Annotated in this window: 51 protein-coding genes, 2 tRNA genes and 1 pseudogene (2 of these 54 running past the window's edge); 30 read left to right on the top strand and 24 right to left on the bottom strand. The window is 64.3% G+C overall.

Going from position 1 to position 55914, the window contains the following annotated elements; all coding sequences use genetic code 11:
- The 6 genes from hflX to V9K84_RS19470 form a co-directional block, all read left to right on the top strand.
- Positions 1–853 carry the 3' portion of a ribosome rescue GTPase HflX gene (gene hflX, locus V9K84_RS19495; RefSeq protein ID WP_058541590.1) on the top strand. The gene continues 479 nt to the left of window position 1, outside the view, so only the last 853 of its 1332 coding nucleotides appear in the window; the start codon falls outside the window, past its left edge; it ends in the stop codon at positions 851–853.
- A gap of 66 nt (positions 854–919) precedes the next feature.
- Entirely contained in the window at positions 920–2086 is a 1167-nt protein-coding gene (hflK, locus tag V9K84_RS19490; RefSeq protein WP_043863533.1) for an FtsH protease activity modulator HflK, read from the top strand.
- Entirely contained in the window at positions 2086–2955 is an 870-nt protein-coding gene (gene hflC, locus V9K84_RS19485; protein WP_043863532.1) for a protease modulator HflC, read from the top strand. The genes hflK and hflC overlap by 1 nt, the downstream gene beginning before the upstream one ends.
- Positions 2956–3233: 278 nt before the next feature.
- A complete protein-coding gene (locus tag V9K84_RS19480) occupies positions 3234–4421 on the top strand; it encodes an ATP phosphoribosyltransferase regulatory subunit (protein ID WP_043863531.1) in 1188 nt (395 codons plus the stop codon).
- A gap of 54 nt (positions 4422–4475) precedes the next feature.
- On the top strand, positions 4476–5765 hold the full coding sequence (locus tag V9K84_RS19475; protein WP_058541589.1) for an adenylosuccinate synthase: 1290 nt from the start codon (positions 4476–4478) through the stop codon (positions 5763–5765).
- Between the two features lie 199 nt (positions 5766–5964).
- Positions 5965–7899, top strand: a complete 1935-nt coding sequence (locus V9K84_RS19470; protein ID WP_043863529.1) for a methyl-accepting chemotaxis protein — start codon at positions 5965–5967, stop codon at positions 7897–7899.
- A gap of 84 nt (positions 7900–7983) precedes the next feature.
- Here the strand turns inward: V9K84_RS19470 and V9K84_RS19465 are convergent, their stop codons facing one another.
- The 4 genes from V9K84_RS19465 to V9K84_RS19450 all read right to left on the bottom strand — a co-directional run bounded on the left by V9K84_RS19465 (position 7984) and on the right by V9K84_RS19450 (position 11041).
- Positions 7984–9549 (bottom strand): iron ABC transporter permease, encoded by a 1566-nt coding sequence (locus V9K84_RS19465; protein WP_088514718.1) that lies wholly within the window; start codon positions 9547–9549, stop codon positions 7984–7986.
- Complete coding sequence (locus V9K84_RS19460; RefSeq protein ID WP_088514719.1) at positions 9549–10562, bottom strand: extracellular solute-binding protein; 1014 nt, start codon at positions 10560–10562, stop codon at positions 9549–9551. Before V9K84_RS19460 ends, V9K84_RS19465 begins: the two co-directional genes overlap by 1 nt.
- A gap of 222 nt (positions 10563–10784) precedes the next feature.
- Positions 10785–10871: transfer RNA gene (locus tag V9K84_RS19455), tRNA-Leu, on the bottom strand.
- An 83-nt stretch (positions 10872–10954) separates the two neighbouring features.
- A tRNA-Leu gene (locus tag V9K84_RS19450) sits at positions 10955–11041 on the bottom strand.
- A 264-nt stretch (positions 11042–11305) separates the two neighbouring features.
- Here V9K84_RS19450 and rnr point away from each other — a divergent pair.
- From rnr to azu, 11 genes are all read left to right on the top strand, one after another.
- The gene (gene rnr, locus V9K84_RS19445; RefSeq protein ID WP_058541588.1) at positions 11306–13945 is read left to right on the top strand and encodes a ribonuclease R; all 2640 of its coding nucleotides are present in this window, start codon (positions 11306–11308) and stop codon (positions 13943–13945) included.
- A complete protein-coding gene (rlmB, locus tag V9K84_RS19440; protein WP_043863525.1) occupies positions 13942–14694 on the top strand; it encodes a 23S rRNA (guanosine(2251)-2'-O)-methyltransferase RlmB in 753 nt (250 codons plus the stop codon). Before rnr ends, rlmB begins: the two co-directional genes overlap by 4 nt.
- Before the next feature lie 264 nt (positions 14695–14958).
- Positions 14959–15384 (top strand): 30S ribosomal protein S6, encoded by a 426-nt coding sequence (gene rpsF, locus V9K84_RS19435; protein ID WP_043863524.1) that lies wholly within the window; start codon positions 14959–14961, stop codon positions 15382–15384.
- 28 nt (positions 15385–15412) lie between these two features.
- Positions 15413–15643, top strand: coding sequence for a 30S ribosomal protein S18 (gene rpsR / locus V9K84_RS19430; RefSeq protein WP_003171373.1), 231 nt, complete (start codon positions 15413–15415; stop codon positions 15641–15643).
- A gap of 36 nt (positions 15644–15679) precedes the next feature.
- Entirely contained in the window at positions 15680–16570 is an 891-nt protein-coding gene (locus tag V9K84_RS19425) for a hypothetical protein (protein WP_043863523.1), read from the top strand.
- Between the two features lie 21 nt (positions 16571–16591).
- On the top strand, positions 16592–17038 hold the full coding sequence (rplI, locus tag V9K84_RS19420) for a 50S ribosomal protein L9 (RefSeq protein ID WP_043863522.1): 447 nt from the start codon (positions 16592–16594) through the stop codon (positions 17036–17038).
- A 110-nt stretch (positions 17039–17148) separates the two neighbouring features.
- On the top strand, positions 17149–18546 hold the full coding sequence (gene dnaB / locus V9K84_RS19415) for a replicative DNA helicase (RefSeq protein ID WP_043863521.1): 1398 nt from the start codon (positions 17149–17151) through the stop codon (positions 18544–18546).
- 101 nt (positions 18547–18647) lie between these two features.
- Entirely contained in the window at positions 18648–20951 is a 2304-nt protein-coding gene (locus V9K84_RS19410; protein ID WP_043863520.1) for a YgiQ family radical SAM protein, read from the top strand.
- 151 nt (positions 20952–21102) lie between these two features.
- Positions 21103–23574 (top strand): circularly permuted type 2 ATP-grasp protein, encoded by a 2472-nt coding sequence (locus tag V9K84_RS19405; RefSeq protein ID WP_088514720.1) that lies wholly within the window; start codon positions 21103–21105, stop codon positions 23572–23574.
- On the top strand, positions 23574–24476 hold the full coding sequence (locus V9K84_RS19400) for a transglutaminase family protein (protein WP_088514721.1): 903 nt from the start codon (positions 23574–23576) through the stop codon (positions 24474–24476). Before V9K84_RS19405 ends, V9K84_RS19400 begins: the two co-directional genes overlap by 1 nt.
- A gap of 295 nt (positions 24477–24771) precedes the next feature.
- Complete coding sequence (gene azu, locus V9K84_RS19395; RefSeq protein WP_043863517.1) at positions 24772–25218, top strand: azurin; 447 nt, start codon at positions 24772–24774, stop codon at positions 25216–25218.
- A gap of 91 nt (positions 25219–25309) precedes the next feature.
- On the opposite strand, the gene nadE is transcribed toward azu, so the two are convergent.
- Both nadE and pncB read right to left on the bottom strand, forming a co-directional pair.
- Positions 25310–26137, bottom strand: a complete 828-nt coding sequence (nadE, locus tag V9K84_RS19390) for an ammonia-dependent NAD(+) synthetase (RefSeq protein ID WP_043863516.1) — start codon at positions 26135–26137, stop codon at positions 25310–25312.
- Positions 26138–26140: 3 nt separating this feature from the next.
- A complete protein-coding gene (gene pncB / locus V9K84_RS19385) occupies positions 26141–27343 on the bottom strand; it encodes a nicotinate phosphoribosyltransferase (protein ID WP_043863515.1) in 1203 nt (400 codons plus the stop codon).
- A gap of 458 nt (positions 27344–27801) precedes the next feature.
- On the opposite strand from pncB, the gene V9K84_RS19380 reads away from it, so the two are divergent.
- The 5 genes from V9K84_RS19380 to V9K84_RS19360 all read left to right on the top strand — a co-directional run bounded on the left by V9K84_RS19380 (position 27802) and on the right by V9K84_RS19360 (position 32886).
- Positions 27802–28938 carry a branched-chain amino acid ABC transporter substrate-binding protein gene (locus tag V9K84_RS19380; RefSeq protein WP_043863514.1) on the top strand — a complete coding sequence of 379 codons (1137 nt, stop codon included), beginning with the start codon at positions 27802–27804 and terminating at the stop codon, positions 28936–28938.
- Positions 28939–29100: 162 nt separating this feature from the next.
- Positions 29101–30015 (top strand): branched-chain amino acid ABC transporter permease, encoded by a 915-nt coding sequence (locus tag V9K84_RS19375; RefSeq protein ID WP_043863513.1) that lies wholly within the window; start codon positions 29101–29103, stop codon positions 30013–30015.
- A 2-nt stretch (positions 30016–30017) separates the two neighbouring features.
- Positions 30018–31301 carry a high-affinity branched-chain amino acid ABC transporter permease LivM gene (gene livM / locus V9K84_RS19370; protein ID WP_043863512.1) on the top strand — a complete coding sequence of 428 codons (1284 nt, stop codon included), beginning with the start codon at positions 30018–30020 and terminating at the stop codon, positions 31299–31301.
- Positions 31298–32173, top strand: a complete 876-nt coding sequence (locus V9K84_RS19365) for an ATP-binding cassette domain-containing protein (RefSeq protein ID WP_054916169.1) — start codon at positions 31298–31300, stop codon at positions 32171–32173. The genes livM and V9K84_RS19365 overlap by 4 nt, the downstream gene beginning before the upstream one ends.
- Complete coding sequence (locus V9K84_RS19360; protein ID WP_043863511.1) at positions 32170–32886, top strand: ABC transporter ATP-binding protein; 717 nt, start codon at positions 32170–32172, stop codon at positions 32884–32886. The genes V9K84_RS19365 and V9K84_RS19360 overlap by 4 nt, the downstream gene beginning before the upstream one ends.
- 203 nt (positions 32887–33089) lie before the next feature.
- On the opposite strand, the gene V9K84_RS19355 is transcribed toward V9K84_RS19360, so the two are convergent.
- Positions 33090–34025: a transposase gene (locus V9K84_RS19355; protein WP_088513811.1), complete on the bottom strand. Its 936-nt coding sequence runs from the start codon at positions 34023–34025 to the stop codon at positions 33090–33092.
- A 907-nt stretch (positions 34026–34932) separates the two neighbouring features.
- On the opposite strand from V9K84_RS19355, the gene V9K84_RS19350 reads away from it, so the two are divergent.
- Entirely contained in the window at positions 34933–35697 is a 765-nt protein-coding gene (locus V9K84_RS19350; RefSeq protein ID WP_088514143.1) for an SDR family oxidoreductase, read from the top strand.
- 88 nt (positions 35698–35785) lie between these two features.
- Here V9K84_RS19350 and V9K84_RS19345 read toward each other — a convergent pair whose 3' ends face one another.
- The 4 genes and pseudogenes from V9K84_RS19345 to V9K84_RS19330 all read right to left on the bottom strand — a co-directional run.
- On the bottom strand, positions 35786–36010 hold the full coding sequence (locus V9K84_RS19345; protein ID WP_088514144.1) for a hypothetical protein: 225 nt from the start codon (positions 36008–36010) through the stop codon (positions 35786–35788).
- A 160-nt stretch (positions 36011–36170) separates the two neighbouring features.
- Positions 36171–37280, bottom strand: coding sequence for an AGE family epimerase/isomerase (locus V9K84_RS19340; protein WP_088514145.1), 1110 nt, complete (start codon positions 37278–37280; stop codon positions 36171–36173).
- 90 nt (positions 37281–37370) lie between these two features.
- On the bottom strand, positions 37371–38003 hold the full coding sequence (locus V9K84_RS19335; RefSeq protein WP_088514146.1) for a TetR family transcriptional regulator: 633 nt from the start codon (positions 38001–38003) through the stop codon (positions 37371–37373).
- A gap of 124 nt (positions 38004–38127) precedes the next feature.
- Positions 38128–38391, bottom strand: a pseudogene (locus tag V9K84_RS19330) (phage infection protein); the annotation flags it as partial.
- Positions 38392–38568: 177 nt separating this feature from the next.
- Between V9K84_RS19330 and V9K84_RS19325 the strand changes: the two are divergent.
- Entirely contained in the window at positions 38569–40641 is a 2073-nt protein-coding gene (locus V9K84_RS19325) for an AsmA family protein (protein WP_088514147.1), read from the top strand.
- 64 nt (positions 40642–40705) lie between these two features.
- Here V9K84_RS19325 and V9K84_RS19320 read toward each other — a convergent pair whose 3' ends face one another.
- Positions 40706–41236: a ferritin-like domain-containing protein gene (locus V9K84_RS19320; RefSeq protein WP_043863506.1), complete on the bottom strand. Its 531-nt coding sequence runs from the start codon at positions 41234–41236 to the stop codon at positions 40706–40708.
- A gap of 85 nt (positions 41237–41321) precedes the next feature.
- Positions 41322–41666: an osmotically-inducible lipoprotein OsmE gene (gene osmE, locus V9K84_RS19315; protein ID WP_043863505.1), complete on the bottom strand. Its 345-nt coding sequence runs from the start codon at positions 41664–41666 to the stop codon at positions 41322–41324.
- Between the two features lie 134 nt (positions 41667–41800).
- Here osmE and V9K84_RS19310 point away from each other — a divergent pair, with 134 nt between their 5' ends.
- Positions 41801–42691: a triacylglycerol lipase gene (locus tag V9K84_RS19310; protein ID WP_043863504.1), complete on the top strand. Its 891-nt coding sequence runs from the start codon at positions 41801–41803 to the stop codon at positions 42689–42691.
- Here the strand turns inward: V9K84_RS19310 and V9K84_RS19305 are convergent.
- Positions 42651–43562: a DMT family transporter gene (locus V9K84_RS19305; RefSeq protein ID WP_088514148.1), complete on the bottom strand. Its 912-nt coding sequence runs from the start codon at positions 43560–43562 to the stop codon at positions 42651–42653. The genes V9K84_RS19310 and V9K84_RS19305 overlap by 41 nt on opposite strands.
- A gap of 113 nt (positions 43563–43675) precedes the next feature.
- Between V9K84_RS19305 and V9K84_RS19300 the strand changes: the two genes are divergently transcribed.
- Both V9K84_RS19300 and V9K84_RS19295 read left to right on the top strand, forming a co-directional pair.
- Positions 43676–44461: a helix-turn-helix transcriptional regulator gene (locus V9K84_RS19300; protein WP_088514149.1), complete on the top strand. Its 786-nt coding sequence runs from the start codon at positions 43676–43678 to the stop codon at positions 44459–44461.
- A 75-nt stretch (positions 44462–44536) separates the two neighbouring features.
- Positions 44537–44821: a PsiF family protein gene (locus tag V9K84_RS19295; RefSeq protein WP_043863501.1), complete on the top strand. Its 285-nt coding sequence runs from the start codon at positions 44537–44539 to the stop codon at positions 44819–44821.
- 14 nt (positions 44822–44835) lie between these two features.
- Here the strand turns inward: V9K84_RS19295 and V9K84_RS19290 are convergent, their stop codons facing one another.
- Positions 44836–45780 carry a hypothetical protein gene (locus tag V9K84_RS19290; RefSeq protein WP_088514150.1) on the bottom strand — a complete coding sequence of 315 codons (945 nt, stop codon included), beginning with the start codon at positions 45778–45780 and terminating at the stop codon, positions 44836–44838.
- Positions 45773–46324 carry a hypothetical protein gene (locus tag V9K84_RS19285; protein WP_043863499.1) on the bottom strand — a complete coding sequence of 184 codons (552 nt, stop codon included), beginning with the start codon at positions 46322–46324 and terminating at the stop codon, positions 45773–45775. The genes V9K84_RS19290 and V9K84_RS19285 overlap by 8 nt, the downstream gene beginning before the upstream one ends.
- Positions 46325–46490: 166 nt before the next feature.
- On the opposite strand from V9K84_RS19285, the gene V9K84_RS19280 reads away from it, so the two are divergent.
- Entirely contained in the window at positions 46491–47498 is a 1008-nt protein-coding gene (locus tag V9K84_RS19280) for a hypothetical protein (protein WP_054916161.1), read from the top strand.
- A gap of 44 nt (positions 47499–47542) precedes the next feature.
- Here the strand turns inward: V9K84_RS19280 and V9K84_RS19275 are convergent, their stop codons facing one another.
- Genes V9K84_RS19275 through V9K84_RS19265 form a run of 3 tightly spaced genes read right to left on the bottom strand, consistent with a single transcriptional unit; the run spans position 47543 to position 50685 of the window.
- Positions 47543–48481 (bottom strand): hypothetical protein, encoded by a 939-nt coding sequence (locus V9K84_RS19275; RefSeq protein WP_078479884.1) that lies wholly within the window; start codon positions 48479–48481, stop codon positions 47543–47545.
- On the bottom strand, positions 48478–49392 hold the full coding sequence (locus tag V9K84_RS19270; protein WP_088514151.1) for a hypothetical protein: 915 nt from the start codon (positions 49390–49392) through the stop codon (positions 48478–48480). Before V9K84_RS19270 ends, V9K84_RS19275 begins: the two co-directional genes overlap by 4 nt.
- Positions 49393–49419: 27 nt before the next feature.
- The gene (locus tag V9K84_RS19265; RefSeq protein ID WP_088514152.1) at positions 49420–50685 is read right to left on the bottom strand and encodes an Hsp70 family protein; all 1266 of its coding nucleotides are present in this window, start codon (positions 50683–50685) and stop codon (positions 49420–49422) included.
- A gap of 166 nt (positions 50686–50851) precedes the next feature.
- Here V9K84_RS19265 and cbpA point away from each other — a divergent pair, with 166 nt between their 5' ends.
- Both cbpA and V9K84_RS19255 read left to right on the top strand, forming a co-directional pair.
- A complete protein-coding gene (gene cbpA, locus V9K84_RS19260) occupies positions 50852–51814 on the top strand; it encodes a curved DNA-binding protein (protein WP_043863494.1) in 963 nt (320 codons plus the stop codon).
- A 2-nt stretch (positions 51815–51816) separates the two neighbouring features.
- Positions 51817–52122 (top strand): chaperone modulator CbpM, encoded by a 306-nt coding sequence (locus V9K84_RS19255; protein WP_043863493.1) that lies wholly within the window; start codon positions 51817–51819, stop codon positions 52120–52122.
- 65 nt (positions 52123–52187) lie between these two features.
- On the opposite strand, the gene V9K84_RS19250 is transcribed toward V9K84_RS19255, so the two are convergent.
- From V9K84_RS19250 to urtB, 5 genes are all read right to left on the bottom strand, one after another.
- Positions 52188–52706, bottom strand: a complete 519-nt coding sequence (locus V9K84_RS19250; protein WP_088514153.1) for a GNAT family N-acetyltransferase — start codon at positions 52704–52706, stop codon at positions 52188–52190.
- 32 nt (positions 52707–52738) lie between these two features.
- A complete protein-coding gene (gene urtE, locus V9K84_RS19245) occupies positions 52739–53437 on the bottom strand; it encodes an urea ABC transporter ATP-binding subunit UrtE (protein ID WP_043863491.1) in 699 nt (232 codons plus the stop codon).
- Positions 53438–53540: 103 nt separating this feature from the next.
- Positions 53541–54401 (bottom strand): urea ABC transporter ATP-binding protein UrtD, encoded by an 861-nt coding sequence (gene urtD, locus V9K84_RS19240; protein ID WP_167400197.1) that lies wholly within the window; start codon positions 54399–54401, stop codon positions 53541–53543.
- Positions 54398–55477 (bottom strand): urea ABC transporter permease subunit UrtC, encoded by a 1080-nt coding sequence (gene urtC, locus V9K84_RS19235; RefSeq protein WP_043863489.1) that lies wholly within the window; start codon positions 55475–55477, stop codon positions 54398–54400. The genes urtD and urtC overlap by 4 nt, the downstream gene beginning before the upstream one ends.
- Positions 55477–55914 carry the end of an urea ABC transporter permease subunit UrtB gene (gene urtB, locus V9K84_RS19230; protein ID WP_088514154.1) on the bottom strand. 1065 nt of this gene lie beyond the right edge of the window, so the window shows 438 of its 1503 coding nt (coding positions 1066–1503); its start codon lies beyond the right edge, outside the window; it ends in the stop codon at positions 55477–55479. The genes urtC and urtB overlap by 1 nt, the downstream gene beginning before the upstream one ends.

Here is a 55914-nt window from a genome sequence, read left to right as displayed (position 1 = left end):
GCTCGAAACCGACCGGCGCCTGCTGCGCATACGCCTGCGCCAGATCAAGGGCCGCCTGGAGAAGGTGCGCAGCCAGCGCGAGCAGGCACGGCGCGGGCGCAAGCGCGCGGATATCCCCTCGGTGTCGCTGGTGGGGTACACCAACGCCGGCAAGTCCACTTTGTTCAATGCGCTGACCCAGTCCGAGGTGTATGCGGCCGACCAGCTGTTCGCCACCCTCGACCCGACCCTGCGTCGGCTCGAACTGGATGACGTCGGGCCGGTGGTGCTGGCCGACACCGTGGGCTTCATCCGTCACCTGCCGCACAAGCTGGTCGAGGCATTTCGGGCTACGCTCGAAGAGTCGAGCAACTCCGACCTGCTGCTGCACGTGATCGACGCCCATGAGCCGGAGCGCATGGAGCAGATCGAGCAGGTCATGGCGGTGCTCGGCGAGATCGGTGCCGAAGGCTTGCCGATCCTCGAGGTGTATAACAAACTCGACCTGCTCGAAGGGGTCGAGCCGCAGATCCAGCGCGATGCCGACGGCAAGCCGCAGCGGGTATGGGTATCGGCCCGTGACGGTCGTGGCCTGGAGCTGGTGGGGCAGGCGATTGCAGAACTGCTGGGGGATGACCTGTTCATCGGTACCCTGCGCCTGGAACAGCGTTTCGCGCGGTTGCGCGCGCTGTTCTTCGACCTGGGGGCGGTGCAGAGCGAAGACCATGACGAAGACGGCAACACCCTGCTGGCGGTACGCTTGTCCCGGGTCGAGTTCAATCGCCTGGTAAGCCGCGAGGGGATGAAACCGCTGGAGTTCATCGAGCAACACACTTTGCAATACAAGCCCGACCTCGCGGTCGGGCAGCCGTGACAGGCATTCTGTAGCATTGGACGGCGCGCCGTGGGCGCGTCTTTGCTTTATCAGATGGAGAGCGCTATGGCTTGGAATGAGCCGGGTGGCAACTCGAACAATCAGGATCCTTGGGGTGGGCGCCGTGGTGGCGGCGACAAGAAGGGACCACCGGATCTCGACGAGGCCTTCCGCAAGCTGCAGGATAGCCTGAACGGCATGTTCGGCAGTGGCAAGAAACGGGGCGGCGACAGCGGCTCCGGCAAGGGTGCCGGTTTCGGTCTGCTGGGTATCGGCCTGGCCGTACTGGCGGCCATATGGCTGTACAGCGCCGTGTACGTGGTGGACGAACAGGAGCAGGCCGTGGTGCTGCGCTTCGGCAAATACTACGAAACCGTAGGGCCGGGCCTGAACATCTACTTCCCGCCGATCGATCGCAAGTACATGGAGAACGTCACCCGCGAGCGTGCTTATACCAAGCAGGGCCAGATGCTGACCGAAGACGAGAACATCGTCGAAGTGCCGCTGACCGTGCAGTACAAGATCACCAACCTGCAGGATTTCGTGCTGAACGTCGATCAGCCTGAAGTCAGCCTGCAGCACGCGACCGACAGTGCCCTGCGCCACGTGGTAGGTTCCACCTCGATGGACAAGGTGCTGACCGAAGGTCGTGAGCAGATGGCCGTGGAAATCAAGGAGCGTCTGCAACGCTTCCTCGACACCTACCGCACCGGCATCACCGTGACCCAGGTCAACGTGCAGAGCGCGGCAGCCCCGCGTGAAGTGCAGGAAGCCTTCGACGACGTGATCCGTGCCCGTGAAGACGAGCAGCGTGCGCGCAACCAGGCCGAGTCCTACGCCAACGGCGTGGTGCCGGAAGCCCGTGGTCAGGCGCAGCGCATCATCGAGGATGCCAACGGCTACCGCGATGAAGTGGTCTCGCGTGCCAAGGGTGAGGCCGACCGCTTCACCAAGCTGGTGGCCGAGTACCGCAAGGCTCCAGAGGTGACCCGTCAGCGTCTGTACCTGGACACCATGCAGGAAGTGTATAGCAACACCAGCAAGGTCCTGGTATCCGGCAAGGACGGTCAGAGCAACCTGCTCTACCTGCCGCTGGACAAGATGATCGACAGCCGCCGCAGTGGCAGCACCCCGGTCACCAGCGTCACGCCGTCGGCCAATGACGCCGCCAACCGTGCCGCCGCAGACCTGCAACAGCAACAGCGCGAGACGCGCTCCAGGGAGAGCCGCTGATGAGCAATAAATCCCTGATCGCCGTGATCGTCGCCGTGGTGCTGGCGATCGTCGCCTGGAACAGCTTCTACATCGTGGCCCAGACCGAACGCGCCGTGCTGCTGCAATTCGGCCGTGTGGTACAGGCCGATGTGCAGCCTGGCCTGCATGTGAAGGTTCCCTACGTCAACCAGGTGCGCAAGTTCGACGCGCGGCTGATGACCCTTGACGCACCGACCCAGCGGTTCCTGACCCTGGAGAAGAAAGCGGTGATGGTCGATGCCTACGCCAAGTGGCGCGTGCAGGACGCCGAGCGTTTCTACACCGCGACTTCGGGCCTCAAGCAGATCGCCGACGAACGTCTGTCGCGCCGTCTGGAAAGCGGCCTGCGCGACCAGTTCGGCAAGCGCACCCTGCATGAGGTGGTATCCGGTGAACGTGACGCGCTGATGGCTGACATCACCGCTTCGCTGAACCGCATGGCCAGCAAGGAGCTGGGCATCGAAGTGGTCGACGTTCGCGTCAAGGCCATCGACCTGCCCAAGGAAGTGAACCGCAGCGTGTTCGAACGCATGAGCACCGAGCGTGAGCGTGAAGCTCGCGAGCACCGCGCCAAGGGTAACGAGCTGGCCGAAGGCATCCGTGCCGACGCCGATCGTCAACGCCGCGTGTTGCTGGCCGAAGCCTATCGCGAGTCGGAAGAAACCCGTGGTGATGGTGATGCCCAGGCAGCAGCCATCTACGCCAAGGCCTATGGCCAGGACCAGGAGTTCTACGCGTTCTATCGCAGCCTGAAGGCCTACCGCGAGAGCTTCGCCGACAAGAGCGACGTGCTGGTGCTGGACCCGAGCAGCGAGTTCTTCCGCTTCATGGGCAAGACCAAACCGTAAGCATGCACACCCCGCCCGGCGGCTAAAACGTCGGGCGGGGTGCCTCCCGCGAGAAAACGGGTGTATGATGCGGCAGCCGGGAAATTCCCGGCTTTTTTGCGTCTGCAAGATCGATTGGCCTTTATCGGGCCCGGGCTTGTGGCGCACTTCAGGTTTTACGAGGGTATCGGCACTGCGGTTTCGCTGGAATCAGCGCTGCCCGTCATTGTGTGCCGATAGCTGCTTCACTCAAGGCTCGCCCGCGGGCAGGCCGCCCGGACCATAGGGGAAATGGCGTAATGGCAACGGTAGACCGCTGGCTGCTGCCAGATGGCATCGAAGAAGTACTGCCACCTGAGGCGGCGCGCATCGAGATCGCGCGTCGTCAGGTGTTGGACCTGTTCCAGAGCTGGGGTTACGAGTTTGTCGTGACCCCGCATATCGAGTACCTGGAATCGCTGCTCACCGGTGCCGGCCAGGACCTGGATCTGCGCACCTTCAAGGTCATCGACCCGCAATCCGGGCGGCAGATGGGCTTTCGGGCCGACATCACGCCACAGGTGGCGCGCATCGACGCGCACACCCTGCGCCGTGAAGGGCCGAGCCGCCTGTGCTATGCCGGCAGCGTGCTGCACGCCTTGCCACGTGCGCTGTCGACCTCGCGCAGCCCGATTCAGCTGGGCGCCGAGCTGTATGGCGATGCCAGCCCGGTCAGCGACGTCGAGGTCATCAGCCTGATGCTGGCCATGCTGCAACTGGCCGACGTGCCGGATGTGCACATGGACCTCGGGCATGTCGGTATCTACCGCGGCCTGGCCCGTGCGGCCGGCCTGTCGGGCGCGGTCGAGCAGCAGTTGTTCGACGCCCTGCAGCGCAAGGCCATCGACGAAGTGATCGAGCTGACCGCCACGCTGCCGGCTGACCTGGCCGGCATGCTGCGTTCGCTGACCGAGCTGTGCGGTGGGCGCGAAGTGCTCGAGCAGGCACGTGTGCGCCTGGGCCGTGCCCCGGCCGCAGTGCTGGCGGCGCTGGATGACCTGATGGCGATCGCCGAGCGCCTCGCCACGCGTTACCCCGAGCTGCCGCTGTATTTCGACCTGGGCGAGTTGCGCGGCTACCACTACCACACCGGTGTGGTGTTTGCCGCCTTCGTGCCAGGCGTCGGCCAGTCGATCGCCCAGGGCGGTCGCTATGACGACATCGGAGCGGACTTTGGCCGGGCACGCCCGGCTACCGGTTTCTCCACGGATTTGAAGACCCTGGTCACACTGGGGCGAGCCGAGGTGGTGTTGCCGTCTGGCGGGATCTGGATGCCCGACAGCAGCGATGCAGCACTTTGGCAGTTGGTCTGCCAATTGCGCAGTGAGGGCCAGCGGGTGGTTCAGGCCTTGCCTGGGCAGCCGCTGACCGCCGCCGTCGAGGCGGATTGCGATCGGCAATTGATTCAGCAAAACGGGCTTTGGCAGGTTCTGCCGCTGGCCATTTGAGATTCCACGCCGGCACGAGCCGGCGCCAAGTTTGCGCGAATGAGGACAAGTGTTATGGGTAAGAATGTCGTAGTCCTGGGCACCCAGTGGGGTGATGAGGGCAAAGGCAAGATCGTCGATCTGCTGACCGAACATGCTGCCGCCGTAGTGCGCTACCAGGGTGGCCACAACGCCGGCCACACCCTGGTGATCGACGGTGAGAAGACCGTGCTGCACCTGATCCCCTCGGGCGTGCTGCGCGAAGGCGTGCAGTGCCTGATCGGCAACGGTGTGGTGGTTGCTCCCGACGCCCTGCTGCGCGAGATCACCAAGCTGGAAGAGAAGGGCGTACCGGTGCGCGAGCGCCTGCGCATCAGCCCGTCCTGCCCGCTGATCCTGTCCTTCCACGTGGCCCTGGACCAGGCCCGCGAAAAGGCCCGTGGCGAGCTGAAGATCGGCACCACCGGTCGCGGCATCGGCCCGGCCTACGAAGACAAGGTTGCGCGTCGTGGCCTGCGTGTGGGCGACCTGCTCAACATGCCACGCTTCGAAGACAAGCTGCGCGAGCTGGTGGACTACCACAACTTCATGCTGGTGGGTTACTACAAAGAGCCGGCCATCGAGTTCGAAAAGACCCTGGCCGAGTGCAAGGAATACGCCGAACTGCTCAAGCCGCTGATGCTGGACGTGACTGCCGAGCTGCACGACCTGCGTCGCGCCGGCAAGGACATCATGTTCGAAGGTGCCCAGGGTTCGCTGCTGGACATCGACCACGGTACCTACCCCTACGTGACCAGCTCCAACACCACCGCCGGTGGCGTTGCGACCGGTTCGGGCGTTGGTCCGATGTTCCTGGACTACATCCTGGGCATCACCAAGGCCTACACCACCCGCGTGGGTTCGGGCCCGTTCCCGACCGAGCTGTTTGACGACGTTGGTGCGCACCTGGCCAAGCAGGGCCACGAATTTGGCGCAACCACCGGTCGTGCCCGTCGTTGCGGCTGGTTCGACGCCGTCATCCTGCGTCGCGCCATCGACGTGAACAGTATCTCGGGCATCTGCCTGACCAAGCTGGACGTGCTCGATGGCCTGGAAACCATCAACATCTGCGTCGGCTACAAGGACGCAGAGGGCAAGGACGTTGCCCCTACCGACGCCGACAGCTACGTGGGCCTGCAGCCTGTGTACGAAGAAGTGCCGGGCTGGAGCGAGTCGACCGTGGGCGCCAAGACCCTGGAAGAACTGCCGGCCAACGCCCGTGCCTACATCAAGCGTGTGGAAGAGCTGATCGGTGCGCCGATCGACATCGTCTCCACCGGCCCGGACCGCAACGAGACCATCGTGCTGCGCCATCCGTTTGCCTGATTCGCTGTAGGCAGTAAAGAACGCCGCTGTCCCTTCGGGTCAGCGGCGTTTTTTTTGGCCAGTTGGTGAAAGGGTCATAAAGGTCAGCCCTGGCTATGAATTTGACCGGTATGCCTGCTGCCCGGCACGGCCTTTGCTGTAAGAATCGTCCTATAAGGTGCCATCACTATAATGGCCCCGCGATACGGAGGGTTCTTGTGTGTCGGCCGTTCTCTCATTGTTACGAAGCCGCCTGTTGCGGCCTGTCTTTGTTGCGTTGGGTATCGCTCTTTTGGTGCAGGTGCTGGTTGCGGTCGCGCTGACGCGGAGCACGGTGACTGCGCTGGAGGCCGATCTGGGTAATCGCCTGGGTGCAGACAGCCAGAAACTGTCGGGTGAACTGGAACAAGCCGGGCGTGAGCTCAGCTCGGGCCTGGACAGCCTTTCGGCCAGTACCCGCCAGCGTTTGTCCGCCGGGCTATCCGCACGCCTTCAGGAGGAGCAGGCGCAACTGCGCGTCACCCTCGAAAAAAGCCTCAAGGAGTCGGCCAATCACATGGCCGAACTGCTGGCATCGGTTGCGCCACGGGCCATCTGGGATGACGACATACCGGCACTGTCGGAGTTTTCCCGGCGCGCCCAGCGCAATGCCAACGTGCTCTTCGTGGTCTACGACGATGCCCAGGGCCAGCACCTGACCCGCTACCTGAACCGGCAGAACCCGATCAACCAGGCCCTGATGGAAAAGGGCCAGGGCGAACGGGCGCTCGACAAGGTGCTGGATGCGGCGCGCAACGACCCGGCGGTGTACATGATCGAAGCCTCGATCAACCCCAACGGCACCGAGATCGGCAAGGTGGTGATGGGCGTCTCCACGGCGTCGGTCGACAACGAGCTCAAGGCGCTGGACGCGCGCTTCTCGGCGCTGATCGCCAGCGGCGACCAGTTGGTCGGCGACAGCCTGGTGGGCGCTGCGGCCGACAGCAACAAGGCCCTGAGCGCCCGCCTGCAGGCGGCCCAGGCCAGTGCTGCGGCGATGCAGGCCAACACCTCGCAGACCGTGCAGCAAGCAGCGGCGACCCTGCGCTGGAACATCGGCCTGGGGCTGGTGGCGGTGGGCTTCGGCGTATTGCTGGTGGTGGCCGTGGTACTCGGCCGGCGCGTGCTGAGCAAGCTGCGCCTGCTGATTGCCGCGCTCAACGACCTGGCGGCCGGCGACGGCGACCTGACCAAGCGCGTGCCGATCGACAGCCGAGACGAGATCGGCGACATGGCTGCAGCGGTCAACCAGTTCGTCGACAAGCTGCAGCCCATCGTGCGCGAAGCGGGCGAGGTGGCGCAGCGCACCGGGGTCGAGATCGGCACCATGGCGCAGAACAACGCGGGCGCCGATGCGGCGGCCGCTTCGCAGCGCGATGAGGTGGCCGAGAGCCTGCGTGCCCTGTCGAGCATGGCCGATGAAGCCCAGGCCGAAAGCCAGGCCATGCAGGCAGCGTTGCAGCAGGTGGTGGACATTCGCCAGGCCACCGACGAGAACAGCCGTACCTCGGCCCAGGTGGCCAAGCTGATCGAAGCGTTGGCCGGGCAGGTGGGGGCGGGCTCCAAGGTGATCGAGCGGCTGGCCGAGCAGAGCCAGCAGATCGAGGTGGTGCTGGAGGTGATCCACGGGATTGCCGAGCAGACCAACCTGCTGGCGCTCAATGCCGCCATCGAGGCGGCGCGGGCTGGCGAGACCGGGCGCGGGTTTGCCGTGGTGGCCGACGAAGTGCGGGCGCTGGCGAGCAAGACCCAGAGCTCGACCGGCGATATCCAGGCGCACATCGGTGCCTTGCAGCAGGGCGCGCGAGAGGCGGTGGCAGCCATCAGCCAGGCCGGGCGTCAGGCCAGCGAAGGCTTGACCGTGCTCAAGGACAACGCGCGCCTGCAGCAGTCGGTGCAGGTGTCGGTGGAGCAGGTGCATGCGGCGATCGGCCTGGCCACCCGGGCGGCCGAGCAGCAGGCGCAGGGGGCGCAGGCGGTGCGTGGGCGGGTCGAGACGATTCATGCCCAGGCCGAGCGTGCAGCGCAGGTGGTGATGCAGACCACGGCCAGCAGCAAGGTGCTGGATGACCTGGCGGCGCAGTTGAAGGCCAGCCTGGGGCAGTTCAGGGCGTGAGCCACGTTCGCCGGCAAGGCCGGCTCCTACAGGGTTTGCGTCGTCTGTAGGAGCCGGCCTTGCCGGCGAAGGACGCGTCGCGGTCTAGGCGCGGTTCAGGTACATCCGCGTCGTCAGCAGGTACACCGGCAACCCCGACACCACAATCAACAGCGCCGCATAGGGCGCCGCCGCCGCGAATTCGACGTTGGCGGTATGCGCCCACACTTCGGTCGCCAGCGTGGTCATGCCGGTGGGGCTGAGCAGCAGGGTGGCGGTCAGCTCCTTCATCGCATCCAGGAACACCAGCGCAAACGCTGCCGCCAGGGCCGGGAAGATGATCGGCAGGGTCACCTTGCAGAACGCCTTGAACGGCGTCGCGCCCAGGGTGCGCGCCGCCTCTTCCAGCTGTGGTGCGGCCTTGGTCAGCGCGGTACGCACCGGCGCCTGCGCCAGGGGCAAGAACAGCAGCGCATAGGCCAGCAACAGCAGGCCGGTGGTCTGGTACAGCGCCGGCACATAGTGCAGGGCGAAATACACCAGGGTCAGCGCAATCACCAGCCCCGGCAGCGCGTGCAGCAAGTAGGGCAGGCGCTCGGCCCAGATCGCCAGGCGGCCCTTGTAGCGCACCACCAGAAAGCTCACCGGTAACGCCAGCAGCAGGCTCACCCCCGCGCCGCCCAGTGCCAGCGACAGCGACGAGAATAGCGCCCGGCTGATGTCGGCCACCGGGAAGGCCGCCGACGATCCCACGCTCAGCCAGTAGCCCAGCATGCCCAGCGGGATGCCGCTGCCCAGCACTGCCAGCAGCAGGCAGCTCAACTGCCCCAGTATGCTCCAGCCACCCAGGCGGATCGGCTTGGCGCGGCGTGCCACGCCCTGGCCGATGCGCACGTGCCGCGCCTTGCCGCGTACCCGCAGCTCGAACCACAGCAGCAACAGGCACATGAACAGCAGCACCGCCGAGAGCATCGCCGCATTGGCGTTGCTGAACTCCAGCTCGAACTGCTGGTAGATCGCGGTGGTGAAGGTCTGCAGGCCCAGGATCGACAGCGCGCCGAATTCCACCAGCATGTGCAAGGCAATCAGCAGGCTGCCGCCCAGGATCGATGGCCACAGCAGCGGCAGGGTGACCCGGCGGAACACACCCCAGCGGTTGTAGCCCAGGGTGCGGGCCGATTCTTCAAGCGAGGTGTCGAGGTTGCGCAGGGTCGCGGCCACCGGCAGGAACACAAGTGGATACTTGGACAGCGCCATCACCAGGATCGCCCCGCCCAGCCCCTCGAAGCGCGGGCTCAGCGAGACCCAGGTGAAGCCGCTGACGAACGCCGGCACGGCAAACGGCAGGCACAGGATCACGCCCCACAAACGCCGCCCGCGCAGGTCGCTGCGCTCCAGCAGCCAGGCCAGGGCCAGGCCGACCACGGCGCAGGCCACGGTCACCCCGGCCATCAGCAGCAGGGTGTTCTTCATCAGGCCCCAGACGAAGGGCCGCCACAGCAGGTACAACGCCTCGCGCCAGCCGGCCTGCCAGGCCTTGAGGCCCACGTACAGCAACGGCAGCAGGCTCAGGCCCACCAGCAGCAGCACCGGTAGCACCACCCAGATCGAGGGGCGCTTGCGGCGCGGAACATAACGCGCCACAGACGGCGCAGGCAGCACGGCTTCCATCAGAGCAGGCCGACCTCGCGCTCAAGTTCCAGGGCTTCCTCGGCATTGCCCAGGTCGGCCGGGGTGATCTTCGGCGGGCGCAGGTCTTCGAACGGCTTCAGGCCCTGGTCCGAGACCATGCCCTTGTGCAGCGGATACTCGGCGGTGGTCTGGGTGATCACGCGCTGGCCTTCTTCGCTGGCCATCCAGGCGAGCAGGGCCTGGGCTTCCTTGGGGTGCTTGCTGGCCTTGACCGCCGCGGCGCTGGAGATGGTCACCAAGCCACCGACGTCGCCGTCGGCCAGGTAGTAGAGTTTGGAGTCCAGCTGGCCGCGCTCTTTCTTGAGGGCGTACCAGTAGTAGTTGTTCACCAGTACGGCAGCCACTTCGCCGTTTTCCACGGCCTTGAGGGCAACCATGTTGTTGGTGTAGGTCTTGCCGAAGGCTTTGAGGCCGGTCAGCCATTCTTCGGCCGCTTCACGCCCGTGCAGCTTGAGGATGGCCACGGCCTGTTCCTGGAACGCGCCGCTGGTGGGCACGAAGCCGACCTTGCCGTCCCACTCGGGGTCGGCGAAGTCCATCACCGATTGGGGCAGGTCTTTTTCGTCGATCACCTTGGGGTTGAAGGCCACCACGCGGGTGCGAGCGGTCACGCCCATCCAGGTGCCGTTGCTGGCCACGTATTCCTTTGGCAGCACTTGCAGGGTCGAATCGTCGATCTTGGCCAGCAGGCCCTTCTCGCCCAGGTTGTTCAGCGGCGGCGATTCTTCGGTATAGATGACGTCGGCCGGGGAGCGTGCGCCTTCTTCCTCGATCTGGCTGGCCAGCTGGTTGCTGCTGCCCTTGCGGATATTGATGTGAATGCCGGTCTTGGCCTCGTAGGCCTTGGCGATGGCTTCGCCGATTTCCTTGTGCTGGCCGTTGTACAGGGTCAGCGTCACAGGGTCGGCGGCCATGGCGGCGGGTGCTACGAGCACCAGGCTGAACACGGAAACGGCCAGGCCGCGCAAAATCGGGTTGATGCGGATCGTCATGCGGGTGGTTCCTCGCTTGCGGGCTACAAATCTTGAAACAATGATAAACGATATAGTTTCTCAAGTACGCCCGTGAGGAAAAATTCATGAGCTGACTATCGGTTAACTCACTTGATTTGTTGGGCAGGGCGGGGTGGCAACGCAGCGTCCGAATGTGCGGCAGTGAGGTGAGCTCGAATCGCAGGCATAAAAAAACCCGCTTTCGCGGGTTTCTCTAGAATATGGTGCCCAGAAGAAGACTCGAACTTCCACGACCGTAAGGTCACCAGCACCTGAAGCTGGCGTGTCTACCAATTTCACCATCTGGGCAAAGTTGAAGCATTGAAACATGAAACGGTGTAGCGTGTGTTGCGTAAATTCCAGACAGGCAAGCTAATCTGAAACTTGAAAATTGGTGCCCAGAAGAAGACTCGAACTTCCACGACCGTAAGGTCACCAGCACCTGAAGCTGGCGTGTCTACCAATTTCACCATCTGGGCATATCGTTGAGGCTTCATGATGCTTCACATCGCGCCGCTTCTCAACTATAACGACGCTGTCCGTCGTTGTGGTGCGCACTATACGGATGCCCTCGAAGGCTGTAAAGCCCCGTTCAGAAAAAATCTCAAAAATTTCAAGTCGTTGTTCCTTGGGCTGTTTTGGCATCACTCAAGGGCCCTGACGGGGCTGTCAAAGCCTCGGATTTCCGGTTTCAATACGGCTATGCCAAACTAACCCTATATAGACAAGGTGAACCCCTACTAATGGCCGATTGGCAGACCCTCGATCCCGAGGCCGCTCGTGAAGCGGAAAAATACGAAAACCCCATTCCTAGCCGTGAGCTGATCCTCCAGCGCCTTGACGAGCGCGGCTCTCCCGCCGCCCGCGAGCAACTGGTGGAAGAGTTCGGCCTGCAGACCGAGGACCAGATCGAGGCCTTGCGTCGCCGCCTGCGCGCCATGGAGCGCGACGGCCAGCTGATCTACACCCGGCGCGGCACCTATGCCCCGGTAGACAAGCTGGACCTGATCCTGGGTCGCATCTCGGGCCACCGCGACGGTTTCGGTTTTCTCGTCCCCGACGATGGCAGCGACGACCTGTTCCTGAGCCCGGCGCAGATGCGCCTGGTGTTCGATGGCGACCGAGCGCTGGCGCGCGTGTCCGGGCTTGACCGGCGCGGCCGGCGTGAAGGCGTGGTGGTCGAAGTGATCTCCCGTGCCCACGAAAGCATCGTGGGGCGCTACTTCGAGGAAGGCGGGGTGGGCTTCGTGACCCCCGACAACCCCAAGGTCCAGCAGGAAGTGCTGGTAACCCCGGGCCGCAATGCCGGCGCCAAGGTCGGCCAGTTCGTCGAGGTGAAGATCACCCACTGGCCGACCCAGCGCTTCCAGCCGCAGGGCGATATCGTCGAAGTGATCGGCAACTACATGGCGCCGGGCATGGAAATCGACGTGGCGCTGCGCAGCTACGACATTCCCCATGTATGGCCCGAGGCGGTCATCAAGGAAGCGCGCAAGCTCAAGCCTGAAGTCGAAGAGAAGGACAAGGAACACCGCATCGACCTGCGTCACCTGCCGTTCGTCACCATCGATGGCGAAGACGCACGGGACTTCGACGATGCCGTGTACTGCGAAAGCCTGGGCAAGCTGCGCCTGTTCTCCGGTGGCTGGCGCCTGTTCGTGGCGATTGCCGACGTGTCCAGCTACGTGCGCCTGGGCTCTGCCCTGGACAACGAAGCCCAGGTGCGCGGCAACTCGGTGTACTTCCCCGAGCGGGTGATCCCGATGCTGCCCGAGGAACTTTCCAACGGCCTGTGCTCGCTGAACCCGAACGTCGACCGGCTGGCGATGGTCTGTGAAATGACCATCAACAAGTCCGGCCAGATGGTCGACTACCAGTTCTACGAAGCGGTCATCCACTCCCACGCGCGCCTGACCTACAACAAGGTCAGCAGCATGCTCGAACATGCCCGTACCCGTGAAGGCAAGGCGCTGCGTGAGCAGTACAGCCACGTGGTGCCGGACCTCAAGCAGCTGTATGCGCTGTACAAGGTGTTGCTGGCGGCCCGTCACACCCGTGGCGCGATCGACTTCGAAACCCAGGAAACCCGCATCATCTTCGGTGCCGAGCGCAAGATCGCGGAAATTCGCCCGACCGTGCGCAACGATGCGCACAAGTTGATCGAAGAATGCATGCTCGCGGCCAACGTGGCGACGGCCGAGTTCCTCAAGAAGCACGAGATCCCTGCGTTGTACCGCGTGCACGACGGTCCGCCGCCGGAGCGCCTGGAAAAACTGCGCGCCTTCCTCGGCGAGCTGGGGCTTTCGCTGCACAAGGGCAAGGATGGTCCGTCGCCCAAGGACTACCAGGCGCTGCTGTCGCAGATCGCCGGTCGCCCTGACTTCCACCTGATCCAGACCGTGATGCTGCGCTCGCTGAGCCAGGCGGTGTACAGCGCCGACAACAACGGCCACTTCGGCCTGAACTACGAGGCGTACACCCACTTCACCTCGCCGATCCGGCGTTACCCCGACCTGCTGACTCACCGTGCCATCCGCAGCGTGATCCGTTCGCGCCAGGAAACCCCGCACGTCAAGCGGGCCGGCGCGATGAGCATTCCCAAGGCGCGCATCTACCCGTACGACGAGGCGGCCCTGGAGCAGTTGGGCGAGCAGTGCTCGATGAGCGAGCGACGCGCCGACGAAGCCACCCGCGACGTGACCAACTGGCTCAAATGCGAGTACATGAAGGACCGCGTGGGCGAAAGCTTCCCGGGTGTGATCACCGCGGTGACCGGTTTCGGCCTGTTCATCGAACTGACTGACATCTACGTCGAAGGCATGGTGCACGTCAGTGCCTTGCCGGGTGACTACTACCACTTCGACCCGGTACACCACCGCCTGGCGGGCGAGCGCACCGGTCGCAGCTTCCGCCTGGGCGACACGGTCGAAGTGCGCGTGATGCGCGTGGACCTCGAACAGCGCAAGATCGATTTCGAGATGGCCGAAAACACCCTGAATGCGCCGATCGGTCGCAAGCAGCGTGGTGCCGAGCCTGCCGCCAAGGGCAAGACGGGCGCTGCCCCGGCCAAGTCCAATGGTGCCGCCAAGCCCTACAGCGCGCCTGCCAAGGCCGCCAAGGTCGAAGCGGCGCCGGCCGAGCCGCCGCGTCGCAGCCGCAAGAACGAAACCTCCGAAGCCTATTTCCCGGCCGATGCCGCAGCCAAGAACGCCGAAGTGCGCAAGAGCCGGGAAATGAAGAAGGCGTTGCTGTCCGATGCCAAGAACGCCGTGGGCAAGCCTGCGGCCAAGGGCTCGAAGACGTCTTCGGAGAAACCGAGCAAGCACCGCAAGGGGCCGCCAAAAGCCGGTTCCGCTTCACGTAAACCCAAGGGCAAGTCATGAGTCAGCTGGAAAAGATCTACGGTGTGCATGCGGTGGAGGCCTTGTTGCGCCACCACCCCAAGCGGGTCAAGCAGATCTGGCTGGCCGACAGCCGCAGCGAGCCGCGCGTGCAGGCCCTGCTGGAGCTGGCCGCACAGAACCGAGTGACGGTCGGCCAGGCTGAACGCCGCGAGATGGACGCCTGGGTCGAGGGCGTGCACCAGGGCGTGGTCGCCGAGGTCAGCCCGAGCCAGGTGTGGGGCGAGGCGATGCTCGAAGAGCTGCTGGACCGCACCGAAGGCGCGCCGCTGATTCTGGTGCTGGACGGTGTGACCGACCCGCACAACCTGGGCGCCTGCCTGCGCACCGCCGATGCGGCCGGTGCGCTGGCAGTGGTGGTGCCCAAGGACAAGTCGGCGACCCTGACCCCGGCGGTACGCAAGGTGGCGTGTGGCGCTGCCGAGGTGATCCCGCTGGTGGCCGTGACCAACCTGGCGCGTACCCTGGAGAAGCTCCAGCAGCGCGGCCTGTGGGTGGTGGGCACGGCGGGGGAGGCCGAACAGGAGCTGTATCAGCAGGACCTGACCGGCCCGACCATCCTGATCATGGGCGCCGAGGGCAAGGGCATGCGCCGCCTGACCCGCGAGCACTGCGATTTTCTGGTGAAGCTGCCGATGGCCGGCAGCGTCAGCAGCCTGAACGTGTCGGTGGCCACGGGCGTGTGCCTGTTCGAGGCGGTGCGTCAGCGTCAGGCCAAGCGCAAGGCCTGATAAGGCGTTGCCACTTTCGCGGGTCAAGCCCGCCCCCACAGGGCTTTCGGTGGCCTGTGTGGGGGCGGGCCTGGCCCGCGATGCTTTCAAAGCTGTTCAAATAATCACCAATTGCCTTGCGTGCGCCCCGGCGCTTCTCTACAATTGCGCCCCTTGCCCCGCTGGCAGGCGCGCATGCGCCCACCGCACAAGGCAAGACAAACAGTGTCATTCACTCCTTGTCTGACCACCCTGGTGGCAGACTACAACCCGTAAGGAGCATTCATGCGTCATTACGAAATCATCTTTCTGGTCCACCCTGACCAGAGCGAGCAAGTCGGCGGCATGGTTGAGCGTTACACCAAGCTGATCGAAGAAGACGGCGGCAAGATCCACCGTCTGGAAGACTGGGGCCGTCGTCAACTGGCCTACGCAATCAACAATGTTCACAAGGCTCACTACGTGATGCTGAACGTTGAGTGCACCGGCAAGGCCCTGGCCGAGCTGGAAGACAACTTCCGCTACAACGATGCCGTGATCCGTAACCTGGTCATCCGTCGCGACGAAGCCGTTACCGGCCAGTCCGAGATGCTCAAGGCTGAAGAAAACCGCAGTGAGCGCCGTGAGCGTCGCGACCGTCCTGAGCACGCTGACAACGCCGAAGGCGATGACAGCGACAACAGCGACAACAGCGATAACGCTGACGAGTAATCCACGGACCTTTTGAGGAGCCTATTACATGGCACGTTTCTTCCGTCGTCGTAAATTCTGCCGCTTCACTGCTGAAGAAGTGAAAGAGATCGATTACAAAGATCTCAACACCCTGAAAGCTTATGTATCCGAAACCGGCAAGATCGTTCCAAGCCGTATCACCGGTACCAAAGCTCGTTATCAGCGTCAGCTGGCTACCGCTATCAAGCGCGCCCGCTTCCTGGCCCTGCTGGCCTACACCGACAGCCACGGCCGCTGAGACCGGGTCGTCGACAGGTAGCAAGGGATAAAGTGCATGCGAGCGTTAGCTGATTTCATCATGCGCGGTCGCGTGCAGGCCACTCTGGTAGTGGTCGGTTGTGCGGCATTGCCGCTGTTGTTCTGGTTGAGTGCCGCCGCCGGGAGCCTGGTGTTCCTGCGGCGCGGTTTCAAGGACGCCTCCGGGATCCTCGCCTGGGCATTGCTGCCCGCGCTGGTCTGGTGGTTCTTCGGTGAACCGCGCACCTTGATGGTGTTGCTGGGAACCTTCGGTCTGGCTGCGTTGCTACGCGCCGGACAGTCCTGGAGCCGGGTGCTGTTGTTCAGCATCGCCTGGGGCCTGGTGTATGGCGTCATCCTGGGTTCGGTGTTCCGCGAACCGATCGAAGCGCTGGCGCAGGTGCTTGAAAAAGCCCTGCCGCAGATGCTCGACGGTCTCTACCAGCAGTTGACGGTAGAAGAGCGGGCCCGCCTGGGGAGCGTGATCGCACCGGTGCTTACCGGCCTGATTGCGGCATTGCTGCAGGCAGTCAGTCTGCTGGCCCTGATGTTGGGTCGCTACTGGCAAGCCGCGTTGTACAACCCGGGAGGCTTTGGCAGCGAGTTTCGCGCCATACGGCTCCCGCTGGTACCGGCGCTGTTGCTGCTGGTGTGCATGCTGATAGCGCCGAATTTCGGCAGCGAACTGGCGATGTTGACACCGTTGTGCAGCGTACCGCTGGTATTCGCCGGGCTGGCCCTGATTCACGGGCTGGTCGCGCAGAAGCGCCTGGCCAGGTTCTGGCTGGTGGGGATGTACGTGACGCTGGTGCTGTTCATGCAGCTGATTTATCCGTTGCTCGTGGTTCTGGCCATTGTCGACAGCCTGATTGATTTTCGCGGTCGTTCTGCATCGAAAGATGCCGGTGACGCGAACGGTGAAGGTTAAAAGTTAAGAGGTTTATACCTAATGGAACTGATCCTGCTGGAAAAAGTCGCCAACCTGGGCAACCTGGGCGACAAGGTAAATGTTAAGGCCGGTTACGGTCGTAACTTCCTGCTGCCATTCGGCAAGGCTACCGCTGCGACCGCTGCCAACCTGGCTGCGTTCGAAGAGCGTCGCGCCGAGCTGGAAAAACTGGCTGCTGACAAGAAAGCTTCGGCTGAAACCCGCGCTGCCCAACTGGCCGAGCTGGAAGTGACCATCACTGCCACCGCCGGTGACGAAGGCAAGCTGTTCGGTTCGATCGGCACCCACGACATCGCTGACGCCCTGACCGCCTCCGGCGTTGAAGTGGCCAAGTCTGAAGTGCGTCTGCCGAACGGCACCATCCGCAACGTTGGCGAATTCGACGTAGCCGTGCACCTGCACAGCGACGTAGAAGCCACCGTTCGCGTGGTTGTCGTCGCAGCCTAAGCTGGACCAATCGACTGGCACCCTGGGTGCCAGCCGGTTAACATCGGGCACGATCCTGCATTGCAGGTCGTGCCCTTTGTCTTTTTCAACACCCTGATTCCCAAGTGGCCATGAACGAGATAACCGCCCCCGAGCAATATGATCTGCAAACCGCTGCCCTGAAGGTGCCGCCGCATTCCATCGAGGCCGAACAGGCTGTACTCGGTGGCCTGATGCTGGACAACAACGCCTGGGAGCGCGTGCTCGATCAAGTCTCCGACGGCGACTTCTACCGGCATGACCATCGCCTGATCTTCCGCGCCATCTACAAGCTCGCCGACCTCAACACCCCGTTCGACGTGGTGACGCTGCACGAGCAGCTCGACAAGGAAGGCCTGAGCTCTCAGGTCGGTGGCCTGGGTTACCTGGGCGAGCTGGCCAAGAACACCCCGTCGGTGGCCAACATCAAGGCCTATGCGCAGATCATTCGCGAGCGCGCCACACTGCGCCAGCTGATCAGCATCAGCAGCGAGATCGCCGACAGCGCGTTCAACCCCCAGGGCCGCAACGCCGCCGAGATCCTCGACGAGGCCGAACGGCAGATCTTCCAGATCGCCGAAGCACGGCCCAAGACCGGTGGCCCGGTAGGGGTCAACGAACTGCTGACCAAGGCCATCGACCGCATCGACACGCTGTTCAACTCCGACAGCGCCATCACCGGTATCTCCACCGGCTACACCGACCTGGACGAGAAGACCAGCGGCCTGCAACCGGCCGACCTGATCATCGTGGCCGGCCGTCCGTCGATGGGTAAGACCACCTTCGCCATGAACCTGGTGGAGAACGCCGTGTTGCGCAGCGACAAGGCGGTGCTGGTGTACTCCCTGGAGATGCCAGGCGAATCGCTGATCATGCGTATGCTCTCCTCGCTGGGGCGCATCGACCAGACCAAGGTGCGTTCCGGCCAGCTGGACGACGACGACTGGCCGCGCCTGACTTCGGCGGTCAACCTGCTCAATGACCGCAAGCTGTTCATCGACGACACCGCCGGCATCAGCCCGTCGGAAATGCGCGCACGTACCCGGCGCCTGGTGCGTGAGCATGGCGAGATCGCCATGATCATGATCGACTACCTGCAACTGATGCAGATCCCGGGCTCCAGCGGTGACAACCGTACCAACGAGATTTCCGAGATTTCGCGCTCGCTCAAGGCCCTGGCCAAGGAATTCAACTGCCCGGTCATCGCCCTGTCGCAGCTCAACCGCTCCCTCGAGCAGCGCCCCAACAAGCGCCCGGTGAACTCCGACTTGCGTGAATCGGGTGCGATCGAGCAGGACGCCGACGTGATCATGTTCGTGTACCGCGACGAGGTGTACCACCCCGAGACCGAGCACAAGGGCATCGCCGAGATCATCATCGGCAAGCAGCGTAACGGCCCCATCGGCTTCGTGCGCCTGGCGTTCATCGGCAAGTACACGCGCTTCGAGAACCTGGCACCGGGCAGCTACAACTTCGACGACGACGAATAAGGTGCCGATGGCCAATTCCGACTTCTGACGTCGGAATTGGTCAAAATTTGTGCTATATTCCGCGCCCGCGATTTCCCTGATACCAAGAACCGGTCACTGACATGCAAGCAGCCAAACCACTTTTCGACTATCCCAAGTACTGGGCCGAATGCTTCGGGCCAGCGCCATTCCTGCCGATGAGCAGGGAGGAGATGGATCAGCTCGGCTGGGATTCCTGCGACATCATCATCGTGACCGGTGACGCCTACGTCGACCACCCGTCGTTCGGCATGGCCATCATCGGCCGGCTGCTCGAAGCCCAGGGCTTCCGGGTGGGCATCATTGCCCAGCCGAACTGGCAGAGCAAAGACGACTTCATGAAGCTGGGCGAGCCGAACCTGTTCTTCGGTGTCGCGGCCGGCAACATGGACTCGATGATCAACCGCTACACCGCCGACAAGAAGATCCGCTCGGACGACGCCTACACCCCGGGCGGCCTGGCCGGCAAGCGCCCCGACCGTGCCAGCCTGGTCTACAGCCAGCGCTGCAAGGAAGCCTACAAGCACGTGCCGATCGTGCTGGGTGGCATCGAGGCCTCGCTGCGCCGCATCGCGCACTACGACTACTGGCAGGACAAGGTGCGGCACTCGATCCTGATCGACGCCTGCGCCGACATCCTGCTGTACGGCAACGCCGAACGCGCGATCGTCGAAGTCGCCCAGCGCCTGTCCTACGGCCACAAGATCGAAGACATCACCGACATCCGCGGCACCGCCTTCGTGCGCCGCGACACCCCGCAGGGTTGGTACGAAGTGGACTCCACGCGTATCGACCGGCCGGGCAAGGTCGACAAGATCATCAACCCGTACGTGAACACCCAGGACACCCAGGCCTGCGCCATCGAGCAGGAGAAGGGCCCGGTCGAAGACCCGCAGGAAGCCAAGGTGGTGCAGATTCTGGCCAGCCCGCGCATGACCCGCGACAAGACCGTGATCCGTCTGCCGTCCTACGAGAAGGTGCGCAGCGATGCGGTGCTGTACGCCCACGCCAACCGCGTGCTGCACCTGGAAACCAACCCGGGCAACGCCCGTGCGCTGGTGCAGAAGCACGGCGAGGTGGACGTGTGGTTCAACCCGCCGCCCATCCCGATGACCACCGAAGAGATGGACTACGTGTTCGGCATGCCCTATGCGCGCGTCCCGCACCCGGCGTATGGCAAGGAGAAGATCCCGGCCTACGACATGATCCGCTTCTCGGTGAACATCATGCGTGGCTGCTTCGGTGGCTGCACCTTCTGCTCGATCACCGAGCACGAAGGCCGCATCATCCAGAACCGTTCCCACGACTCGATCATTCGCGAGATCGAAGAAATCCGCGACAAGGTGCCGGGCTTTACCGGGGTCATCTCCGACCTGGGCGGGCCGACCGCCAACATGTACCGCATTGCCTGCAAGAGCCCGGAAATCGAATCTGCGTGCCGCAAGCCGTCGTGCGTGTTCCCCGGCATCTGCCCCAACCTGAACACCGACCACTCGGCGCTGATCCAGCTGTACCGCAGTGCGCGTGACCTGCCGGGGGTGAAGAAGATTCTGATCGCCTCGGGCCTGCGCTACGACCTGGCAGTCGAGTCGCCGGAGTACGTCAAGGAGCTGGTCACCCACCACGTGGGCGGCTACCTCAAGATTGCCCCGGAGCATACCGAGGAAGGCCCGCTGAACCAGATGATGAAGCCTGGTATCGGCAGCTACGATCGCTTCAAGCGCATGTTCGAGAAGTACTCCAAGGAGGCGGGCAAGGAGCAGTACCTGATCCCGTACTTCATCGCGGCGCACCCGGGCACTACCGACGAAGACATGATGAACCTGGCCCTGTGGCTCAAGGGCAATGGCTTTCGCGCCGACCAGGTGCAGGCGTTCTACCCGTCGCCGATGGCCTCGGCCACTGCCATGTACCACTCGGGCAAGAACCCGCTGCGCAAGGTCACCTACAAGAGCGACGCGGTGACCATCGTCAAGAGCGAGGAGCAGCGCCGCCTGCACAAGGCGTTCCTGCGTTACCACGACCCCAAGGGCTGGCCGATGCTGCGCGAAGCCCTGCAGCGCATGGGGCGTGCCGACCTGATCGGGCCGGCCAAGCACCAGTTGATCCCGCTGCACCAGCCGGCGACCGACAGCTACCAGAGTGCGCGGCGCAAGAACTCGACGCCGGCGGGCAGCCACAAGGTGGCCAAGGAAACCAAGATCCTGACCCAGCACACCGGCTTGCCGCCGCGTGCCAGCGACGGTGCCAAGCCGTGGGACAAGCGCGAGCAGGCCAAGGCGGCCGCCTTTGCGCGTAACCAGGAAGCGGCCAAGGCACGCAAGGACGCCGCCAAGGGTGGCAAGGGCAAGGGCAAGAAGACCCGCGAGCCGGTGTTGCCACGCTGATACGCGTCGCGTTCTTCACCGGCAAGGCCGGCTCCTGTACTGATCGTAGGAGCCGGCCTTGCCGGCGAAGAGGCCCCCGAGGCCACATCCATCCTTCTCCCCATCCCCGCCACACGCTACCCTGCATCACCTGCCGTCACCGAGCACGCCCATGGCTGACCCGCTGGCCTCACCAAGCCCTGCCTCCTACCACGAGATGTTCGCGGCGGATGGCAGCGTGCGCCCGCATTGGCAGCGCCTGCACCAGCACCTGCAACGCAGCGGCCCCACCCAGCTGGCCCAGCGCCAGGCCCAACTGGCGCGCCATCTGCAGGAAAACGGCGTCACCTACAACATCTACGCCGACCCCGACGGCACCGATCGCCCGTGGGAGCTGGACCTGCTGCCGCAGCTGATCCCCGCGCAGGAGTGGCAGGCGCTGGCGGCGGGCATCGCCCAGCGCGCGCACCTGCTCAACGCGGTACTGGCCGACATCTATGGCCCGCAGCGCCTGATCGGCGAAGGCCTGCTGCCGTCCGAGCTGGTGTTCGGCCACAACAATTTTCTCTGGCCGTGCCAGGGCATCACGCCGCCCGGCTCGACCTTCCTGCATGTGTACGCTGCCGACCTTGCCCGCGGCCCCGATGGGCGCTGGTGGGTCACCGCCGACCGCACCCAGGCGCCCTCCGGGGCCGGCTTCGCGCTGGAGAACCGCACGCTGGTCACGCGCACCCTGCCGGACCTGTACCGCGACCTGCACGTGCAGCACTTGGCCGGCTTCTTTCGCAACCTGCAACACAGCCTGCTGCGCCTGGCACCCAGCGGCCAGGAACCGCCACTGGTGGTACTGCTGACCCCGGGGCGCTTCAACGAAAGCTATTTCGAGCACCTGTTCCTCGCCCGCCAGCTGGGTTACCCACTGGTCGAAGGCAGCGACCTGACCGTGCGCGATGCCACGGTTTACCTCAAGACCCTGGGCGGGCTGCGCCGGGTGCACGCGATCATGCGCCGCCTGGACGACGATTTCTGCGACCCGCTGGAACTGCGTACCGACTCGGCCCTCGGCGTGCCCGGCCTGCTCGACGCGGTACGCCAGGGCCGCGTGCTGGTGGCCAATGCGCTGGGCAGCGGGGTGCTCGAATCTCCCGGCCTGCTCGGCTTTCTGCCGGCCATCAACCAGCACCTGTTCGGCGAGGCCCTGAGCCTGCCGTCGATCGCCACCTGGTGGTGCGGCGAGCCGCCTGCGCTGGAGCAGGCCCTGGCCAGGCTGCCGGAGCTGCTGATCAAGCCGGCGTTCCCCTCGCAGAGTTTCGCTGCGCTGTTCGGGCGCGACCTGGACGACGCGGCGCGCGATGCCTTGGCCGGGCGCATCCGTGCACGCCCGTATGCCTACGTGGCACAGGAACTGGCGCAGTTGTCCCAGGCACCGGTATGGCAGGGCACGCTGCAGGCGCGGCCGATCGGCATGCGGGTGTATGCGGTGGCCACCGCCGATGGCTACCGGGTGCTGCCCGGCGGCTTGACCCGGGTGGCCGCCCTGGCCGATGCCGAGGTGGTGTCGATGCAGCGCGGCGGGGCCAGCAAGGACACCTGGGTACTCGGCGAAGCGGCCCCGGTCGGCGAACAGTGGCAGGCCAGCCGCACCCTTGGCGTGGCCGATTTGATCCGCCAGGACCCGTACCTGCCGTCGCGGGTCGTGGAAAACCTGTTCTGGTTCGGCCGCTATTGCGAGCGCTGCGACACCAGCGCGCGCCTGCTGCGCATCCTGCTCAGCCGCTACCTGGATGGCGAACATCCGTCCACCTGGCAGGCGGCGGTGGCCCTGGCCGAAGAGCTTGAGCTGCTGCCCCCCGAGGGCACCCTGGCCGAGCGCCTGCGCGCTGCCTTGCTCGATGCCGACTGGGCGTTCAGCCTGCGCGCCAACCTGCAGCGCCTGCAATGGACCGCCGCCCAGGTGCGCGGCAAGCTCTCGCGGGAGAACTGGCAGGCGCTGGTGGAGTTGCAGCACGAAGCCCAGGCGCTGGGTGGGCAGACGGCGGACTTCGGCGAGCTGCTGGATTTTCTCAACCGCCTGGTGATGTCGCTGGCGGCGCTGTCCGGCTTTGCCCTGGACGACATGACCCGCGATGAAGGCTGGCGCTTTCTGATGATCGGCCGGCGCATCGAGCGCCTGCAGGGCTTGAGCCTGAGCCTGGCCAGTTTTCTGCGCGGCCCCGGCGCCTTCGACCAGGCAGGCCTGGAATGGCTGCTTGAACTGGGCAACAGCAGCATCACCTACCGCTCGCGCTACCTGGCGGTGGCGCAGTTGATTCCGGTGCTGGACCTGCTCCTGCTCGACCAGCAGAACCCCCATGCGGTGCTGTTCCAGCTCAAGCTGCTGGTGCGTGCCCTGGAGCGATCCAGCGATGAGTTCGGCAGCCCGCCAGACCCGACCCTGGTCCTGCTGGCCGAGCGCCTGTACCACTTCGACCTGGGCAGCCTGGAGCACGCGCTGTTCGGCAAGGCCAGCGTACGCGCGGTGCTCGATGGCCTGGCCGAGTTGCTGGGCGAGATCGCCAAGGCCAGCCTGCAGGCCTCCGAGCGACTGGCGCTGCGCCACTTCGTGCATGTCGATGACATCAGCCAGCAGACGGTGTCGGCCTGATGAGCGCGCGCTACCAGGTACTGCACGACACCCATTACCGCTATGACAGCCCGGTGTCCCTGGCCCAGCAACTGGTGCATCTGTGGCCACGGGCCTGTGCCTGGCAGCAGTGCGAAGACCGGCAATTGCAGGTCGACCCGCTGCCGACCCGGCGGCGCGACGAGCTCGACGGCTTCGGCAACCCGCTGACCCGGCTGGCGCTGGAGCGCCAGCATGATCAACTGCGCGTGGTGACGCGGGTGCAGGTGAACGTGCTGTCGCGCGCCGCGCCGGTGCTGGTTGCCTCGCCGCCGTGGGAACAGGTGTGCCAGGCGCTGGCGTATTCGGGGCAGGCGCTGACTGCGGCCACGCTGGAGGCGTGCCGCTTTTGTTTCGAATCGCCGTATGTGCGGCTGAAGCAGCGTTTCGTCGCGTTTGCCGAGCCGTGTTTCGCCCCGGGCCAGCCGTTGCTGCTGTGCGTGCAGGCCCTGATGCAGCAGATTTTCAGCCAGTTCACCTTCGATGCCGGTGCCACCCAGGTGGCCACCCCGCTGGTGGAGGTGCTGCAGCGTCGCCGCGGCGTGTGCCAGGACTTCGCCCACCTGATGCTCGCGTGCCTGCGCTCGCGCGGGCTGGCGGCGCGCTATGTCAGCGGCTACCTGCTGACGCGCCCGCCGCCCGGGCAGGCCCGGCTGATCGGGGCCGATGCCTCGCATGCGTGGGTGTCGGTGTATTGCCCGGTCAACGGCTGGGTGGATTTCGACCCCACCAACAACCTGCTGCCGGCGCTGGAGCACATCACCCTGGCCTGGGGCCGGGATTTTTCCGATGTGTCACCGCTGCGTGGGGTGATTCTGGGCGGGGGCAGCCATGACCCGCAGGTGCAGGTGACGGTGTTGCCGCTGGATGAAGGCCCGGCGTGACGGCCCATTACTCCGGGCGCGCGAATTCGACGTTGCTGCCAGTGGCACCGCAGGCATAGGCAGCCAGCAGGCTGCGCATCAGACTACCAAGGGACATGTCCTGTACTCCTAATTGAGAGGTTGTCTCATCGTCCCTGAATGGCGCATGATGGTCCCGCGGATTTTGTGTATACAATCCATAGCGAAAATTTACTACCAGCGCGCCTAACCTGCCCCTTGACTCATATCAGGCCGGTGGGGGACGCTCTGGGGCAGTATAGAAACGGATAAAAAACCCCTGCCAAGGAGATTCACGATGTTTGCCAAAGCTGTTGCGGTATCCCTGCTGACCCTCGCCAGTGCCCAGGTCTTCGCTGCCGATTGCAAGGTCACGGTCGATTCCACCGACCAGATGTCCTTCAACACCAAGGCCATTGAGATCGACAAGAGCTGCAAGACTTTCACCGTCGAATTGACCCACTCGGGCAACCTGCCGAAGAACGTCATGGGCCACAACCTGGTGATCAGCAAAGAAGCTGACATGCAGCCAATCGCCACCGACGGCCTGAGCGCCGGTATCGACAAGGATTACCTGAAGGAAGGTGATGACCGCGTGATCGCCCACACCAAGGTGATCGGTGCTGGCGAGAAGGACTCGGTGACCTTCGATGTTTCCAAGCTCAAGGCTGACGAGAAGTACGGCTTCTTCTGCTCGTTCCCTGGCCACATCTCGATGATGAAAGGCACTGTTACCCTGAAGTAACCTTGCCTGGTCTGGCCTCTTCGCCGGCAAGGCCGGCTCCTACCGGGTTTCGTGGATACCCGTAGGAGCCGGCCTTGCCGGCGAAGTCGTTTCAAGGGGCGAACGGCATCTCGCGCTTGTGATGCGTCTTCTCGTACGTGCGCCGGATGATCTCGAACGCTTCCTCGCTCACTGCCTCGCCGTGCAGAAACGCATCGATCTGCGCATAGGTCACCCCATGCGATGCCTCGTCCGGCTTGCCCGGCGCCAGGTCTTCCAGGTCGGCGGTCGGCACCTTCTCCACCAGTGATTCCGGCGCGCCAAAGCTGCGTGCGATGTCGCGCACCTGATGTTTCACCAGCCCGCTCAACGGTGCCAGGTCGCAGGCCCCGTCACCGAACTTGGTAAAGAACCCCATCACCGCCTCGGCCGCGTGATCCGTGCCGATCACCAGCCCGCCACGTGCCCCGGCAATGGTGTACTGCGCCACCATGCGCATGCGCGCCTTGGTGTTGCCCACCACGAAATCCACCAGCGCCGGCTTGCCATCCCTGAGCGCCTCGACCTCGGCCGCCAGCGCCTGCACCGCCGGCGCGATGTTCACCGTATGGCATTCGTCGGGCTGGATGAAATCGATGCACGCCTGGGCGTCATGCTCGTCATGCTGCACCTGGTACGGCAGGCGTACGGCGATGAAGCGGTAATGCACATCGCCCGTCTGTTCGCGCAGCTCGTTGATCGCGCGCTGGGCGAGCAGGGCGCCGGTCAGCGAGTCGACACCACCGCTGATGCCCAGCACCAGGGTCTTGAGCCCGGCGTTCTTCAGGCATTGCTGGATGAAGGCCACGCGCCGGGCCTTCTCGGCCTCGAGCGCGGCCGCGTCGGCGAACGGCGGCTGGACCTTGAGCTGCTGCGCAATCTCTCGCTGGACGGCTTGCATGGGTTACTCCTTGGGCACTTTGAATACGTGGCGCAGGTAGGCGACGAAGTTGGCGTCGCGGCATTGGGTCTTGGCCGCTTCATCGGAAATCTTCGCCACGGGCTGGCCGTTGCAGTCGGTCATTTTAAGTACGATGCTCATCGGCGCCACCCCGGGAATGTCACAGGTGAGGTTGGTGCCGATGCCGAAGCTGACATTGATGCGCCCGCGCAAGGCGCGGAATATCTCCAGGGTCTTGGTCAGGTTCAGCCCGTCCGAGAACACCAGCGTCTTGGTCATCGGGTCGATCCCCAGCTTGCGGTAATGCGCGATGGCCTTCTCTGCCCATTGCACCGGATCGCCGGAGTCATGGCGCAGGCCGTCGAAGAGCTTGGCGAAGTACAGGTCGAAGTCGCCGAGGAATGCATCCATGGTGATGCAGTCGGTCAGTGCTATTCCCAACAGTCCGCGGTACTCGCGCACCCAGCAGTCCAGGGCGGCGATCTGGCTGTCGATCAGCCGCGGGCCGAGCTGCTGGTGGGCCATGATCCACTCGTGGGCCATGGTGCCCAGCGGTTTGATATCCAGTTTGCGTGCCAGGTGCACGTTGCTGGTGCCCACGAAGCGCGCCGGGAACTCCGCCGTCAGCACCTTCACCACCTGTTCCTGGACCTTGTAGGAGAAGCGTCGGCGGGTGCCGAAGTCGGCCACCTGCAGTTCGGCCAGCTCCTCGCTGCTGGCATTGGCGCGCAGCCAGTCGAACTTGCGGTACAGCTGGTCGCGTGCATCCACCAGCTTGATCTGTGGATAACGGTGCTGGTTGCGCACCTCGCTGATGATCGCCAGCAGCGGCACCTCGAACAGGATCACGTGCAGCCACGGACCGTGCAGGCGCAGTACCAGTTCGTCGTGCTCGATGGCCAGGTGCAGGTAGCGCAGGTTGAAGCGAAACAGCCCCAGAAAGCGCAGGAAGTCCGGCTTCATGAAGCTGATCTGCTCCAGGAAGCCCAACTGCTCGGCACTGATGCTCAGCTCGCTGAGGCGTTCGATCTGTGCGCGGATCTGCGCCAGATAGGGGCGCAGGTCTTCGCCGTTGCGGCAGCGGAACTCCCACTCCACATCCACGTTGGGGTAGTTGTGCAGCACCGCCTGCATCATCGTCAGCTTGTAGAAATCGGTATCGAGCAGGCTCTGCACGATGCGGTTGGCGAAGGCACTTTCGCTCATAAAGGACTCCAGGTCGGGCGTGCGCCCATCCGGGGCCGCCAATGCAGCCCATTGTGCCAGTCTTTTTGCCGCTGAGGCCGGCGCCGACGGGGTAATTCGGTAGCAGGCTATGGGTAGCGGCGGTTTTCGCATTGGCCAGCTAGCCTCTTATGGTGCCCGCTGTAGCAGATGCGCACCAAGGATGTGCAGTTCGGTTACGTATCTTGTTACAGGCTGGTTGCACGTAAACACAGGTCAGGGTTGCAATGATGGCACTCAAGGGTTGCGCTTCAAGCGGTTCGTGGGTGGCGCCAGGTGCAGGGCAGGAGGTTGCACGGCCCGTGGAAAAGGCGCGAAAGCGGCGCCTGCCGAACCTGATCGCGAGTTTTTACAGAATAAAAATCCAATGGCACGGCCCTTGCTCATCGCAATTGCTGAACGTTGTAGTGCCAACCAAAAAAACTCAGGAGCACCACCTCATGTCGCAGACGTTTTACAAGAAAGGCTTTCTGGCCCTCGCCGTTGCCACGGCGATGGGCGTGTCTTCGTATGTACAGGCCGACGTCAAGATCGGTGTAGCGGGCCCGATGACCGGTGCCAACGCGGCGTTTGGCGAGCAATACATGAAAGGTGCGCAGGCGGCCACCGACAAGATCAATGCCGCGGGCGGCATCAACGGCGAGAAGATCGTGCTGGTCAAGGGCGACGATGCCTGCGAGCCCAAGCAGGCGGTGGCCGTGGCCAACCGCCTGGTCGACCAGGACAAGGTCATCGGCGTGGTCGGGCACTTCTGCTCGTCCAACACCATCCCGGCGTCGGAGGTGTACGACGAGGCCGGGGTCATCGCCATCACCCCCGGCTCGACCAACCCGCAGGTCACCGAACGTGGCCTGAGCGCCATGTTCCGCATGTGCGGGCGCGACGATCAGCAGGGCATCGTGGCCGGCGACTACATCGTCGATGTGCTCAAGGGCAAGAAGGTTGCCGTGCTGCACGACAAGGACACCTATGGCCAGGGCCTGGCCGACGCCACCAAGGCGCAGTTGACCAAGCGCGGCGTCACCCCGGTGCTGTACGAGGGCCTGACCCGTGGCGAGAAGGACTTCAGCGCCGTGGTCACCAAGATTCGCTCCACCGGTGCCGACGTGGTCTACTTCGGCGGCCTGCACCCCGAAGCCGGCCCGCTGGTACGCCAGTTGCGCGAGCAGGGCCTCAAGGACGTCAAGTTCATGTCCGACGACGGCATCGTCACCGACGAACTGGTGTCGACCGCCGGCGGCAAGCAGTACGTCGATGGCGTGTACATGACCTTTGGCGCCGACCCGCGCCTGCTGCCCGACAGCAAGGCGGTGGTGGACGAGTTCCGCAAGGCCGGTACCGAGCCCGAAGGCTACACCCTGTACGCCTACGCCTCGATCCAGGCACTGGCTGCCGCGTTCAACGGTTCCAAGTCGAACAAGGGTGAAGACGCTGCCAAGTGGCTCAAGGCCAACCCGGTGCAGACCGTGATGGGCGAGAAGAAGTGGGACGCCAAGGGTGACCTGACCGTGTCCGACTACGTGGTCTACCAGTGGGACAAGGACGGCAAGTATCACCAACTGGAAAAACAAAAATAACAACGGCCGGCACCCCGGGCATTCGTTGCCCGGGGCGCGCCCCGGTTTTTGCCGTACCTGTCTTTTCTCGTAGATCTGCACAACCCGGCGCCGCTTGTACCGCCTAAACGGCGGTGCAACGTGGTCGGCGCTTGTGCAATCTCAAATACGTGAGATTGCGTTATGGATGGTATTTTCCTGCAGCAACTGATCAATGGTCTGACCCTGGGGTCGGTCTATGGTCTGATCGCCATCGGCTACACAATGGTCTATGGCATCATCGGCATGATCAACTTCGCGCACGGCGAGGTGTACATGATTTCCGCCTACCTGGCGGCTATCAGCCTGGCATTGCTGGCGTATTTCGGTATCGAGTCCTTTCCCCTGCTGATGCTCGGGACGCTGATCTTCACGGTGGTGGTCACCGGCGTGTATGGCTGGACCATCGAACGCATCGCCTACAAACCCCTGCGCAACTCCACCCGGCTGGCACCGCTGATCAGTGCCATCGGCATTTCGCTGATCCTGCAGAACTACGCGCAGATCAGCCAGGGCGCCCGCCAACAGGGCGTACCGACCCTGCTCGAAGGCGCTTGGCGCCTTGAAGTGGGCACCGGCTTCGTGCAACTGACCTACACCAAGATCTTCATCCTGGTGGCAGCCTTCGTCGGCATGGCCGCGCTCACCTACATCATCAAGTTCACCAAGCTGGGGCGCATGTGCCGGGCCACCCAGCAGGACCGCAAGATGGCCTCGATCCTGGGCATCAACACCGACCGGGTGATCTCCTACGTGTTCGTCATCGGCGCGGTGATGGCCGCGCTGGCCGGCGTGCTGATCACCATGAACTACGGCACCTTCGACTTCTATGCCGGCTTCATCATCGGCATCAAGGCTTTCACCGCGGCGGTGCTGGGCGGTATCGGCTCGCTGCCGGGCGCGATGCTCGGGGGCATCATCCTGGGGATTTCCGAGTCGCTGTTCTCCGGGCTGATCAACTCCGACTACAAGGACGTGTTCAGCTTCTCGCTGCTGGTACTGATCCTGATCTTCCGTCCCCAAGGCCTGCTGGGTCGCCCACTCGTGGCCAAGGTGTAAGTATGTCTGCTGCCAAAAACGCTTCCATCGATATCAAGCGCAGCCTGGTCGATATGGTTCTCGCCGGGCTGATTTCCCTGATCGTGTTCGGCCCCATCGTCGGCGTGGTGCTCGACGGCTACAGCTTCAACATGCAGCCCGCGCGTGTCGCCTGGCTGGTGGCGGGGGTGATGCTGGGACGCTTCGTGCTCAGCCTGTTCCTGCAGACCAGCAAGGGCCAGGCCATCCTGCAGGGCTTCGAGAGCAGTGGCTCGGGTGTGCATGTGCTGGCGCCGGACTACAAGTCGCGCCTGCGCTGGATCATCCCGGCACTGATCGTGATTGCCATCGTGTTCCCGTTCTTCGCCAACAAGTACCTGCTTACCGTGGTCATCCTCGGGCTGATCTACGTGCTGCTGGGCCTGGGGCTGAACATCGTGGTGGGCCTGGCCGGGCTGCTCGACCTGGGCTACGTGGCGTTCTACGCCATCGGTGCCTATGGCCTGGCGCTGGGCTACCAGTACCTGGGGCTGGGCTTCTGGACGGTGCTGCCGCTGGCGGCGATCGCCGCGGCACTGGCCGGCTGCATACTGGGCTTTCCGGTGCTGAGGATGCACGGGGACTACCTGGCCATCGTGACCCTGGGCTTTGGCGAGATCATCCGCCTGGTGCTCAACAACTGGCTGTCGTTCACCGGCGGGCCCAACGGCATGCCGGTACCGTCGCCGACCTTCATGGGCCTGGAATTCGGGCGCCGAGCCAAGGACGGCGGGGTACCGTTCCACGAGTTCTTCGGCATCGACTACAACCCCAACGTGAAATTCCTGTTCATCTACATCGTGCTGTTCCTGGTGGTGCTGGCGGTGCTGTACATCAAGCACCGGCTCACCCGCATGCCGGTGGGGCGCGCCTGGGAAGCACTGCGCGAGGACGAGATCGCCTGCCGCTCGATGGGCCTGAACCATGTGCTGGTCAAGCTCTCGGCGTTCACCCTGGGTGCGTCCACCGCAGGCCTGGCCGGGGTGTTCTTCGCCAGCTACCAGGGCTTCGTCAACCCGTCCTCGTTCACCTTCTTCGAGTCGGCGCTGATCCTGGCCATCGTGGTGCTCGGCGGCATGGGCTCGACGGTCGGGGTGGTGATCGCCGCCTTCGTGCTCACCGTGGCGCCGGAGCTGCTGCGCAGCTTCTCCGAGTACCGCGTGCTGCTATTTGGCGTGCTGATGGTGTTGATGATGATCTGGCGACCGCGTGGGCTGATCCGCATCAGCCGCACCGGTGTGGTCCCGCGTAAAGGAGTGGCGCCATGAGCGACGAAGTGATTCTTTCGGTCGACAACCTGATGATGCAGTTCGGCGGCATCAAGGCGCTCAGCGACGTGAGCCTGAAGGTCCGGCGCAACGCCATCTTCGCGCTTATCGGCCCCAACGGCGCGGGCAAGACCACCGTGTTCAACTGCCTTACCGGGTTCTACAAGGCCAGCGGCGGCAAGATCGAGCTGAACCTGCGCGGCACTCGCACCAATGTCATCCAGCTGCTGGGCGAACGCTTCCAGGCGGCCGACTTCGTGTCGCCCAGAAGCTTTGCCAGCCGCCTGTACTACAAGATGTTCGGCGGCACCCACCTGGTCAACCGGGCGGGGCTGGCGCGTACCTTCCAGAACATTCGCCTGTTCAAGGAAATGTCGGTGGTGGAGAACCTGCTGGTGGCCCAGCACATGTGGGTCAACCGCAACCTGCTGGCCGGGGTGCTCAACACCAAGGCCTACCGTCAGGCCGAGAGCGACGCCCTGGACCATGCCTTCTACTGGCTGGAGGTGGTCGACCTGGTGGACTGCGCCAACCGCCTGGCCGGCGAGCTCTCGTATGGCCAGCAGCGCCGCCTGGAAATTGCCCGGGCCATGTGCACGCGCCCGCAGATCATCTGCCTGGACGAACCCGCCGCCGGCCTCAACCCGCAGGAAACCGAAGCGCTCAGCCGCATGATCCGCGTGCTGCGCGACGAGCACGACCTGACGGTGGTACTGATCGAACATGACATGGGCATGGTAATGAGCATTTCCGACCATATCGTGGTGCTGGACCACGGCAACGTGATCGCCGAGGGCGCGCCGCAGGAGATCCGCAACAACCCGACGGTGATCGCGGCCTACCTGGGCGCCGATGAAGAGGAGCTGGCATGAGCGTACCGATCCTCGAACTGAAGGACCTGGACGTGTTCTACGGCCCGATCCAGGCGCTGAAAAAGGTCTCGATGCACATCGACGAAGGCGAGACGGTAAGCCTGATCGGCTCCAACGGCGCGGGCAAGTCCACGCTGCTGATGTCGATCTTCGGCCAGCCGCGCGCGGCGTCGGGGCAGATCCTCTACCGGGGCACCGATATCACCCACAAGTCGTCCCACTACATCGCCTCCAACGGCATTGCGCAGTCGCCGGAGGGGCGCCGGGTGTTCCCGGACATGTCGGTGGAAGAGAACCTGATGATGGGCACCATCCCGATTGGCGACAAGTTCGCCGGCGAGGACATGCAGCGCATGTTCGAGCTTTTTCCGCGGCTCAAGGAACGGCGCAACCAGCGGGCGATGACCATGTCAGGTGGCGAGCAGCAGATGCTGGCGATTGCCCGGGCGCTGATGAGCCGGCCCAAGTTGCTGTTGCTGGATGAACCGTCGCTGGGGCTGGCGCCGATCGTGGTCAAGCAGATCTTCTCGACCTTGCGCGAGCTGGCCAAGACCGGCATGACCATCTTCCTGGTGGAACAGAACGCCAACCATGCGCTCAAGCTGTCGGACCGCGCCTACGTGATGGTCAACGGGCAGATCCGCATGACCGGCACCGGGCAGGAACTGCTGGTCAACGAGGAGGTGCGCAACGCGTATCTGGGTGGGCACTGACGGCGAACATTAAAGAAGACCCCGGCTTGCCGGGGTTTTTTCTGTGCGTATTACGGCCCAATCGCGGGTCGAGCCCGCTCCCACAGGGGCCGCGGTGAACCTTGTGGGAGCAACTGTCTTTTTGTAGGAGCCGGCTCTGCCGTCGATGGGGTGCTTAGCGCCCCTGGCCCGGCGTAGCCGGGCATCGCCAGCAAAGCTGGCTCCTACGGTTGAGCGATCTGCTCCTGCCACGGCGTACCGGCCTTGAGCATCGCATTCAAACGGACGATCAGGACTCTCATGCATGCCACTACCGCTACCTTCGCTAGCTTTCCCTGGGCCCTCATAGCGGTATAACGCTCAGTGAAGTCCTTGTTGTGCCGGATGACGACCCAGCACGCCATGTACAGCGCCCGCCTGATTCGTGTCCGCCCTCCCCAGATCGAACGTTTGCCAGAGTGTTTGCCACTATCTTCGTTAAACGGCGCGACACCCACTAGAGCCGCGATCTCCTGGCGACTCACCTGACCCAGTTCCGGTAGCAAGGCCACCAGTTTGGCGGCTGTGACCAGGCCGATACCTTTGACCTGCATGAGCTGCGCTACGCGGTCGTCATGCAGTTCCTCCGCCTGCTTGGCAATTTCTTGCTCAAGCGCTTTGATCTCGGCCTTCAAATAGTTGATATGGCGCTCCAGACTCGCCAAAACACATGCCGTTTGCGCTTGCTTCAGTCGGCGCTTGTCATCGTCACGTTGCTGGACGAAACGATCCCGCTGGATCAGCAGTTCACGTAGCAAAGCTCGCTCAGGGGTCATCGCTACGCAACGTTGAGGCGGCAGCACCTCGGCGAAATGGGCAAGCACAGCTGCATCGATAGGGTCGGTCTTGGCACGCTTGCCCATGGACTTGGCGAAATCCCGGGCGCGATTGGGGTTGATTCGGAAGGCCGGGAAACCAGCACCTTGCAGTGCCCGAAGGGCACTGCATTCATAACCGCCGGTTGCTTCAAGCAAAATGGCTGAAACCTGGTACTCGCCAAGTTTTTCGACGAGCTGCTTAAATCCACTCAAGTCATTGGAAACATTGAAACTAATATCCTCGGGGCGGATGTGAACGGCGAGCGTGGCACTGGAAACATCGATACCGACAGAGGAAGACATGGCCAAACCCTCTTAGACTCAAGGTGTGAGAGTACTTTGGCTTGGCCCACGCTTGTGATTCGAGATTTGGCCCTCATCCAACTGTTCGGGCTCTCGCCAAAGTAGAACGGTGAATGGCAGCTTGTGCTCCCACGCGTGCTCAGGGCACCTCGGGCTATCAGCTTGCCATTCACCGCTCTCACTTCAGATTCTAACCCCTCCTCAAGACACAAGCGGGCTTGACCCGCGATCGGGCCGCAGATCGGCCTTGCGGCAGATTGTGGAAAAGTTATTTGCAGGTGTGCAGGTAACGCGACACAACGTCGCTCCAGACCCTTGTTTTCAAAGGCATTGAAGTTGTCCCCGATTCGTGTGGAACCGACTGTGGGTAACTTGGTAGTACATGGCTGAAGACCATGTAATACAAGGCTTACAGAGGTGTGGTTGTTTTTTGAGCAGCGGTTTTTCTGACGCTGCAGCGGGCATTTGTCAAGGCTTTTATGGCGAGGTCAATTGCCCCTCGTTTCACCTGTGCAGCCTGTGGATAACTCTGTGGGCAAGCACTGGAAAGACTGGCGCAGGCAGCGAGATCAAAGGCCTCGGGCCATCACTGCAGTTATCCTTTTGCATCTCTGGCTGTCGCGTTGTTCAAGGGGCGGCCGCCAGGTCAAGCGAAATACTTCCCACGCCAGGCCACAGCCCGCTCGAACCGTGGGTCGCAGCCTGTGCAGTTGCCCCCAGTCTGTGTGGAAGGGCCTGTGGATAACGTGCGTACAGCTCGCGCCGGGCCTTGCGGGGCAAGGCTTTCAGGGTTTTGATTGTTTTTTGTACAGTTGATTTTCGGCTTGCTGCGCAGCGCGGTGGCGGGGCATGCTGCACGCCCTGTCGATCAGTTGCCCGTGGGCACGTTTTCCCGAGGAGATTTTCCATGACTTCCACCGTATTCATCACGGGCGCCACCTCCGGTTTTGGCGAAGCCTGCGCACGTCGCTTCGCCGAGGCGGGCTGGTCGCTGGTGCTGACCGGTCGGCGCCAGGAGCGCCTGGAGGCGCTGTGTGCGGAGCTGTCCAAGCAGACCGAAGTGCATGGCCTGGTACTCGATGTGCGTGACCGCAAGGCCATGGAAGCGGCCATCGAAGGCTTGCCGCCGACCTTTGCCAAGCTGCGCGGGCTGATCAACAACGCCGGCCTGGCCCTGGGGGCCGACCCGGCGCCCAAGTGCGACCTGGACGACTGGGAGACCATGGTCGACACCAACATCAAGGGCCTGATGTACAGCACCCGCCTGCTGCTGCCGCGCCTGATCGCCCACGGGCGTGGCGCGACGATCCTCAACGTCGGGTCGGTGGCGGGCAACTATCCGTACCCGGGCAGCCATGTGTATGGCGGTACCAAGGCGTTCGTCGGGCAGTTCTCGCTGAGCCTGCGCTGCGACCTGCAGGGCACGGGCGTGCGGGTCAGCAACATCGAGCCGGGGCTGTGCGAGAGCGAGTTCTCGCTGGTGCGCTTCGGGGGTGACAAGGCGCGCTACGACGCCACCTATGCCGGTGCCGAGCCGATCCAGCCGCAGGACATTGCCGAGACCATCTTCTGGATTCTCAACCAGCCGGCGCACATCAACATCAACAGCCTCGAGCTGATGCCGGTGAGCCAGGCGTGGGCGGGGTTCTCGATCGATCGTTCGAAGGGCTGAAGCGCCTTCCCGGACAGGCCAGCTCCCAGTGTGTTTGAAACAATCAATTAGCCTGGGAGCTGGCTTGCCAATCAGGGCGCCAAGGGCGTTATTCCAGGGCTTCCAGCGTCTTGGTGTTGCCCAGGCTGTTGATGATCTGGTCAATGCCTGCGACGAAGGCCTTATCCCGATCCGAGCCACCATCCAGGCCGGCCTTCACGATACTGAAGAGCTCCGCCCTGCCATCACTGAAGGCCTTCGAATGTTGGCCATCGCCATCGCGGGCGCTTTTCTCCCACTCCACCAGCTTGTCCGTGACTGATTTTTTCAACATGTCTCAACCCTCCGTGTTAGGTGAGTGTTGATGCTAGCCGGCAGGAATGAGCAAGGATACTGGTAGAAATAACAGGTCGGCGCCAGTCTGGTTGGGTTTGGCAGGTATCTGGCCGGTACGGATCGGCACTCTGCAGGAGCCGGCCTTGCCGGCGAAGACGTCAGACAGCGCGCTGCAACCCTTCCAGGCAGGTGGCCAGGTGGTACGGCGTGGTCGACGGCATATCGTGCCGGCTCACCGCGCCACTGGCGTCGCGGCATTCGTGCCAGCCGCCGTCATGCAGAAAGTTCTGCTGCAATGCCTGCAGTTGCGCCAGCACCTTGCCCGCGCTGTCGGGCCGCAGCGCCAACGCACGCAGGTATTCGGCCTGGGCCCAGATGCGCTGGGTGGCGTCACGCACGCTGCCGTCGACATTGAGCATCGCCAGCACCGCACCGTTCTTTACCCCCTGTTGCTCGGCATAGCCGAATGCGCGGCTCAACGAGCCATGCAGCGCGCCGCCGCGCAGCAGCGGTGAGGATTCGAGCAGATAGAACCACTCGAACTGGTGCCCGGGTTCGAACCAGTTATCCACAGCCCCGCGCGGTTTCTCCAGCATCACCCCATGTGCCGGGTCGATGAAGTGCGCCTGCATGGCCTCGGTGAGGTTCACCAGCGCGTCCTGTACCACCGCGTCGTGACGCACCGACAGGGTGGCGAGGAAGGCTTCGGCCAGGTGCATCAGCGGATTCTGCAACGGCCCGCTGCCCAGCGTCGACCAGTCTTCGGCCAGGCTCGCCTCGTACAGGCCGTGCTCGGTGGCAAAGCGCTCCAGCACCACTTCAAGGGCTGCATTCAAGGTCGACTCGGCCATTGCTTCGTTCACCTTGCCCCAGTAATGCGCGCAGGCGAACACGATGAAGGCGTGGGTGTAGAGGTCCTTGGTGCGGTCCAGCGGGTTGCCCTGGGCGTCGATGCTGTAGAACCAGCCGCCGTGCTCGGCGTCGTGAAAGTGGCGTTGCAGGGTGCGCAGCAGGGCGGCGGCACGTTCCGCGGCGCCAGGCTGCTCGATGCGGCTGCTGAACAGGTACAGCTGGCGCGCGCAGGCCATGGCACGGTAGCGCTGTACCGGCAGGGGCCGGTGCTGCGGGTCGAGGGCTTCGAATGGCAGGGCCATGTCCGCGTTCCAGCCCGGGCCTTGCCACAGCGGCACGATGCGCTGGGCGAAGTGCTGCTGGACGCTGTCGAGCAGGGCAGGGAGTTCAGGCTGGGCGGTACGAAGGTCGGGCATGGAGAGGCGTCGTCGCGGTGGGCGTTTGTGGCGCATGGTAGCAGGAATTGCGGTTCGGCTTGAGCACCCCTTCGCTGGCAAGCCAAGGGCTCAGCGCAGATCGCCGAGCCCTTGCCAGTACTTGGCCCCGACAAAGATGAAGCGCAACTGCTGGGTGATCTTCGCCTGCGCGCTCAACTGCCCCGGTACCGGCTCGGCCGGCGAGTCGATCAGCTCGGGCAGGGTGGCGAACACGGTCTTGACCACCAGGTCGGCCATCACCCCCAGTGCCGCGTCGTCCAGATGCCGCCAGCGCGGCATGCGTTTGAGGTCCGCCGCCAGGTCCGAGCTGATCCCTTCGCGCAGCTTGGCGATGGCCTGGCGCACCGGCTGCGAGCCACCGTACTGCTCGCGGGCCAGGAACAGGAACTGCGCCCGGTTGGCCGCCACCACATCGAGAAAGATGCGCACCGAAGCATCGGTGATGCCGCCCAGTTCGAATTCGTTGTGGCGCACCAGGCGGATGGTCTGGCGGAAGGTTTCGTCCACCTCGTTGACCAGTGCCAGCCCCAGCTGGTCCAGGTCGCAGAAGTGGCGGTAGAAGCCGGTGGGCACGATGCCGGCGGTCTTGGCTACCTCGCGCAGGCTGATGCTGCCGAAGCCTCGGCCGCTCTCCATCAGGTGGCGGGCGGCATCCAGCAGGGCCTGTCGGGTCCGTAGCTTTTGTTCGGCGCGCGGCAGCATGGCGAGTATCGGTTCACAGTCATACAGCCCTGCACTCTAGGGCCTGGGCCGCAAAAAACAAAGCCCGGTCGATGGACCGGGCTGTGGGCGCGGGCACTGGCGCATGGGCTCAGCTCGCGCGGCTGTTGCGTTCGATCAGACGGTCCGAGCCGCCTTCGGCGATGCGAGTGCTGCGTTCGACAAGGCGGTCGGAACCACCTTCGGCAACGCGGTTGCTGCGCTCGATCAGGCGGTCAGAACCGCCTTCGGCCAGGGTCTTGAGGGGCTGTGCAATGACGCTGGCGCTGTCGCGGGCTTCGGCCGAGAGGTTCTGTTCGGTGGCGGGTACGGCGAAGGCGTTGGCAGCCAGCAGGCTTAGGGCAAAACTGAGCAGCAATGGGCGTTTCATGATCTGGCGCTCCTTGGGAGGGCTGGTAAGTGGGTACGGCGCCAATGCTACGCTTGGGGGTCAGATAAAGAAGTTCATAAAGATAATGGTAACAATCGACGGCATTGATAGTCGGAAGTGTTAAGTGCCCTCAACGGGCATGGCTGTTCGCCATGCTGTCATCAGGAGATTCGTGCAATGACGCGCCCTGCCAAAATTCTCACCTGGACCTTCGCCACTGTGCTGTTGTTGCTGGCGGTCCTGATCATCGTCATCGCCACCTTCGACTGGAACCGCATCAAGCCCACCCTCAACGAAAAGGTCTCCGAGGCCTTGCACCGACCCTTTGCGATCAATGGCGACCTGGCCGTGCGCTGGCAGCGCGATCGCGACGAGGGCGGCTGGCGCGCCTGGGTGCCATGGCCGCGCTTCATCGCCCAGGACCTGACCCTGGGCAACCCCGAGTGGCTCAAGGCGCCGCAGATGGTCGGCCTGCAGCGCGTGGAGTTTCGCCTCTCGCCGCTGCCGCTGCTGGCCCAGCGCATCGTGATCCCGCGCATCGACCTGACCCTGCCGGTGGCCAGCCTCAAGCGCCTGGCCGATGGCCGCGCCAACTGGATATTCGATTTCGGGCCCAAGGACGAGAACGCCGAGCCGTCCAAATGGGTGCTGGATATCGGCGCCATCGGCTTCGACAAGGGCGAGGTGGCCTTCGACGACCAGACCCTCAAGACCGTGGTGAAGGTGCAGGTCGACCCGCTGGGCAAGCCCATCCCGTTCACCGACATCGTCGGCAAGGCCAGCGCCGACAAGGCGGCGAGCCAGGGCTCGGCGCCCCAGGACTACGCCTTCGGCTTCAAGGTCGACGGCCGCTACAAGGGCCAGCCGTTGAATGGCAGCGGCAAGATCGGCGGGCTGCTGGCACTGCAGGATGCCACGCAGCCGTTTCCGCTGCAGGCTGACGTGCGCATCGCCGACACGCGCGTCGCAGTGGCCGGCACCCTGACCGACCCGCGCAACCTTGGCGCGCTCGACCTGCGCCTGCGCCTGTCGGGCGCAAGCCTGGGCAATCTGTACCCGCTGACCGGCGTGACCCTGCCCGACTCGCCGGCCTATTCCACCGACGGCCACCTGATCGCCAAGCTGCACGAGCCGGGCGGGGCGGTGTTCCGCTACGAGGGCTTCAACGGCAAGATCGGCGACAGCGATATCCATGGCGACCTGGCTTTCGTCGCCAGCCAGCCGCGGCCAAAGCTCACCGGCAAGCTGGTGTCCAACCAACTGCTGTTCAAGGACCTTGGCCCGCTGATCGGCGCCGACTCCAACGCCGAACAGAAAGCCCGTGGTGGCGCGAGCAAGCAGCCGGCCGGCAAGGTGCTGCCGGTGGAGGAGTTTCGCACCGAGCGCTGGCGCACCATGGACGCCGACGTGAGCTTCAGCGGCAAGCGCATCGTGCACAGCGAAGAACTGCCCTTCAAGGACCTGGCCGCGCACTTCGTGCTCGATGACGGCGTGCTGCGCCTGGAGCCGCTGAGTTTCGGCGTGGCCGGCGGCAAGCTGGATGCGCAGATCCGCCTGGATGGCCGCGCGGTGCCGATGCAGGGGCGTGCGCGCCTGAGTGCGCGCAACTTCAAGCTCAAGCAGCTGTTCCCCACCTTCGAACCGATGAAGACCAGCTTCGGTGCGCTCAATGGCGATGCCGACATCAGTGGCCGCGGCAACTCGGTGGCGGCCTTGCTCGGCACCTCCAATGGCGACCTGCGGCTGCTGATCAACGATGGCGCGATCAGCCGTGGCCTGATGGAGATCGCCGGGCTCAACGTGGGCAACTACGTGGTGGGCAAGCTGTTTGGCGACAACGAGGTGAAGATCAACTGCGCGGCGGCGGACTTCGGCATCAAGGACGGCCTGGCCAGTACGCGCCTGTTCGTGTTCGACACCGAGAACGCGATCATCTACATCGATGGCACGGCCAACTTCGCCACCGAGCAACTGGACCTGAAGATCAACCCCGAGTCCAAGGGCCTGCGCCTGTTCTCGCTGCGCTCGCCGTTGTACGTGCGCGGGCCGTTCGCCAAGCCGAGTGCAGGCGTGCAGGCAATTCCGCTGGCGTTGCGCGGGGCCGGGATGGTGGCGTTGGGGGTGGCGGTAGCGCCGGCGGCGGCGTTGCTGGCGCTGGTGGCGCCCAGCGGCGGGGACGAGAACCAGTGCACGCCGTTGCTGGAGCAGATGCGTTCGGGCAAGGCGCCCAAGACCGTCAAGGCTGGCTGAAAAAGCTTTGCCGGTAAGGCGGCTCCTGTAGGAGCCGGCCTTGCCGGCGAAGGGGGCGCTACGTTTACAGCCCTTTGAGCAGATCCGCCATATCGTCCGCGTGCTCTTCTTCCTGGGCCAGGATGTCTTCGAAGATGCGCCGGGTGGTCGGGTCGCTGTCACCGATGTACTGGATGATCTCGCGGTAGCTGTCGATGGCGATGCGCTCGGCGACCAGGTCTTCGAGCACCATTTCCTTGAGGGTCTTGCCTGCCACGTACTGCGCGTGGGAGTTCTTGCTCAGGTTGTCGGGGTTGAAGTCCGGTTCGCCGCCCAACTGCACGATGCGCTCGGCCAGCTTGTCGGCGTGCTCCATCTCCTGGTTGGCGTGCTCCAGGAACTCTTCGGCGGCCACGTTGGCCTTGATCCCCTCGGCCATGAAGTAGTGGCGTTTGTAGCGCAGTACGCACACCCACTCGGTGGCCAGCGACTCGTTCAGCAGGCGCAGGATCTTTTCGCGGTCGGCGGTGTAGCCTTCGGTCACCGCACCGTCTTCCACGTGCTGGCGGGCGCGGTGGCGCAGGGTTTGTACATCGGTCAGTTCAACGTTGCTCATCATGTTCTCCAAGCTGAAAACGGGGTTTCACGCTCTGACGGCGCGTCGGGTGCACAGTGTGTGATTGATTGGCGCGCTAAAAGTTTTACGCGCCGGGAAGGGCCTGTTCGTCCTTCTGGCGTTGCTCGCACGTCTTGAAGCCCTTGGCATCCACATGCCCGGTGGCATCGAAACGCACGTAGTAAGCCTGTTGCTTGCCTTCATGGTTTAGCACGTAGTTGTTGCATGTGCCGCCGTGGGGCAGGTCGATGACGGAGGAAGGGCTGCCGCCGATGGCGATCACCTGCTGCATGGTCATGCCGTTGCCCACCTGCTTGACCAGCGGCTGTTCGCGGTAGGTCACGTAGTCCACAGGGTTTTCAGGGCGGTTGCTGCCGCAGCCTACCAGGGTGGCGCTTGCCAGCAGGGCTGCCAGGGCGTGCTTGTACATGGTCTCGCTCCCTTGTGAAGGCCGTCATGGCCTGATAAGGGTTGGAACCGCAGCGCACGCCGGGAGTTCGATTGCAGTTGCCATTGTTGTGCCTGTAGGGTGGTGCGCACTGCCACGGATCGGGAGGGGCCGCCATGTCGCAAGCGCTTGCAACGCGTTATCCACTGGTACTGGTGCCGGGCATGCTCGGCTTCGTGCGCCTGGTGCTGTACCCGTACTGGTTCGGCATTGTCGCGGCCCTGCGCCGGGGCGGGGCCACGGTGTTCCCGGTGCAGGTCTCGCCGGTCCACGGCAACGAGGTGCGCGGTGAACAGCTGCTGCGCATCATCGACGACCTGCGCCGCCGCACCGGCGCCGACAAGGTTCACCTGCTGGGCCACAGCCAGGGTGCGCTGACCGCCCGTTATGCGGCGGCCAGGCGCCCGGAATGGGTGGCCTCGGTCACCTCCATCGCGGGCCCCAACCATGGCTCCGAACTGGCCGACTACCTGGACAAGCACTACCCCGGCGATTCCGTCCGCGGGCGCCTTCTCAAACTGGTGCTGCACGGGCTGGCACGGCTGATGGGCTGGCTGGAAACCGGCTGGCGCGGGGCAGGCCTGCCCATCGACGTGCACGCCTCGCACCAGTCGCTGACGTTCGAGGGCGTGGCCCTGTTCAACCAGCGTTATCCACAGGGCCTGCCGCTGACCTGGGGTGGCCAGGGGCCGGCCGAGGTCGACGGGGTGCGCTACTACTCGTGGTCGGGCACCTTGCAGCCGGGCATCACCGACAGCGGGCGCAACCGCTTCGATGGCAGCAACCGCTTCTGCCGCCTGTTCGCGCGCACCTTCGTGCGTGAACCGGGCCAGTGCGACGGCATGGTCGGGCGGTTCAGCTCGCACCTGGGCCAGGTGATCGGCGACGACTACCCGCTGGATCACCTGGATATCGTCAACCAGTCACTCGGTGCGGTGGGCAAGGGCGCCGACCCGGTACGGCTGTTTACCGAGCACGCGGCGCGTCTGAAGGCGGCGGGGCTTTGAGGCGGCGCAGCGGGGTGGTCCAGCGTTCGGCCAGAATCACCCCGGCCAGGGTCAGCACGCCGCCCACCAGGTGATACGGCGCCAGGCGCTCGTCGAGCACCAGTGCCGCGATCACCGCGGTCAGCGCCGGCAGCAGGTTGAAGAACAGCGTGGTGCGGCTGGGCCCCAGGCGCACCACCGCCTGCATCCACACCAGTGGCGCCACGATCGAGGCCAGCACGCAGGCGTAGAGCACCAGGCCGATGTTGTCCACGCTCAGCCCGGCCTTGGGCGAGAACAGGTACAGCGGCAACAGCACCACGATCGCCACCAGCACCTGCAGGTACAGCAGTTGCAGCGGCGGCAGGCGCAGTTGCCACTTTTTCAGCAGGGTGCTGTACACCGCATAGGCCAGGGTGGCGATCAGCATCATCGCGTCTCCCAGGTTCAGGCCGTGGGCCAGCAGCGCGGCCGGGTCGCCGCCGGACACCACCACCAGCACCCCGGCGAACGACACCAGTGCACCCAGCAGCGCGCCGGCGCTCAGGCGCTGGCCCAGGGTGGCGATGGCCAGGGCCAGCGACATCAGCGGCATCAGCGACAGGATGATGCCCATGTTGGTGGCGCTGGTGATGGCGGCGGCAAAGTACGCCAGGCTCTGGTACACCGCCATGCCCAGCACCCCGAGGATGATGATCTTGCCCAGGTGCGGGCGGATCGCCGCGCGGTTGCGCAGCACTGCCCGCAGCAGGAACGGGCTGAGCAGCAGGCCGGCGAGCACCCAGCGGTAGAAGCCGATCTCGGCAGGGAAGATGGCGCCGACGGCCAGCTTGTTGACCACGGTGTTGCCGGCCCAGATCAGAATGGCCAGCAGGGGGAACGCATAATTCATGCAACAGGGACTCTTTGAAGATGACGGCGGTCATTATCCGCCTGTCTGTCTGGATGTTTATACTGCGATCCAGACAACCCGCCCATTGATCCAGACAGCATTCGACCGACAGCATGGCACGCAAATACCTCGACATCCCGCAGCTGGACGCGCTACCGGCACCGGTGTACTTCCGCTATGACGAGTTCGGCGCCGACACCCACAGCGCCGCGCACCGTCACGCCTGGGGCCAGCTCAACTACACCGCCCACGGGGTGATGCAGCTGGAGATCGACGGCCGGCGCTTCTTCTCGCCGCCCAACTACGCGGTATGGGTGCCGCCGGACACCGAGCATGGTTGCTACAACCCCCAGGCCGTGGTGTACCGCTCGGTGTACATCACCCGCGAGCTGAGCCAGAGCCTGCCTGCGCAGCCGTGCAGCCTGGTGATCAGCGACATCCTCAAGGCCATCCTCGGCGATTTTGCCCGGCGCGACGTCAAGGTACCGCGCACCGATGCCGACCAGCGCCTGGCCCAGGTGCTGGTGGACCAGTTGCACTGCGCCCCGGTGCACACCGGCTACCTGCCGTACGCCCAGGGCCCGGGCCTGCGCAGCGTGCTGCAGGCCCTGCAGCGCAACCCTGGGGACAACCGTCCGCTGGGCGACTGGGCGGCCAGCGTACATGTGAGCGAGCGCACCCTGGCCCGCCAGTTCATCCGCGAGCTGGGTATCAGCTTTGGCGAATGGCGCCAGCGTATGCGGTTTCTGCGGGCCATCGAGGCCCTGGAGGGCGAGCAGAGCATCCAGCAGATCGCCTTCGACCTGGGCTACGGCAGCCCATCGGCTTTTATCGCGATGTTCCAGCGCCAGGCCCAGTGCACCCCGGAGCAGTACCGACGCCAGGCGCGCCGCGGCTGACAGGGGTTTGTAAAAATTCTTGTCTACACTGGTGTCGAGGCTGCGCGGATGGCGTGGCGACCAGGAGAATGCCCCATGAAAATGTTGCGTGTGCCGTTGCTGCTGCTTGGCGTCCTGATGTGTTCGCAGGGGTTCGCCGCCACCGCACAGCAGGAGAAGATGAAGACCTGCAATGCCGACGCCACCTCCCAGGCGCTCAAGGGTGACGCGCGCAAGGCGTTCATGAGCACCTGCCTGAAAAAGGCCGAGCCCGCGACCCAGCAGGAGAAGATGAAGACCTGCAATGCCGACGCCACCACCCAGGCGCTCAAGGGCGACGAGCGCAAGGCGTTCATGAGTACCTGCCTGAAGAAGAAATGAGCCCCCGCTGAGGCTCAGTCGCGTGCCGGCAGGCCCACATACACCAGCCGGTCCACGCCCTCGCCAAGGAAGAACGAGAACGGCCGCCCCAGTGCGTCCATGCGCTGGTTGCACTCGGCGTGCAGTTCCCGGGCACGCGCATGGGTCATCTCGGCCATCGGCGCCGATACCAGTGGCGGGCCGATCACGAAGTGCAGGTGAATGTTGTCGGGGTTCAGGTAGTCGAGCCAGTTGCGGGTGCTGAACGCCACCTGCAGGGTGCCGTTATCGACCAGTCGGCGCAGCGCCGCGTCTTCGAACTGCAGGTGCACTGGCACCTGGGCGGCCTGGAAGTCGCGGTTGCGCACGTGCAGCAGGCCCTGACGGCCCGAGCCGAGCTCGCCTGGCCCGGTGGCGAGCATGTAGAACGGCAGTGTCGGAGTCATGCCGGCCTCCAGGGTGCAGAGCATCTGGTCATCGGCCTGCGGCAGCACCTTGAGGTAGGGGTTGCTGTGCGGCGGGGTACCGATGCCCTGGCCAAGGGCAATGTGCAGGTTCTGCGGGATCAGCACGGTGGTGTCGAAGTGACGCGGCGGCGCGCCGGTGCCCTGGCGCTGGCCGGTCAGCCCCTGGGCCTGGTCGGCGTCGAAACGCAGCTTCATGTTCAGGGTCACCGCATTGCGTGCCGGGATGATGGCTTCGAACACCTCGCGAATCTCGTCCAGCTGCTGTGGGCTCAGTGAGTCGTCCGTCAGGCGCAGGTGCACCACCTTGTCGTTGTACTCGTCCATCTCCATCACCAGGCTGTCGGTGGGGATGTGGTGCGCGGCCAGCAGCGCGAAGATCGATTCGCGGTAGCTGTAATGCACGTCCCGGCTGTAGTACAGGTCGCCCACCGGCGCCTGGAAGTGCAGCACCAGAAAGTCCTTGTCACAGCCTGCGAGCAACAGCGCGAGCGCGCACAGCAGTACCTTACGCATGGGGTTCCTTGGCCGTGTCGGCGTGTTCCTGCAGCGGCAGCAGGCGAGGCTGCCACAGGCGCAGGGTTTCGATGAGTGTGGGCCGACCATTGACGCTAAGAATGATGGCCACGCCCCGGCTGAACATCACCTCCACCTCGTTGTGCGGGTCGGTCTTTTCCTCGATGTCCTCCAGCGGCATGTGAACCGCGATGCCCTGGATGCGGTGGTGTATTTCGCCGAAGTGCTGCAGCGAGTAGCCCCAGGTGTCCAGCGGGCCTTGCAGGCGGTACACCGCGGCGCGCTTGCCGGTGACGTGGGCCAGTTTCTTCCAGGGCAGGTCGGTGGTGCCGACCAGCTTGCGCAGCATGTAGGCCGGGCCGCCGAGAAACGCCAGGGCCTCGCGCTCGCCGTCGTTCAGCTGGCGTATCGGGGTGGCGCGGCGCAGGTACCTGACGCGGTTGAGCCAGGTCATGAAGAACGTCCAGAAGATCGGCGTGATGCGCCAGACAATCAGCACGCAGAGAATCGGCACCAGTATTTCGAGGATATCTTTTTCGCGCATGCACGCTCCTGCGATTGCGCATGGGCGCGCGGTCATTCCGTGAGGGCGGGCATCATAGAAAGATTGCCCTGGCAACGCCAGCGCGCCGAGCCCCGCGTGCCCCTATGCCTGCTCGTAGAAGGCTGGCAGACTGCCGTCTTTGTGGTCTTTCTGCCTCCGAGGTTGTATGACATTTACCCAGCGCCAGATCGTCCTGGCGAGTTGGCTCATCGTGTTCACCGGGTTGCTGCTGGCGCTGCCGCTCAAGTTGCTGCCCAGCCTGCTGGCCGGCCTGCTGGTGTTCGAGCTGGTCAACATGCTCACGCCCAAGCTGCAGCACCTGATTGCCGGGCAGCGTGCGCGCTGGGTGGCGGTGGCGTTGCTGGGCACGCTGATCGTGAGCGTGCTGAGCCTGCTGTTTGCCGGGGCCATCAGCTTTCTGCTGCACGAGGCGGAGAATCCCGGCGCGTCGCTGGACAAGTTCATGCTGCTGGTGGACCAGGCGCGCGGGCAGTTGCCGCCGTTCATCGACGCCTACCTGCCGGCCAGTGCGGCGGAGTTCAAGGTGGCCATCGGCGAATGGTTGCGCACCCACCTGGCCGACCTGCAACTGGTGGGCAAGGGCGCGGCGCACATGTTCGTGACCTTGCTGATCGGCATGATCCTGGGCGCCATCGTGGCCTTGCAGCGCATCCCCGACCTGACCCAGCGCAAACCGCTGGCCGCGGCCTTGTTCGAGCGCCTGTCGCTGCTGGTGCAGGCGTTTCGCAACATCGTGTTCGCGCAGATCAAGATCTCGCTGCTCAACACCGCCTTTACCGGGGTATTCCTGGCGGTGGTGCTGCCGCTGTTCGGGGTGCACCTGCCGCTGACCAAGACGCTGATCGTGCTGACCTTCCTGCTGGGGCTGCTGCCGGTGATCGGCAACCTGATGTCCAACACGCTGATCACCATCGTCGGCCTGTCGCTGTCGATCTGGGTGGCGGTGGCGGCGCTGGGCTACCTGATCGTGATCCACAAGGTCGAGTACTTTCTCAATGCGCGCATCGTGGGCGGGCAGATTCGCGCCAAGTCGTGGGAACTGCTGCTGGCGATGCTGGTGTTCGAGGCGGCGTTCGGCTTGCCGGGCGTGGTCGCGGGGCCGATCTACTATGCGTACCTGAAGAGCGAGTTGCGCCGGGCCGAGCTGGTGTAAGGCCGACGGGCCTCTTCGCCAGCCTTGCTGGCGACGAGGCCAACTCATTTCTGTGGATAAGTGACCGCTTCCACCCGATCCAGCCCCGCACCCATGAAGAACGTATAAGGCCGCCCGAGCTTCATCTGCTCGGCGTAGCACTGGCTGTTCAGGGCCTTGACCCGATAGTCGATCTGGTAGGCACGCATCAGCTCGTGCTCGCCCAGGTCCGCCAGCTTGAACGCGATGCTCAGGCTCTTGCGGTTCTGCTCGTCAGCCGGCAGCAGCGCGAGTTCACCCTTGTCGACCTGCTGCTGCAGGCTGGCCTGCTTGAAGCGGTAGCGGGCACTCACCTTCCACAGGCTGAAGGCATTCGCTTCGCCTGTTTCGGCAAACTCCAGCACCACCCGCTGCGGGTCATCGCCCTTGGCCGCGTAGACGTCGGTCATGCCCGGGTAATACTGGCGCGGGCTGATGTACAGCAGGCAACTGACCTCGGCCTGCACCTGTTCGTTGACATCCATCGTGGTGCCCGGCCATTGCTCCGGCATCGCGGCCACCGTGCTCACTTCGTCGCCCGGTTCGGCGGGCAGGGTGAACGAGGCGGGCATCGCCTCCAGGGCCTGCAGCTGGCTTGGGGTCAGGCGCTGGCGCTCGGCGGCGGTGGGTTGCAGGGTGACTTCGATAGCGAAGGTGACAGCGTTGCGCGCCTGCACGATGTCCTCGAACAGCCCGCGCAAGGCGGCCTGCTGCTGTTCATCCAGCGGTTGCAGCAGCACCACATGCACCAGGCGCTTGTCCTCGGCATCCACGTCGAAACGCAGGCGCTTGGGGTCGACCTGGCGCTGTTCGAGGGCCTCGCCGATCATCTGCAGGTTGATCGGGTCCAGGCCCCAGCGGGCGGTGCCGACGTCGGTCTGAAAGCGCACGCTCATGAATGTTTCATCGCCGCAGCCGCCCAGCAGCAGCGCGCTCGACAGTGCCAGGGTTCTGGCCAGGTTCATTGGGTTTCTTCCTTGTAGGTCACCGATTCGAGCCGGTCCAGGCCGTCCCCGACCCGAAAGCTCAGGGGGCGTGGCAAGTGATTGGCAGCGCTTTCGCACGAATGGATCAGCTGCGAAGCATTGGGTTGCAACGGAAAACTGCGGTACAGCCGCTGTTGCCCCAGGTCCGAAAAGCCCAGCATCACCACCAGTGGGTCCACCGACAGGTAGTTCGGCTCGACGAGCCACAGTTCGCCTTTGTCGATCCTGCCTTGCAGGCCGGCGTCGGTCAGCCGGTAATGCGCCGGGTAGTGCGCTTCGCCCAGCTCGACGCTGACCTGATTGGCCGTGTCCAGCGTCATCTGCCACAGGCCGGTGATGCCTTCCGGCAACGGCTTTACCGGCAGCGCCTGCAGTTGGCAGGTGACCTTGGAGTTGATGCGTTCGGTCACGTCCCGCGGCACGTTGTCGTCGTCCCTGGGCATCAGCGCCATGGTCAGCACCGTCGGGCTGAGCTCCAGCGGGATCAACAACGGTTGCGGCAGCGCGTCGATCCGCTGGCGCTCTGCCGCGCTCAGGGCCTGGCGTTGCTCGGGGGTGATGTCCAGGGTGAGTTCGATCTGCAGCGTGTTCGCCGCGCGTACCTGCAGGATCTCGTCGAACGGTTCGCGCAACGCCTTGCGCTGCGCCTCGCCCAGCGGCTGCAGTTCCCTCACGTACACCAGGTGTTGGTCTTCGAGGTCGACCCGCCAGCGCAGGCTTTTCGGGTCGATCTGGCGTTGCACCAGGGCCTCGTCGATCATCTGCTGCTTGCGCGCGTCCAGGCCGGTGCCCGAGGACCCGGCCGAGTCCTCGAAGCGCAGGGTCATCAGGTCGTCGTTGCAACCGGCCAGCAGCAAGGCGCTGATCAGCGCCAGGGGTTTGAAACTCATCTGTTCACGTCCTTGTGGGGCGGCGGGCTAGCCGTAACGCTTGCGGGCTTCGATCGCCAGGCCGCTACCGATGCTGCCGAAGATGTTGCCCTCGACGTGGCGCGCGTTGGGCAGCATGGCCGCCACGCTCTGGCGCAGTGCAGGGATGCCGCTGGAGCCGCCGGTGAAGAATACCGTGTCGACCTGCGCCACCCCTACACCGGCCTTGTTCAGCAGCTCGCCGACGCTGCCACGCACACGTTCGAGCAGGCTGTCGATGGACGCCTCGAACAGCGCACGGGTCAACTCCACACTCAGATCGGGCTGCACGCGCTTGAGGTCGACCAGGCGGCTGTCGCTGTGGGTCAGCTCGATCTTGGTGGCTTCCACTTCCATCGCCAGCCAGTGCCCGGCGCGCTGTTCGATCAGCTTGAACAGACGGTCGATGCCGTCGGTGTCCTCGATGTCGTAGCGCATGCTGCCCAGCGCCAGCTGGGATTTCTGCGAGTACACCGAGTTGATGGTGTGCCAGGTGGCCAGGTTCATGTGGTGGCTGGTGGGCATGAAGGCACCGCTTTTCATGCGGCTGCCATAGCCGAACAGCGGCATCACGCCCTGCAGGCTCAGCTGCTTGTCGAAGTCGGTACCGCCGATGTGCACGCCACCGGTGGCCAGGATGTCGGCGTGGCGGTCATCGAGCATGTGGCGCTCGGGGGCCAGGCGTACCAGCGAGAAGTCCGAGGTACCACCGCCGATGTCGACGATCAGCACCAGCTCTTCGCCCTGGATGCTCGACTCGTAGTCGAAGGCTGCGGCGATGGGTTCGTACTGGAACGACACGTCCTTGAAGCCGATCTTCTTCGCCACCTCGGCCAGGGTGTCTTCGGCCTCCTGGTCGGCGGCCTGGTCGTCGTCGACGAAATGCACCGGGCGGCCCAGCACCACCTCGTCGAAGTCGCGCCCGGCATTGGCCTCGGCACGCTTCTTCAGCTCGCCGATGAACATGCCCAGCAGGTCCTTGAACGGCAGCGCGGTGCCCAGCACGCTGGTGTCGTGCTTGATCAGCTTGGAGCCCAGCAGGCTCTTGAGCGAGCGCATCAGGCGGCCTTCGTAGCCCTCCAGGTACTCGTGCAGGGCCAGCCGGCCATAGACCGGGCGCCGCTCCTCGATATTGAAGAACACCACCGAGGGCAAGGTGATCTTGCCGTCTTCCAGGGCAATCAGCGAATCCACGCCGGGACGGTGCCAGCCGACGGTGGAATTGGAGGTGCCGAAGTCGATACCGCAGGCGCGGGCCGGGGATGCGTGACTCATGGGTGTGCTTCCGGGGGAAAAACGGCCGCGCAGTTTATGCCAGCCATCGGCAGAATCAAGACCGAATATCTGCTCGACAGCAATCCTTTGTCCGACTTGAAAGGCTATGCTTGACCCCAATCTTCACAGCAGTGATGCATTCGATAACCGATGGTGAATCGTAAAGATGGACTTCAAAGACTATTACAAGATCCTTGGCGTAGAGCCCACGGCGGATGAAAAGGCGATCAAGACCGCCTACCGCAAGCTTGCGCGCAAGTATCACCCGGACGTCAGCAAAGAGCGCGACGCCGAAAACCACTTCAAGGAAGTGAACGAGGCCTATGAGGCCCTGAGCAGCCCTGAAAAGCGCGCCGAATACGACGAGCTGCGCAAGTACGGCCAGCACGGCCGGCCCTTCCAGGGCCCGCCGGGCTGGGAAAGCCGTGGCGGTGGCGGTGGCGGTGCCGACTTTGGCGGCGGCGACTTCTCGGACTTCTTCAGTTCCATTTTCGGCTCGGCCGGACGTGGCAACGGCAACCCCTTTGGCCGTGGCCAGCAACGCAGTGCCGGTCGGCGAGGGCAGGACGTGGAAATGGAACTGGCGATTTTCCTCGAGGAAACCCTGGCCAACGAGTCGAAGAAGATCAGCTTCCAGGTGCCGCAGTACAACGCGGCCGGGCAGCGCACGGGCGACACCACCAAGACCCTCAACGTCAAGATCCCTGCCGGGGTGACCGACGGCGAGCGCATCCGCCTCAAGGGCCAGGGTGCACCGGGCGTGGGCGGCGGCGCCAATGGCGACCTGTACCTGATCATTCGCCTGGCACCCCACCCGCTGTTCGATGTCGAAGGTCATGACCTGATCATCACCGTGCCGCTGGCACCGTGGGAGGCTGCGCTGGGCACCAAGGTCGAGATGCCGACCCTGACCGGCAAGGTCAACCTGACCATCCGCCCCGACAGCCAGAGCGGCCAGCGCCTGCGCATCAAGGGCATGGGCCTGAGCAACAAGCAGGGCCAGCGTGGCGACCTGTATGCGCAGCTGAAGGTGGTGATGCCGACGCAATCGAGCGCCGAAGCCCGCGAACTGTGGACCAAACTGTCGGAGAAGGCCGGGTTCAACCCGCGAACTCAATGGAGTAAGTGACCATGAGCAGTACCCTGATCGTTCAACTGGACATGCGAACCCTTTGTCAGGAGGCCGATGTACCGGCAGCCTACGTGATCGAGATCGTCGAGCACGGCATCGTTGAACCTTCGGGGCGAACGCCGGAGGAATGGGTGTTCGACGACCGTGCCCCGGTGCTGGCCAAGCGCGCGGCCAAGCTGCACCAGGAGCTGGAACTGGAGTGGGAAGGGGTGGCGCTGGCGCTGGAGCTGCTGGAGGAAGTGAAGCAGTTGCGCAGTGAGAATTCGATGTTGAAGCAGCGCCTGGGCAGGTTTGTGCAAGGCTGACTGACGCCTTCGCCGACAACGCCGGCTCCAGTGTAGGAGCCGGCCTTGCCGGCGAAGGCCGCGGCTCAATCCCTGGGCTCTGCCCCCGGTGCCAGCATCAGTTGCATGAAGGTCAGATCCAGCCACTTGCCGAACTTCACCCCCACCTGCGGCATCTGTCCGTTCAAGGTGAAGCCCAGCCGCTCGTGCAGGCGGATCGACGCCGTATTGCCGCTCTCGATCGCCGCCACCATCACATGCTTGCCACAGCCCCTGGCACGCTCGATCAGCGCCTGCATCAGCAACGGCCCCAGGCCCTGGCCGCGCTGGTCGCTGCGGATGTACACCGAATGCTCCACGGTGTGGCGAAACCCCTCGAACGGGCGCCAGTCGCCGAACGAGGCATAGCCCAGCACGTCCCCTGCCTCATTCACCGCCACCAGAATCGGATAACCCTGCCCCTGGCGCGCCGCGAACCACGCCTGGCGATTGCCCAGGTCGACCGTCTGCTCGTTCCAGATCGCCAGGGTGTTGAGCACCGCGTCGTTGTAGATATCACGGATGGCCGGCAGGTCGGCGTGCACGGCGTCGCGGATGTGATTCATGACAGGCTCTCGAAACGGGACAGGCGCACAGATTAAATCGTAACCAGGCCGCGTACACCTTCGGCCTCCATGTTTTCCCCGCGGCCCTGCTGCACGATCTCGCCGCGGGACATCACCAGGTACTGGTCGGCCAGTTCGGCGGCAAAGTCGTAGAACTGCTCCACCAGCAGAATCGCCATGTCGCCACGCGCGGCCAGTTGGCGGATCACCGCACCGATCTCCTTGATCACCGATGGCTGGATGCCTTCGGTGGGCTCGTCGAGGATCAGCAGGCGCGGGCGGCTGGCCAGGGCGCGGCCGATGGCCAGTTGCTGTTGCTGGCCACCGGACAGGTCGCCGCCGCGGCGGTGTTTCATCTGCAGCAGTACCGGGAACAGTTCGTAGATGAAGGCCGGCACCTCCCGCGCCTGGCTGGCGCCGAAGCGTGACAGGCCCATCAGCAGGTTCTCCTCCACCGTCAGGCGCGGGAAGATCTCGCGGCCCTGGGGCACGTAGGCGATTCCGGCGTGCACGCGCTGGTGCGGCTTGAGCGTGGTGATGGCCTGGCCCTCCCAGTGCACGCTGCCTTCGCGGGCGGGCAGCAGGCCCATCAGGCAGCGCAGCAGGGTGGTCTTGCCCACGCCGTTGCGGCCCAGCAGGCAGGTGACCTCACCGACCTTGGCCTGGAACGACAGGCCACGCAGGATGTGGCTGCCGCCGTAGTACTGGTGCAGGGTGTCGATTTTCAGCATGTACCTTGTCCTTTTTTGTCTGTACCGGCCTCTTCGCCGGCAAGGCCGGCGCCTACCAGAGCCGCGGTGTCTCTGTAGGAGCCGGCGTTGCCGTCGAAGCTTTTCAGCGCCCCAGATAAACCTCGATCACCCGATCATCGGCCTGCACCTGTTCCAGCGAACCCTCTGCCAGCACGCTGCCCTGGTGCAGCACCGTCACATGGTCGGCAATGCTGCCGACAAACCCCATGTCGTGCTCCACCACCATCAGCGAATGCCGGCCGGCCAGGCTTTTGAACAGCTCGGCGGTGAATTCGGTCTCGGCGTCGGTCATGCCCGCCACCGGTTCGTCCAGCAGCAGCAACTGCGGGTCCTGCATCAGCAGCATGCCGATCTCCAGAAACTGCTTCTGCCCATGGGACAGCAACCCCGCCGGGCGCTGCGCCGACCCGGTCAGGCGAATGGTCTGCAGCACCTGGTCGATACGGTCGCGCTGTTCGCCGCCGAGTCTTGCGCACAGGCTGGCCCACACCGACTTGTCGGCCTTCTGCGCCAGTTCCAGGTTTTCGTACACGCTCAAGGCCTCGAACACCGTCGGCTTCTGGAACTTGCGCCCGATGCCGGCCTGGGCGATCTGCACCTCGCTCATGCGTGTCAGGTCCAGGGTCTCGCCGAACCAGGCCTTGCCGGTGGTGGGGCGGGTCTTGCCGGTGATCACGTCCATCAGCGTGGTCTTGCCCGCCCCGTTGGGCCCGATGATGCAGCGCAACTCGCCCACGCCGATGTACAGGTTCAGCGCATTCAGCGCCTTGAAACCGTCGAAGCTCACGCTGATGTCCTCCAGCGTCAGCACCGTGCCGTGGCGCACGTCCAGCCCCGGCTGGCGTGCCTGGCCCAGGCCGATGGCATCGCGACCGCTGCCGGCGTCGATGATCGGTTCGAGCATGAACTCGGGGTGTACGGCAGGCAGCGGTACGCTTCTCATTGTTCACCCCTTTTCTTCAGCAGACCGACCACGCCCCTGGGCAGGTAAAGCGTTACCAGAATGAACAGCGCACCGAGAAAGAACAGCCAGAACTCGGGGAACGCCACGGTGAACCAGCTCTTCATGCCATTGACCACGCCGGCGCCCAGCAACGGCCCGATCAGCGTGCCGCGCCCGCCCAGGGCTACCCACACGGCGGCCTCGATGGAGTTGGTGGGCGACATCTCGCTGGGGTTGATGATGCCCACCTGCGGCACGTACAGCGCACCTGCCAGGCCGCACAGCACGGCGCTCAGCACCCACACGAACAGCTTGAAGCCGCGCGGGTCGTAGCCGCAGAACATCAGGCGGTTCTCGGCGTCGCGCAGCGCCGTGAGCACGCGCCCGAACTTGCTGCGCGCCAGGCGCCAGCCCAGGTACAGGCTGCCCGCCAGCAAGGCCACGGTGAGCAGGAACAGCACCGCGCGGGTGCCCTGGGCGGTGATCTCGAAACCCAGGATGCTGCGAAAGTTGGTGAAGCCGTTGTTGCCGCCAAAGCCGGTCTCGTTGCGAAAGAACAGCAGCATGCCGGCAAAGGTCAGGGCCTGGGTCATGATCGAGAAGTACACGCCCTTGATCCGCGAACGGAACGCGAAGTAGCCGAACACCAGCGCCAAAAGCCCCGGCGCCAGCACCACCAGGCACAGTGCCCAGGCAAAGTGCTGGGTGCCGGCCCAGTACCACGGCAGCTCGCTCCACGACAGAAAGGTCATGAACGCCGGCAGGCCGTCGCCGGCCGCTTCGCGCATCAGGTACATGCCCATGGCGTAGCCGCCCAGGGCGAAGAACAGGCCATGGCCCAGCGACAGCAACCCGGCGTAGCCCCACACCAGGTCCAGTGCCAGGGCTACGATGGCGTAGCACAGGATCTTGCCCACCAGGGTCAGGGTGTAGGCCGACACCTGCAGGCTGTGGCCGGCTGGCAGCAACGACAGCAGTGGCAGGGCGATCAGCACCAGCAGCACCAGGGCGCCGACGGCCAGGGTCAGGCGCGGGCCGGCCTTTTGTGTAGCAGTGACAAGCAGTGGCTGGTTCATCAGTCGATTACCCGTCCCTTGAGGGCGAACAGGCCTTGCGGACGCTTCTGGATGAACAGAATGATCAGCGCAAGGATGAGGATCTTGCCGAGCACCGCACCGATCTGCGGCTCCAGCAACTTGTTGGCTATGCCCAGGCCGAACGCGGCCCACAGGCTGCCGGCCAGTTGCCCGACGCCACCGAGCACCACCACCAGGAACGAGTCGATGATGTAGCTCTGGCCCAGGTCCGGGCCGACGTTGCCGATCTGGCTCAGGGCCACACCGCCAAGGCCGGCGATACCCGAACCCAGGCCGAAGGCGAGCATGTCCACGCGCCCGGTGGGCACGCCGCAGCAGGCGGCCATGTTGCGGTTCTGGGTGACGGCGCGCACGTTCAGGCCCAGGCGGGTGCGGTTGAGCAGCAGCCAGGTGAGCAGCACCACGCACAGGGCGAA

The organism is Pseudomonas sp. AE27, assembly GCF_037113495.1.
Classification (GTDB): domain Bacteria; phylum Pseudomonadota; class Gammaproteobacteria; order Pseudomonadales; family Pseudomonadaceae; genus Aquipseudomonas; species Aquipseudomonas palmensis.
This window is presented reverse-complemented; position numbering and strand designations above follow the sequence as displayed.

What these genes read in the sequence shown, in the direction of transcription:
- V9K84_RS19480 (WP_043863531.1), top strand. Translation starts at nt 3,234, where the DNA reads ATGGCAACGGTAGACCGCTGGCTGCTGCCAGATGGCATCGAAGAAGTA.
- V9K84_RS19285 (WP_043863499.1), bottom strand. Translation starts at nt 46,324, where the DNA reads ATGCGCGAAAAAGATATCCTCGAAATACTGGTGCCGATTCTCTGCGTG.
- V9K84_RS19280 (WP_054916161.1), top strand. Translation starts at nt 46,491, where the DNA reads ATGACATTTACCCAGCGCCAGATCGTCCTGGCGAGTTGGCTCATCGTG.
- urtE (WP_043863491.1), bottom strand. Translation starts at nt 53,437, where the DNA reads ATGCTGAAAATCGACACCCTGCACCAGTACTACGGCGGCAGCCACATC.
- rpsR (WP_003171373.1), top strand. Translation starts at nt 15,413, where the DNA reads ATGGCACGTTTCTTCCGTCGTCGTAAATTCTGCCGCTTCACTGCTGAA.
- V9K84_RS19460 (WP_088514719.1), bottom strand. Translation starts at nt 10,562, where the DNA reads ATGACGATCCGCATCAACCCGATTTTGCGCGGCCTGGCCGTTTCCGTG.
- V9K84_RS19355 (WP_088513811.1), bottom strand. Translation starts at nt 34,025, where the DNA reads ATGTCTTCCTCTGTCGGTATCGATGTTTCCAGTGCCACGCTCGCCGTT.
- urtD (WP_167400197.1), bottom strand. Translation starts at nt 54,401, where the DNA reads ATGAGAAGCGTACCGCTGCCTGCCGTACACCCCGAGTTCATGCTCGAA.
- V9K84_RS19475 (WP_058541589.1), top strand. Translation starts at nt 4,476, where the DNA reads ATGGGTAAGAATGTCGTAGTCCTGGGCACCCAGTGGGGTGATGAGGGC.
- V9K84_RS19345 (WP_088514144.1), bottom strand. Translation starts at nt 36,010, where the DNA reads ATGTTGAAAAAATCAGTCACGGACAAGCTGGTGGAGTGGGAGAAAAGC.
- V9K84_RS19340 (WP_088514145.1), bottom strand. Translation starts at nt 37,280, where the DNA reads ATGCCCGACCTTCGTACCGCCCAGCCTGAACTCCCTGCCCTGCTCGAC.
- V9K84_RS19360 (WP_043863511.1), top strand. Translation starts at nt 32,170, where the DNA reads ATGAGCGTACCGATCCTCGAACTGAAGGACCTGGACGTGTTCTACGGC.
- pncB (WP_043863515.1), bottom strand. Translation starts at nt 27,343, where the DNA reads ATGAGCGAAAGTGCCTTCGCCAACCGCATCGTGCAGAGCCTGCTCGAT.
- V9K84_RS19290 (WP_088514150.1), bottom strand. Translation starts at nt 45,780, where the DNA reads ATGCGTAAGGTACTGCTGTGCGCGCTCGCGCTGTTGCTCGCAGGCTGT.
- V9K84_RS19295 (WP_043863501.1), top strand. Translation starts at nt 44,537, where the DNA reads ATGAAAATGTTGCGTGTGCCGTTGCTGCTGCTTGGCGTCCTGATGTGT.
- V9K84_RS19270 (WP_088514151.1), bottom strand. Translation starts at nt 49,392, where the DNA reads ATGAGTTTCAAACCCCTGGCGCTGATCAGCGCCTTGCTGCTGGCCGGT.
- V9K84_RS19400 (WP_088514721.1), top strand. Translation starts at nt 23,574, where the DNA reads ATGAGCGCGCGCTACCAGGTACTGCACGACACCCATTACCGCTATGAC.
- V9K84_RS19310 (WP_043863504.1), top strand. Translation starts at nt 41,801, where the DNA reads ATGTCGCAAGCGCTTGCAACGCGTTATCCACTGGTACTGGTGCCGGGC.
- V9K84_RS19405 (WP_088514720.1), top strand. Translation starts at nt 21,103, where the DNA reads ATGGCTGACCCGCTGGCCTCACCAAGCCCTGCCTCCTACCACGAGATG.
- rpsF (WP_043863524.1), top strand. Translation starts at nt 14,959, where the DNA reads ATGCGTCATTACGAAATCATCTTTCTGGTCCACCCTGACCAGAGCGAG.
- V9K84_RS19325 (WP_088514147.1), top strand. Translation starts at nt 38,569, where the DNA reads ATGACGCGCCCTGCCAAAATTCTCACCTGGACCTTCGCCACTGTGCTG.
- V9K84_RS19300 (WP_088514149.1), top strand. Translation starts at nt 43,676, where the DNA reads ATGGCACGCAAATACCTCGACATCCCGCAGCTGGACGCGCTACCGGCA.
- V9K84_RS19335 (WP_088514146.1), bottom strand. Translation starts at nt 38,003, where the DNA reads ATGCTGCCGCGCGCCGAACAAAAGCTACGGACCCGACAGGCCCTGCTG.
- V9K84_RS19425 (WP_043863523.1), top strand. Translation starts at nt 15,680, where the DNA reads ATGCGAGCGTTAGCTGATTTCATCATGCGCGGTCGCGTGCAGGCCACT.
- livM (WP_043863512.1), top strand. Translation starts at nt 30,018, where the DNA reads ATGTCTGCTGCCAAAAACGCTTCCATCGATATCAAGCGCAGCCTGGTC.
- V9K84_RS19375 (WP_043863513.1), top strand. Translation starts at nt 29,101, where the DNA reads ATGGATGGTATTTTCCTGCAGCAACTGATCAATGGTCTGACCCTGGGG.
- V9K84_RS19350 (WP_088514143.1), top strand. Translation starts at nt 34,933, where the DNA reads ATGACTTCCACCGTATTCATCACGGGCGCCACCTCCGGTTTTGGCGAA.
- V9K84_RS19305 (WP_088514148.1), bottom strand. Translation starts at nt 43,562, where the DNA reads ATGAATTATGCGTTCCCCCTGCTGGCCATTCTGATCTGGGCCGGCAAC.
- V9K84_RS19465 (WP_088514718.1), bottom strand. Translation starts at nt 9,549, where the DNA reads ATGGAAGCCGTGCTGCCTGCGCCGTCTGTGGCGCGTTATGTTCCGCGC.
- V9K84_RS19365 (WP_054916169.1), top strand. Translation starts at nt 31,298, where the DNA reads ATGAGCGACGAAGTGATTCTTTCGGTCGACAACCTGATGATGCAGTTC.
- urtC (WP_043863489.1), bottom strand. Translation starts at nt 55,477, where the DNA reads ATGAACCAGCCACTGCTTGTCACTGCTACACAAAAGGCCGGCCCGCGC.
- V9K84_RS19275 (WP_078479884.1), bottom strand. Translation starts at nt 48,481, where the DNA reads ATGAACCTGGCCAGAACCCTGGCACTGTCGAGCGCGCTGCTGCTGGGC.
- cbpA (WP_043863494.1), top strand. Translation starts at nt 50,852, where the DNA reads ATGGACTTCAAAGACTATTACAAGATCCTTGGCGTAGAGCCCACGGCG.
- V9K84_RS19320 (WP_043863506.1), bottom strand. Translation starts at nt 41,236, where the DNA reads ATGAGCAACGTTGAACTGACCGATGTACAAACCCTGCGCCACCGCGCC.
- V9K84_RS19410 (WP_043863520.1), top strand. Translation starts at nt 18,648, where the DNA reads ATGCAAGCAGCCAAACCACTTTTCGACTATCCCAAGTACTGGGCCGAA.
- V9K84_RS19250 (WP_088514153.1), bottom strand. Translation starts at nt 52,706, where the DNA reads ATGAATCACATCCGCGACGCCGTGCACGCCGACCTGCCGGCCATCCGT.
- hflK (WP_043863533.1), top strand. Translation starts at nt 920, where the DNA reads ATGGCTTGGAATGAGCCGGGTGGCAACTCGAACAATCAGGATCCTTGG.
- osmE (WP_043863505.1), bottom strand. Translation starts at nt 41,666, where the DNA reads ATGTACAAGCACGCCCTGGCAGCCCTGCTGGCAAGCGCCACCCTGGTA.
- nadE (WP_043863516.1), bottom strand. Translation starts at nt 26,137, where the DNA reads ATGCAAGCCGTCCAGCGAGAGATTGCGCAGCAGCTCAAGGTCCAGCCG.
- V9K84_RS19255 (WP_043863493.1), top strand. Translation starts at nt 51,817, where the DNA reads ATGAGCAGTACCCTGATCGTTCAACTGGACATGCGAACCCTTTGTCAG.
- rplI (WP_043863522.1), top strand. Translation starts at nt 16,592, where the DNA reads ATGGAACTGATCCTGCTGGAAAAAGTCGCCAACCTGGGCAACCTGGGC.
- V9K84_RS19265 (WP_088514152.1), bottom strand. Translation starts at nt 50,685, where the DNA reads ATGAGTCACGCATCCCCGGCCCGCGCCTGCGGTATCGACTTCGGCACC.
- rnr (WP_058541588.1), top strand. Translation starts at nt 11,306, where the DNA reads ATGGCCGATTGGCAGACCCTCGATCCCGAGGCCGCTCGTGAAGCGGAA.
- hflC (WP_043863532.1), top strand. Translation starts at nt 2,086, where the DNA reads ATGAGCAATAAATCCCTGATCGCCGTGATCGTCGCCGTGGTGCTGGCG.
- rlmB (WP_043863525.1), top strand. Translation starts at nt 13,942, where the DNA reads ATGAGTCAGCTGGAAAAGATCTACGGTGTGCATGCGGTGGAGGCCTTG.
- V9K84_RS19380 (WP_043863514.1), top strand. Translation starts at nt 27,802, where the DNA reads ATGTCGCAGACGTTTTACAAGAAAGGCTTTCTGGCCCTCGCCGTTGCC.
- azu (WP_043863517.1), top strand. Translation starts at nt 24,772, where the DNA reads ATGTTTGCCAAAGCTGTTGCGGTATCCCTGCTGACCCTCGCCAGTGCC.
- dnaB (WP_043863521.1), top strand. Translation starts at nt 17,149, where the DNA reads ATGAACGAGATAACCGCCCCCGAGCAATATGATCTGCAAACCGCTGCC.